The 57,314-nt window shown below is 39.9% G+C and carries 53 protein-coding genes, 14 tRNA genes, 1 riboswitch and 1 other annotated feature; of the genes, 47 read left to right on the top strand and 20 right to left on the bottom strand.

The genetic code is table 11. The features are described from left to right. The first annotated feature begins 5 nt into the window (after positions 1-5). The 20 genes from H0185_RS10445 to speD all read left to right on the top strand — a co-directional run bounded on the left by H0185_RS10445 (position 6) and on the right by speD (position 10,508). Positions 6-82 (top strand) — tRNA-Arg (locus H0185_RS10445). Positions 83-89: 7 nt separating this feature from the next. Then, positions 90-166: transfer RNA gene (locus H0185_RS10440), tRNA-Pro, on the top strand. Between the two features lie 28 nt (positions 167-194). After that, positions 195-270: transfer RNA gene (locus H0185_RS10435), tRNA-Ala, on the top strand. A 15-nt stretch (positions 271-285) separates the two neighbouring features. Continuing rightward, positions 286-362, top strand: a tRNA-Met gene (locus H0185_RS10430). A gap of 23 nt (positions 363-385) precedes the next feature. Then, positions 386-462 (top strand) — tRNA-Ile (locus tag H0185_RS10425). A gap of 42 nt (positions 463-504) precedes the next feature. Continuing rightward, positions 505-597 (top strand) — tRNA-Ser (locus tag H0185_RS10420). A gap of 22 nt (positions 598-619) precedes the next feature. Continuing rightward, positions 620-693 (top strand) — tRNA-Met (locus H0185_RS10415). A 40-nt stretch (positions 694-733) separates the two neighbouring features. Then, positions 734-810 (top strand) — tRNA-Asp (locus H0185_RS10410). Positions 811-827: 17 nt separating this feature from the next. Beyond that, a tRNA-Phe gene (locus tag H0185_RS10405) sits at positions 828-903 on the top strand. Positions 904-909: 6 nt separating this feature from the next. Next, positions 910-983: transfer RNA gene (locus tag H0185_RS10400), tRNA-Gly, on the top strand. Between the two features lie 4 nt (positions 984-987). Beyond that, positions 988-1,064 (top strand) — tRNA-Ile (locus tag H0185_RS10395). A 16-nt stretch (positions 1,065-1,080) separates the two neighbouring features. Beyond that, positions 1,081-1,155: transfer RNA gene (locus H0185_RS10390), tRNA-Asn, on the top strand. 3 nt (positions 1,156-1,158) lie between these two features. Further along, positions 1,159-1,249: transfer RNA gene (locus tag H0185_RS10385), tRNA-Ser, on the top strand. A 3-nt stretch (positions 1,250-1,252) separates the two neighbouring features. Further along, positions 1,253-1,324, top strand: a tRNA-Glu gene (locus tag H0185_RS10380). Positions 1,325-1,649: 325 nt separating this feature from the next. Further along, entirely contained in the window at positions 1,650-3,608 is a 1,959-nt protein-coding gene (gene glgB, locus H0185_RS10375) for a 1,4-alpha-glucan branching protein GlgB (RefSeq protein ID WP_221873437.1), read from the top strand. Further along, entirely contained in the window at positions 3,526-4,671 is a 1,146-nt protein-coding gene (locus H0185_RS10370; protein WP_281427602.1) for a glucose-1-phosphate adenylyltransferase, read from the top strand. Before glgB ends, H0185_RS10370 begins: the two co-directional genes overlap by 83 nt. An 18-nt stretch (positions 4,672-4,689) precedes the next feature. Next, positions 4,690-5,721: a GlgC family sugar phosphate nucleotidyltransferase gene (locus H0185_RS10365; protein WP_221873436.1), complete on the top strand. Its 1,032-nt coding sequence runs from the start codon at positions 4,690-4,692 to the stop codon at positions 5,719-5,721. After that, the gene (gene glgA, locus H0185_RS10360; RefSeq protein WP_221873435.1) at positions 5,718-7,151 is read left to right on the top strand and encodes a glycogen synthase GlgA; all 1,434 of its coding nucleotides are present in this window, start codon (positions 5,718-5,720) and stop codon (positions 7,149-7,151) included. The genes H0185_RS10365 and glgA overlap by 4 nt, the downstream gene beginning before the upstream one ends. Positions 7,152-7,156: 5 nt before the next feature. Then, positions 7,157-9,553, top strand: coding sequence for a glycogen/starch/alpha-glucan phosphorylase (locus H0185_RS10355; protein ID WP_221873442.1), 2,397 nt, complete (start codon positions 7,157-7,159; stop codon positions 9,551-9,553). 145 nt (positions 9,554-9,698) lie between these two features. Next, positions 9,699-10,508 (top strand): adenosylmethionine decarboxylase, encoded by an 810-nt coding sequence (speD, locus tag H0185_RS10350; protein WP_221873434.1) that lies wholly within the window; start codon positions 9,699-9,701, stop codon positions 10,506-10,508. 155 nt (positions 10,509-10,663) lie between these two features. Here the strand turns inward: speD and H0185_RS10345 are convergent, their stop codons facing one another. Then, positions 10,664-11,593, bottom strand: coding sequence for a 1,4-dihydroxy-2-naphthoate polyprenyltransferase (locus H0185_RS10345; RefSeq protein WP_221873433.1), 930 nt, complete (start codon positions 11,591-11,593; stop codon positions 10,664-10,666). 346 nt (positions 11,594-11,939) lie between these two features. Here H0185_RS10345 and H0185_RS10340 point away from each other — a divergent pair, with 346 nt between their 5' ends. The 6 genes from H0185_RS10340 to menC all read left to right on the top strand — a co-directional run bounded on the left by H0185_RS10340 (position 11,940) and on the right by menC (position 19,580). Beyond that, positions 11,940-13,346 carry an isochorismate synthase gene (locus H0185_RS10340; RefSeq protein ID WP_221873432.1) on the top strand — a complete coding sequence of 469 codons (1,407 nt, stop codon included), beginning with the start codon at positions 11,940-11,942 and terminating at the stop codon, positions 13,344-13,346. After that, complete coding sequence (gene menD, locus H0185_RS10335; protein WP_221873431.1) at positions 13,343-15,103, top strand: 2-succinyl-5-enolpyruvyl-6-hydroxy-3-cyclohexene-1-carboxylic-acid synthase; 1,761 nt, start codon at positions 13,343-13,345, stop codon at positions 15,101-15,103. Before H0185_RS10340 ends, menD begins: the two co-directional genes overlap by 4 nt. Continuing rightward, positions 15,093-15,905 carry a 2-succinyl-6-hydroxy-2,4-cyclohexadiene-1-carboxylate synthase gene (gene menH / locus H0185_RS10330; protein WP_221873430.1) on the top strand — a complete coding sequence of 271 codons (813 nt, stop codon included), beginning with the start codon at positions 15,093-15,095 and terminating at the stop codon, positions 15,903-15,905. The genes menD and menH overlap by 11 nt, the downstream gene beginning before the upstream one ends. Before the next feature lie 55 nt (positions 15,906-15,960). Next, a complete protein-coding gene (menB, locus tag H0185_RS10325) occupies positions 15,961-16,779 on the top strand; it encodes a 1,4-dihydroxy-2-naphthoyl-CoA synthase (protein ID WP_221873429.1) in 819 nt (272 codons plus the stop codon). Positions 16,780-16,981: 202 nt separating this feature from the next. Beyond that, positions 16,982-18,469 carry an o-succinylbenzoate--CoA ligase gene (locus tag H0185_RS10320; protein WP_221873428.1) on the top strand — a complete coding sequence of 496 codons (1,488 nt, stop codon included), beginning with the start codon at positions 16,982-16,984 and terminating at the stop codon, positions 18,467-18,469. A gap of 1 nt (position 18,470) precedes the next feature. After that, the gene (menC, locus tag H0185_RS10315; protein WP_221873427.1) at positions 18,471-19,580 is read left to right on the top strand and encodes an o-succinylbenzoate synthase; all 1,110 of its coding nucleotides are present in this window, start codon (positions 18,471-18,473) and stop codon (positions 19,578-19,580) included. Positions 19,581-19,758: 178 nt separating this feature from the next. Here menC and H0185_RS10310 read toward each other — a convergent pair whose 3' ends face one another. Together H0185_RS10310 and H0185_RS10305 are read right to left on the bottom strand one after the other, a co-directional pair. Continuing rightward, a complete protein-coding gene (locus H0185_RS10310) occupies positions 19,759-19,926 on the bottom strand; it encodes a DUF1540 domain-containing protein (RefSeq protein WP_221873426.1) in 168 nt (55 codons plus the stop codon). Positions 19,927-20,087: 161 nt separating this feature from the next. Beyond that, positions 20,088-21,080 carry a metal ABC transporter solute-binding protein, Zn/Mn family gene (locus H0185_RS10305; protein ID WP_221873425.1) on the bottom strand — a complete coding sequence of 331 codons (993 nt, stop codon included), beginning with the start codon at positions 21,078-21,080 and terminating at the stop codon, positions 20,088-20,090. A gap of 190 nt (positions 21,081-21,270) precedes the next feature. On the opposite strand from H0185_RS10305, the gene H0185_RS10300 reads away from it, so the two are divergent. After that, the gene (locus H0185_RS10300) at positions 21,271-21,834 is read left to right on the top strand and encodes a beta-class carbonic anhydrase (RefSeq protein ID WP_221873424.1); all 564 of its coding nucleotides are present in this window, start codon (positions 21,271-21,273) and stop codon (positions 21,832-21,834) included. Here the strand turns inward: H0185_RS10300 and yidD are convergent. Then, positions 21,815-22,069, bottom strand: a complete 255-nt coding sequence (gene yidD / locus H0185_RS10295; RefSeq protein ID WP_221873423.1) for a membrane protein insertion efficiency factor YidD — start codon at positions 22,067-22,069, stop codon at positions 21,815-21,817. The genes H0185_RS10300 and yidD overlap by 20 nt on opposite strands. Before the next feature lie 134 nt (positions 22,070-22,203). On the opposite strand from yidD, the gene H0185_RS10290 reads away from it, so the two are divergent. Beyond that, entirely contained in the window at positions 22,204-22,677 is a 474-nt protein-coding gene (locus tag H0185_RS10290; RefSeq protein ID WP_221873422.1) for an S-ribosylhomocysteine lyase, read from the top strand. Between the two features lie 13 nt (positions 22,678-22,690). On the opposite strand, the gene ytzI is transcribed toward H0185_RS10290, so the two are convergent. Further along, positions 22,691-22,870 carry a YtzI protein gene (ytzI, locus tag H0185_RS10285; RefSeq protein WP_221873421.1) on the bottom strand — a complete coding sequence of 60 codons (180 nt, stop codon included), beginning with the start codon at positions 22,868-22,870 and terminating at the stop codon, positions 22,691-22,693. Between the two features lie 123 nt (positions 22,871-22,993). Between ytzI and H0185_RS10280 the strand changes: the two genes are divergently transcribed. Then, entirely contained in the window at positions 22,994-23,431 is a 438-nt protein-coding gene (locus H0185_RS10280; protein WP_221873420.1) for a Dps family protein, read from the top strand. A 191-nt stretch (positions 23,432-23,622) separates the two neighbouring features. Here the strand turns inward: H0185_RS10280 and H0185_RS10275 are convergent, their stop codons facing one another. Next, on the bottom strand, positions 23,623-23,880 hold the full coding sequence (locus H0185_RS10275; RefSeq protein ID WP_221873419.1) for a DUF6154 family protein: 258 nt from the start codon (positions 23,878-23,880) through the stop codon (positions 23,623-23,625). A gap of 202 nt (positions 23,881-24,082) precedes the next feature. Here H0185_RS10275 and H0185_RS10270 point away from each other — a divergent pair, with 202 nt between their 5' ends. Beyond that, positions 24,083-24,403, top strand: a complete 321-nt coding sequence (locus H0185_RS10270; RefSeq protein WP_221873418.1) for a hydrolase — start codon at positions 24,083-24,085, stop codon at positions 24,401-24,403. Positions 24,404-24,689: 286 nt separating this feature from the next. After that, positions 24,690-25,148, top strand: coding sequence for an RNA deprotection pyrophosphohydrolase (ytkD, locus tag H0185_RS10265; protein ID WP_221873417.1), 459 nt, complete (start codon positions 24,690-24,692; stop codon positions 25,146-25,148). Between the two features lie 159 nt (positions 25,149-25,307). Here the strand turns inward: ytkD and H0185_RS10260 are convergent, their stop codons facing one another. Genes H0185_RS10260 through H0185_RS10250 form a run of 3 tightly spaced genes read right to left on the bottom strand, consistent with a single transcriptional unit; the run spans position 25,308 to position 27,865 of the window. Next, positions 25,308-26,108: an ABC transporter permease gene (locus tag H0185_RS10260; protein ID WP_246629131.1), complete on the bottom strand. Its 801-nt coding sequence runs from the start codon at positions 26,106-26,108 to the stop codon at positions 25,308-25,310. Continuing rightward, a complete protein-coding gene (locus H0185_RS10255) occupies positions 26,095-26,865 on the bottom strand; it encodes an ABC transporter ATP-binding protein (protein WP_221873415.1) in 771 nt (256 codons plus the stop codon). The genes H0185_RS10260 and H0185_RS10255 overlap by 14 nt, the downstream gene beginning before the upstream one ends. 16 nt (positions 26,866-26,881) lie before the next feature. After that, the gene (locus tag H0185_RS10250; RefSeq protein WP_246629132.1) at positions 26,882-27,865 is read right to left on the bottom strand and encodes an ABC transporter substrate-binding protein; all 984 of its coding nucleotides are present in this window, start codon (positions 27,863-27,865) and stop codon (positions 26,882-26,884) included. A gap of 129 nt (positions 27,866-27,994) precedes the next feature. On the opposite strand from H0185_RS10250, the gene H0185_RS10245 reads away from it, so the two are divergent. Both H0185_RS10245 and H0185_RS10240 read left to right on the top strand, forming a co-directional pair. Beyond that, positions 27,995-28,780 (top strand): alpha/beta hydrolase family protein, encoded by a 786-nt coding sequence (locus tag H0185_RS10245; protein ID WP_221873413.1) that lies wholly within the window; start codon positions 27,995-27,997, stop codon positions 28,778-28,780. Positions 28,781-28,820: 40 nt separating this feature from the next. Further along, positions 28,821-29,063: a DUF2584 domain-containing protein gene (locus H0185_RS10240; protein ID WP_221873412.1), complete on the top strand. Its 243-nt coding sequence runs from the start codon at positions 28,821-28,823 to the stop codon at positions 29,061-29,063. Positions 29,064-29,125: 62 nt separating this feature from the next. On the opposite strand, the gene pckA is transcribed toward H0185_RS10240, so the two are convergent. Then, positions 29,126-30,715, bottom strand: a complete 1,590-nt coding sequence (pckA, locus tag H0185_RS10235) for a phosphoenolpyruvate carboxykinase (ATP) (RefSeq protein WP_221873411.1) — start codon at positions 30,713-30,715, stop codon at positions 29,126-29,128. Between the two features lie 222 nt (positions 30,716-30,937). Next, positions 30,938-31,066: riboswitch (SAM riboswitch) on the top strand. 180 nt (positions 31,067-31,246) lie between these two features. On the opposite strand from pckA, the gene metK reads away from it, so the two are divergent. Then, positions 31,247-32,446 carry a methionine adenosyltransferase gene (gene metK / locus H0185_RS10230; RefSeq protein ID WP_221873410.1) on the top strand — a complete coding sequence of 400 codons (1,200 nt, stop codon included), beginning with the start codon at positions 31,247-31,249 and terminating at the stop codon, positions 32,444-32,446. Between the two features lie 218 nt (positions 32,447-32,664). Then, positions 32,665-34,563 (top strand): asparagine synthase (glutamine-hydrolyzing), encoded by a 1,899-nt coding sequence (gene asnB, locus H0185_RS10225; protein WP_221873409.1) that lies wholly within the window; start codon positions 32,665-32,667, stop codon positions 34,561-34,563. A gap of 453 nt (positions 34,564-35,016) precedes the next feature. Here the strand turns inward: asnB and H0185_RS10220 are convergent, their stop codons facing one another. Then, the gene (locus H0185_RS10220; protein ID WP_221873408.1) at positions 35,017-35,544 is read right to left on the bottom strand and encodes a gamma carbonic anhydrase; all 528 of its coding nucleotides are present in this window, start codon (positions 35,542-35,544) and stop codon (positions 35,017-35,019) included. Positions 35,545-35,681: 137 nt separating this feature from the next. Here H0185_RS10220 and H0185_RS10215 point away from each other — a divergent pair, with 137 nt between their 5' ends. After that, positions 35,682-36,485 (top strand): alpha/beta hydrolase, encoded by an 804-nt coding sequence (locus tag H0185_RS10215; protein ID WP_221873407.1) that lies wholly within the window; start codon positions 35,682-35,684, stop codon positions 36,483-36,485. A 12-nt stretch (positions 36,486-36,497) separates the two neighbouring features. After that, on the top strand, positions 36,498-37,586 hold the full coding sequence (locus tag H0185_RS10210) for a tetraprenyl-beta-curcumene synthase family protein (protein ID WP_221873406.1): 1,089 nt from the start codon (positions 36,498-36,500) through the stop codon (positions 37,584-37,586). A gap of 51 nt (positions 37,587-37,637) precedes the next feature. On the opposite strand, the gene mnmM is transcribed toward H0185_RS10210, so the two are convergent. Then, positions 37,638-38,210, bottom strand: a complete 573-nt coding sequence (gene mnmM / locus H0185_RS10205) for a tRNA 5-(aminomethyl)-2-thiouridylate-methyltransferase MnmM (RefSeq protein ID WP_221873405.1) — start codon at positions 38,208-38,210, stop codon at positions 37,638-37,640. After that, a complete protein-coding gene (gene mnmL, locus H0185_RS10200) occupies positions 38,207-39,175 on the bottom strand; it encodes a tRNA modification radical SAM protein MnmL/YtqA (protein WP_221873404.1) in 969 nt (322 codons plus the stop codon). Before mnmL ends, mnmM begins: the two co-directional genes overlap by 4 nt. 424 nt (positions 39,176-39,599) lie before the next feature. Here mnmL and H0185_RS10195 point away from each other — a divergent pair, with 424 nt between their 5' ends. The 3 genes from H0185_RS10195 (at position 39,600) to H0185_RS10185 (ending at position 41,495) form a co-directional block, all read left to right on the top strand. Then, on the top strand, positions 39,600-39,863 hold the full coding sequence (locus H0185_RS10195; protein ID WP_221873403.1) for a YtzC family protein: 264 nt from the start codon (positions 39,600-39,602) through the stop codon (positions 39,861-39,863). A 12-nt stretch (positions 39,864-39,875) separates the two neighbouring features. Beyond that, on the top strand, positions 39,876-40,055 hold the full coding sequence (locus H0185_RS10190) for a glycogen biosynthesis protein GlgD (RefSeq protein WP_221873402.1): 180 nt from the start codon (positions 39,876-39,878) through the stop codon (positions 40,053-40,055). A 240-nt stretch (positions 40,056-40,295) separates the two neighbouring features. Then, on the top strand, positions 40,296-41,495 hold the full coding sequence (locus H0185_RS10185) for an MDR family MFS transporter (RefSeq protein ID WP_221873401.1): 1,200 nt from the start codon (positions 40,296-40,298) through the stop codon (positions 41,493-41,495). A 118-nt stretch (positions 41,496-41,613) separates the two neighbouring features. Here H0185_RS10185 and H0185_RS10180 read toward each other — a convergent pair whose 3' ends face one another. From H0185_RS10180 to H0185_RS10170, 3 genes are read right to left on the bottom strand one after another with little or no spacing between them, the layout of a single operon-like run. Then, complete coding sequence (locus H0185_RS10180; RefSeq protein WP_221873441.1) at positions 41,614-42,336, bottom strand: LutC/YkgG family protein; 723 nt, start codon at positions 42,334-42,336, stop codon at positions 41,614-41,616. Further along, positions 42,330-43,760, bottom strand: a complete 1,431-nt coding sequence (locus H0185_RS10175; protein ID WP_221873400.1) for a LutB/LldF family L-lactate oxidation iron-sulfur protein — start codon at positions 43,758-43,760, stop codon at positions 42,330-42,332. The genes H0185_RS10180 and H0185_RS10175 overlap by 7 nt, the downstream gene beginning before the upstream one ends. Positions 43,761-43,789: 29 nt before the next feature. Next, positions 43,790-44,521, bottom strand: a complete 732-nt coding sequence (locus tag H0185_RS10170; protein WP_221873440.1) for a (Fe-S)-binding protein — start codon at positions 44,519-44,521, stop codon at positions 43,790-43,792. A gap of 371 nt (positions 44,522-44,892) precedes the next feature. Further along, positions 44,893-45,118 (top strand) — a binding site (T-box leader). 93 nt (positions 45,119-45,211) lie between these two features. Here H0185_RS10170 and leuS point away from each other — a divergent pair. Both leuS and H0185_RS10160 read left to right on the top strand, forming a co-directional pair. Beyond that, a complete protein-coding gene (gene leuS / locus H0185_RS10165; protein WP_221873399.1) occupies positions 45,212-47,629 on the top strand; it encodes a leucine--tRNA ligase in 2,418 nt (805 codons plus the stop codon). Positions 47,630-47,794: 165 nt separating this feature from the next. Continuing rightward, positions 47,795-48,100: a rhodanese-like domain-containing protein gene (locus tag H0185_RS10160; RefSeq protein ID WP_221873398.1), complete on the top strand. Its 306-nt coding sequence runs from the start codon at positions 47,795-47,797 to the stop codon at positions 48,098-48,100. A 259-nt stretch (positions 48,101-48,359) separates the two neighbouring features. On the opposite strand, the gene H0185_RS10155 is transcribed toward H0185_RS10160, so the two are convergent. Then, a complete protein-coding gene (locus tag H0185_RS10155) occupies positions 48,360-49,136 on the bottom strand; it encodes an acetoacetate decarboxylase (RefSeq protein ID WP_221873397.1) in 777 nt (258 codons plus the stop codon). Between the two features lie 450 nt (positions 49,137-49,586). On the opposite strand from H0185_RS10155, the gene H0185_RS10150 reads away from it, so the two are divergent. Further along, positions 49,587-50,276 carry a CoA transferase subunit A gene (locus tag H0185_RS10150; protein WP_246629129.1) on the top strand — a complete coding sequence of 230 codons (690 nt, stop codon included), beginning with the start codon at positions 49,587-49,589 and terminating at the stop codon, positions 50,274-50,276. Continuing rightward, positions 50,276-50,974, top strand: a complete 699-nt coding sequence (locus tag H0185_RS10145) for a 3-oxoacid CoA-transferase subunit B (RefSeq protein WP_221873396.1) — start codon at positions 50,276-50,278, stop codon at positions 50,972-50,974. Before H0185_RS10150 ends, H0185_RS10145 begins: the two co-directional genes overlap by 1 nt. Positions 50,975-51,616: 642 nt before the next feature. Here H0185_RS10145 and H0185_RS10140 read toward each other — a convergent pair. Next, a complete protein-coding gene (locus tag H0185_RS10140) occupies positions 51,617-52,525 on the bottom strand; it encodes a nuclease-related domain-containing protein (protein WP_221873395.1) in 909 nt (302 codons plus the stop codon). 122 nt (positions 52,526-52,647) lie between these two features. Here H0185_RS10140 and H0185_RS10135 point away from each other — a divergent pair, with 122 nt between their 5' ends. Beyond that, positions 52,648-52,836, top strand: a complete 189-nt coding sequence (locus H0185_RS10135) for a sporulation protein Cse60 (RefSeq protein ID WP_221873394.1) — start codon at positions 52,648-52,650, stop codon at positions 52,834-52,836. Between the two features lie 104 nt (positions 52,837-52,940). On the opposite strand, the gene H0185_RS10130 is transcribed toward H0185_RS10135, so the two are convergent. Continuing rightward, positions 52,941-54,215 (bottom strand): BaiN/RdsA family NAD(P)/FAD-dependent oxidoreductase, encoded by a 1,275-nt coding sequence (locus H0185_RS10130; protein WP_221873393.1) that lies wholly within the window; start codon positions 54,213-54,215, stop codon positions 52,941-52,943. A gap of 250 nt (positions 54,216-54,465) precedes the next feature. Here H0185_RS10130 and H0185_RS10125 point away from each other — a divergent pair, with 250 nt between their 5' ends. Next, a complete protein-coding gene (locus H0185_RS10125) occupies positions 54,466-56,091 on the top strand; it encodes a putative polysaccharide biosynthesis protein (RefSeq protein WP_221873392.1) in 1,626 nt (541 codons plus the stop codon). Between the two features lie 39 nt (positions 56,092-56,130). On the opposite strand, the gene H0185_RS10120 is transcribed toward H0185_RS10125, so the two are convergent. Continuing rightward, entirely contained in the window at positions 56,131-56,418 is a 288-nt protein-coding gene (locus H0185_RS10120; protein ID WP_343223124.1) for a hypothetical protein, read from the bottom strand. 104 nt (positions 56,419-56,522) lie between these two features. Here H0185_RS10120 and H0185_RS10115 point away from each other — a divergent pair, with 104 nt between their 5' ends. Then, a complete protein-coding gene (locus H0185_RS10115) occupies positions 56,523-57,239 on the top strand; it encodes a pseudouridine synthase (RefSeq protein ID WP_221873391.1) in 717 nt (238 codons plus the stop codon). Positions 57,240-57,314 lie beyond the last annotated feature (75 nt).

Below are 57,314 nucleotides of genomic sequence, written 5' to 3'. Positions count from 1 at the left end.
ATTATGCGCCCGTAGCTCAATTGGATAGAGCGTTTGACTACGGATCAAAAGGTTAGGGGTTCGACTCCTCTCGGGCGCGCCATTTTTTACGGGAAGTAGCTCAGCTTGGTAGAGCACTTGGTTTGGGACCAAGGGGTCGCAGGTTCGAATCCTGTCTTCCCGACCAGTTGTATTGTTTTTAATATATTTACCATGGGGCCTTAGCTCAGCTGGGAGAGCGCCTGCTTTGCACGCAGGAGGTCAGCGGTTCGATCCCGCTAGGCTCCACCAATGAATAAATAATATGGCGGTGTAGCTCAGCTGGCTAGAGCATTCGGTTCATACCCGAAAGGTCGTGGGTTCGACTCCCTCCGCCGCTACCATATTTTCAATTTAGAGACTTCCTGGACCTTTAGCTCAGCTGGTTAGAGCAGACGGCTCATAACCGTCCGGTCGTAGGTTCGAGTCCTACAAGGTCCACCATAGTTTTTTGCATACGCAAAATAACTTTTAATTTCTTTTCTTGGAGGAATACCCAAGTCCGGCTGAAGGGATCGGTCTTGAAAACCGACAGGCGAGTCAAATCGCGCAGGGGTTCGAATCCCCTTTCCTCCTCCATTTACTCTTATAATATTATTATCGCGGGGTGGAGCAGTCCGGTAGCTCGTCGGGCTCATAACCCGAAGGTCGCAGGTTCAAATCCTGCCCCCGCAATCAATGTAAGTTGTTTTCAAGCTTTGCTTGAAAATACTTTGGTCCGGTAGTTCAGTTGGTTAGAATGCCTGCCTGTCACGCAGGAGGTCGCGGGTTCGAGTCCCGTCCGGACCGCCATTTTTAGATTTAACTAAGGCTCAGTAGCTCAGTCGGTAGAGCAATGGACTGAAAATCCATGTGTCGGCGGTTCGATTCCGTCCTGAGCCACCACTTTAAGCGGGTGTAGTTTACTGGTAAAACCTCAGCCTTCCAAGCTGATGTAGTGGGTTCGATTCCCATCACCCGCTCCATTATGGGCCTATAGCTCAGCTGGTTAGAGCGCACGCCTGATAAGCGTGAGGTCGGTGGTTCGAGTCCACTTAGGCCCACCATTTTTAATTAAATCGTTCCGCAGTAGCTCAGTGGTAGAGCATTCGGCTGTTAACCGAACGGTCGTAGGTTCGAATCCTACCTGCGGAGCCATATGGGGAAGTACTCAAGTGGCTGAAGAGGCGCCCCTGCTAAGGGTGTAGGTCGGGCAACCGGCGCGAGGGTTCAAATCCCTCCTTCTCCGCCATAAGGCCCCTTGGTCAAGCGGTTAAGACACCGCCCTTTCACGGCGGTAACACGGGTTCGAATCCCGTAGGGGTCATACAAAAAAGCTGTAGACATTATGTCTACAGCTTTTTTGTATGACTTTTTTTGTTCATCTGCAATGCTCTTCGTTTTATTATTCCTTATCATTTTATCTTCTACAACATCCTCTATTTAGATCCAAACTAATTATAGTTCCTTTACATATTATTTTTCATAAAAAAGTTTTTTGTTTTGTCACAATTATAAATCCCGATATTAAAACAATGGAAGCGCTATTATCAAAATTTGTCGAAATTAGGCGAACAAATTAATCAATGTTAGCAAGGTATTTTATCAGGAATCTAGAATAGTAATGAAAAAGTAGAAAGGCAGGTGTGTGGATGTTAGCACATCCAACGGATTATCAGCTTCATTTATTTCATGAAGGCTCGCTGTATCAGAGCTATGAATTATTTGGAGCACATATCATAAATAATGATTCAAAGAAATATACTCGTTTTTGTGTTTGGGCACCAGCTGCACGTAGTGTAAGGTTGGTTGGCGATTTTAATAATTGGAATGGTGATGGTTTTGAATTTCAGAAAGTGAATGGAGAAGGGGTTTGGGTTTTCCTATTCGACGGCGATTTAACAGGAGCTATTTATAAATATGAACTGACTAATCCATCAGGCGCTATAAAGCTAAAGGCTGATCCTTATGCATATTATTCTGAGCTTAGGCCAAATACTGCGTCCGTTGTTTACCCATTAACCGGCTACAAGTGGAATGACAGCCAATGGATGAAAAAAAGAGAGAAAAAGCAAATAAGAACAGAAGCAATGGCAATTTATGAGGTCCATCTAGGATCCTGGAAGTTAGCTGAGGATGGATCCTTGCTTACCTACAACCAATTAGCAAATGAACTAATTCCGTATGTCCTATCCCACGGGTACACCCATATTGAATTGTTGCCTCTAACTGAGCATCCGCTCGACATTTCCTGGGGATACCAGGGAACTGGTTATTACTCCGTAACAAGTCGTTTCGGAACACCTCATGAGTTTATGTCCTTTGTTGATCAATGTCATCAAAATGGTATTGGGGTCATTTTAGATTGGGTCCCAGGCCACTTTTGTAAAGATGCGCATGGTCTCTATTGTTTTGATGGGAGCTATGCATATGATTATCGAAACTATCTTGACCGTGAGAACGAGGTTTGGGGTACAGCTAATTTTGATTTAGGGAAGACAGAGGTGCAAAGTTTTCTTATTTCAAATGCTCTTTTTTGGTTAGAAAAATATCATATTGACGGCTTTCGTGTAGATGCGGTGGCAAATATTATCTACTGGCCAAATTCAAACCAGGAGGTAAATCCTTATGGGGTTGAATTCTTAAAAAAGTTAAATTCCGCTGTTGCATCTCACTTTCCTAGTGCTTCCATGATTGCAGAGGACTCAACTGAATGGCCAAAAGTAACCACGCCAGTTGAGGATGGAGGATTAGGATTTACGTTTAAATGGAATATGGGCTGGATGAATGACATGTTGACATACATGGAAACAGGTCCGGATCAGAGAAAACATCAACATAATAAAGTTACATTCTCATTGTTATATGCATTTTCTGAGTCATTTATTTTACCTTTCTCACATGATGAGGTCGTTCATGGGAAAAAGTCCCTTCTCAATAAGATGCCCGGCGATTATTGGCAAAAGTTTGCACAGTTAAGGCTATTACTGGGGTATATGACGGCTCATCCAGGTAAAAAACTTACTTTTATGGGAACAGAACTTGGTCAATTTGCTGAATGGAAAGATCAAGAACAACTAGATTGGCATTTACTCGGATACGAGATGCATGAGAAAGTAAATCTCTTTGTTAAAGAATTGTTGAAAGTATATAAGCTGAACAAAGCTTTCTACGAACTGGATCATTCTCAAGAAGGTTTTGAATGGATTGATGCAAATAATCAACAGCAGTCAGTCTTTTCGTTCATTCGTAAAGGGAAGAATCCAGAAGATTTTCTTGTCATTGTTTGTAATTTCACCCCCGAAACATACTCGAATTATAGAATTGGAGTGCCCAACAACAGAACGTACCGCGAAATCTTGAATAGTGACGATTCTGCTTTTGGTGGATCTGGGGTTATAAATAAAAAAACAGTCAAAGCTGAAGAAATTGAATTTCATGGACGGCCTTTTTCGATTGAAGTTAGCATCCCTCCATTTGGGGTATCGATCTTTCGTCCAGTTAAAAAGAGGAAGGGGAAAGTAACTGATGCAAAAGAAAAAAATCGTAGCGATGCTCCTCGCAGGCGGACAGGGGAGTCGACTCAACTCATTAACAAAAGACCTCGCTAAACCTGCTGTCCCATTTGGAGGAAAGTATCGTATCATAGATTTTCCTTTAAGTAATTGCACAAACTCCGGAATTTATACTGTGGGAGTGTTAACACAGTACCAACCTTTAATCCTAAACTCTTATATTGGGATTGGAAGTGCATGGGACTTGGATAGGAAAGATGGTGGAGTAACCGTCCTTCCTCCATACACGGCATCTACAGAGATGAAATGGTACACAGGGACAGCAAGTGCCATTTACCAGAATTTAAACTATCTACACCAATATAACCCTGATTATGTCTTAATTTTATCAGGAGATCATATTTACAAAATGAACTATGAGTTGATGCTCGAACATCACATTAAAAAGGGTGCCGATGTAACAATCTCAGTCATTCCAGTTCCATGGGAAGAAGCTAACCGTTTTGGGATCCTTAATACAGATGAAGAGTTAAGGGTAACAGAGTTTGATGAAAAGCCAAAAAACCCTAAGAGTAATCTAGCTTCTATGGGGATTTATATCTTCAAATGGAAGATGCTTGAAGAATATTTGGAACAAGATAACTTAAACTCAAGTTCTAGCCATGACTTTGGGAAAGACATTTTGCCACAGATGTTAAAGGATAGGAAAAACCTTTTTGCGTATCCTTTTAAAGGTTATTGGAAAGATGTTGGAACCGTACAGAGTCTGTGGGAGGCAAATATGGATTTACTAGAAGATTCTAATGAGCTTAACTTATTTGACCAAAATTGGCGGATCTATTCAGTTAACCCGAATCAACCTCCTCAGTTCATTAGCCAGGAAGCAAAGTTAACAGACTCCCTTGTCAATGAAGGATGTGTAATTAAAGGGAATGTTTCTAGAACGGTTGTGTTCCAAGGGGTAACGATTGAAACAGATGCAGTCGTAAAAGAATCCGTGATTATGCCGGATGCTGTTATCGGAAAAGGGTGCCTTATCGAAAAGGCTATTGTTTCTTCGGGGATTAACATTCCAGATGGATCCGTTATTCGCCCAAAAATTGATGGTGAAATTCTTCTCGTTTCTGAAGAAACATTAGAAGAAATGGTCACCAATTAGTTCAGGAGGTATCTAAAGTTGAAAAAACGTTTATTAGGTGTTATAGATGCGACCACATATTCTGAGAACCTTAAAGATTTAACGCCACACCGCTCTGTCGCGGCTATCCCTTTTGGAGGACGGTATCGTCTCATCGACTTTATTTTATCCAATATGGTGAACTCGGGAATACAGAGTGTCGCCATCTTTCCAAAATACGAATACCGTTCTTTGATGGACCATCTAGGCTCTGGGAAGAACTGGGATCTTAACCGTAAGCGGGATGGATTATTCTTTTTCCCTTCACCAAGACTTGATAAACCTGTTTTTGGAATTGATTCGTTTGAACATTTTGCGGCAAATATTGATTTCCTGAACAGAAGTACTCAAGATTATTGCTTAATTGCTAGTGCCAATACCATTTTTAATATGGATTTTTATCCAGTTCTAGAATGGCATATGGAGCAGGGCTGTGACATTACTGAAGTTCGAAACGCCGGAGAATCCCTGAACATTTTCCTTGTGAAAACCTCATTACTACTTGAATTGATTCATACTAGAAATGAAACCGGCTATTTGAATATGAGGGATGTTGTGAAGGATATCAATAGCCCCTATAGGCTTTGTTATTACCCTTATGAAGGCTATGCCCTTACCGTTGACTCAATAGATCATTATTATTTAGCGAGTATGGAACTATTAAACCCTATGGTTTGGAAGCAACTATTTTTAAAAGATCGACCTATTTTAACAAAGGTAAAAGATGAACCACCTACTCATTATTCGAAGAATGCTGTGGTCCACAATTCGATGATTGCCAATGGGGCTATTATTGAGGGCACCGTTGAAAATAGTATTATCGCCAGAGGTGTAAAAATTGCAAAAGGTGCAATTGTCAAAAATAGTATCATTATGCAAAAAACACAAATTGGGGAAAATTGTATTTTAGATCATGTCATTCTTGATAAGGATGTAAAGGTGGAATCTGGTGTCTCCATTGCGGGAACAAAAGAGGTACCGAGGATTTTACAGAAGGGTTCAATCGCAAAGGGAGAGTGTGTGAATACGTGAAGGTTTTGTTTGCAGTAGCTGAATGTGTCCCATTTATTAAATCAGGAGGACTTGCAGATGTAGCTGGGGCACTTCCTAAAGAGTTACAAGGAATAGGTACTGATGTTCGAGTCATCTTACCAAAATATCAGTTAATTCCTGATGAATATAAGAAGCAAATGAAAAAAATAGCGGAATTTTCTGTAGCTGTTGGTTGGCGTAATCAATATTGTGGAATTGAAGAACTCGAACTTGATGGCGTTACCTATTATTTTATAGACAATGAATACTACTTTAAACGGAGTCAAATGTATGGGGACTTTGATGAAGGGGAGCAGTTTGCCTATTTTAATCGTGCGATCCTTGATAGCATAAGAGAAATTGATTTTTACCCAGATGTCATTCATTGCCATGATTGGCATACAGGGATGGTTCCTTTTTTACTAAATGAACAATATCGAGACAGAAAGGGATATGAGTCCATTCGTACTGTGTTTACCATTCACAATCTGCAATTCCAAGGAATTTTCCCGAAAGGAATTTTAGGTGACTTGTTTGGTTTAGATGACCGCTATTATCATCCAGATCAATTGGAGTTCCATGGGAATGTATCTTTTATGAAAGCAGCCCTGATTTCAGCAGATAAAATTACTACAGTTAGTCCGACCTATATGGAAGAGATTCAAACAGCTTACTTTGGAGAAAGATTGGATGGAGTATTGCGAGAGCGGAGATCAGATCTTCTAGGGATATTAAATGGGATTGATAATGATTTGTATGATCCTGAAACAGATATCGCATTAATCAAAACGTACGGGCCGATGGACCATAAAGCCCGTCTCTTAAATAAAAAGCAACTTCAAAGACAGTTTGAGCTTCCAGAAGAAGAAGAAACGCCCTTAATGGTTATGGTAACGAGACTGACTAAACAAAAAGGGTTAGAGCTTGTCCGTGGTGTCTTTCATGAGATCATGGCCACAGGGGTTCAATTGATTGTGCTTGGTACAGGTGATCGAGAATTTGAATATTTCTTCAGTCATATGGCTGCACAATATCCAAATCAATGTAAGGTGTTTATCGGTTTTGATGAAGACTTGGCTCATCGTGTGTATGCTGGTGCAGATTTATTCTTAATGCCATCAAAATTTGAGCCGTGTGGCCTTAGCCAACTAATCGCCCTACGCTATGGTTCGATTCCAATTGTACGTGAAACAGGTGGATTGAATGATACGGTCAAGTCGTACAATGGCGAAGCAGGTAAAGGAAACGGATTTACATTTACAAACTTTAATGCACATGACATGCTTTTTACAATTGATAGAGCCTTAAGTTACTACGAAGATACGGCTTCATGGAACAAGTTAGTTGAGAATGTCATGCAGATGGACTTTAGTTGGGCTCGGTCTGCGAAAATTTACCAGCAATTATATGCTGACCTAGTCAAGGAGTGATTAGCCTGTTTTCCAATAAAGCAGAGTTTAAAGCCGTATTTTTACAGAAACTAGAAATGACGTTTGGAACAAGCTTTGGAGAAAGTACGAAACGTGAACAGTTTCAAACCCTTGGACATATGATACGAGAATATGTTAGTTCAGATTGGATTCAAACCAATGAACAGTACCGATCTACTGGAAAAAAACAAGTCTATTATTTATCCATCGAGTTCTTGCTTGGGCGTTTGCTTCGTCATAATCTAATGAACCTTGGAATCGAAACTGTGGTTATGGAAGGGTTACAGGAACTAGGCATCGACTTAGAGGATTTGGAGGAAATTGAAGCTGACGCAGGGCTTGGCAATGGCGGGCTAGGTCGATTAGCAGCGTGTTTCCTAGATTCACTAGCTTCATTAAATTTACCAGGACATGGCTGTGGAATTCGCTATAAGCACGGACTATTTGAGCAAAAAATAGTAGACGGATATCAGGTTGAACTTCCGGAGCAATGGCTTAGACATGGCCATGTATGGGAAGTGCGAAAATCGGATGATTCGATTGAAATCCCGTTTTGGGGGAAAGTAGAGAGCTACCAAGAGAATGGGAAGCTAATGTTTCGCCATTTACAAGCTGAAACGGTAACAGCTGTTCCGTATGACCTACCAGTGATAGGATACCAGACTGAGACGGTGAACACCCTTCGCCTTTGGAGTGCTGAGCCATCGCGATTCACAGCAAATACGGATATATTAAGGTATAAAAAGGAAACAGAATCAATTTCTGAACTGCTCTACCCAGACGATACTCATGATGAAGGAAAAATTCTTCGTTTAAAGCAACAATACCTACTGGTTGCAGCTAGCTTGCAATCCATTGTCTCTTCCTATAAAAAACAAAAGCGGAGTCTTCTAGAATTTCATCAATTTGTAGGCATTCATATTAATGATACTCATCCAGCCCTAGCAGTCCCAGAGCTAATGAGAATTCTAATGGATGAGGAAGGCTTAGGGTGGAATGAGGCATGGTATATCACTGTTAACACTCTATCCTACACGAATCATACGACATTATCGGAAGCACTAGAGAAATGGCCAATGAGAATATTCCAGCCGCTTCTCCCAAGAATCTATATGATTATAGAGGAAATCAATGAACGCTTTTGCCAAGAGCTTTGGGAAAAATACCCTGGAGACTGGGGGCATATTGAAAGCATGGCAATCCTTGCTCATGGAGAAGTGAGGATGGCTCCACTCGCCATTGTCGGAAGTCATAGTGTCAATGGAGTAGCTAGTCTACACACAGAGATTTTAAAAGAGAGGGAAATGAATGCTTATTATCAAGTGTTTCCCGAAAGATTTAACAATAAAACAAATGGAATTACCCATCGTCGCTGGCTAATAAAATCTAATCCAAAACTAACAAATCTTATTACCGATTCGATTGGTCCAAAATGGATTGAGGATACGGAGAACTTAGAAAATCTTCTAGCTTTCAGGAAGGATCAAGCTTTTTTAACGGAACTAGGGGATATAAAAAAGGCGAATAAAGAAAAGCTTGCGAAAATCATTCATGAAAAGTCAGGGATATTGGTTGATACAAATTCAATTTTTGATGTACAGGTTAAACGATTGCATGCCTATAAGCGTCAGCTATTAAATGTGCTACATATCATGTACTTGTATAATCGTTTGAAGACAGATCCAGGGTATTCCCTTTACCCTAGAACATTCATTTTTGGAGCAAAGGCATCGCCAGGCTACTACTTTGCGAAAAAAGTGATCAAGTTAATTAACACAGTGGCGGACAAGGTGAACCATGATCCTGATGTAAATGACAGGCTGAAAGTGGTTTTCCTTGAAAATTACCGTGTATCCTTAGCGGAGGATATTTTTCCTGCAGCGGAGGTTAGCCAACAAATCTCAACCGCTAGTAAAGAGGCATCCGGAACAGGAAATATGAAGTTTATGATGAATGGTGCTTTGACTGTGGGTACGCTAGATGGGGCAAATGTAGAGATTACGGAATTAGTTGGAGAAGAAAATATTTTCCTATTCGGTCTTCGTGCTCAAGAGGTTTTAAACTTTCAGAAAAATGGTGGCTATAACTCACGAGAGTATTATCATTATGATACGAGGATTCGTGAAGTTACAGAGCAATTAGTAAATGGTTTCTTCCCTGATACAGAAGGTGAGTTTACTGCCATTTATGATTCTTTATTAAACCATAATGATCAATATTTTGTTTTACGTGACTTTGCTTCCTATGTTCAAATTCAAGAACAAGTAAGTGAAGCATACAGAGATAGAAGCAAGTGGTTAGAAAAGAGCCTTGTGAATATCGCCAAATCTGGATACTTCTCTAGTGATCGGACCATTCAAGAATATGCGAATAACATTTGGAAAATTAAACCGATAAAATAAATAACGAAAAACGTTGAACCGACAGCATTGTCGGTTCTTTTTTGTTGAATTCCTGTTTTTTACTGCCCTTTATGGGTAACATAACAATATTTAGAGAATGCCTTTATTACTTTTTGTAAAAGGACTTAAGTAAGGGGGAACAAAAATGAAATTAACCCATGAGCAGAGAGTGGAATTACACGGGTTTAATAACTTAACAAAGTCTTTAAGTTTTAATATGTATGATATTTGCTATACTAAAACGAAAAAAGAGCGGGAAGCTTATATTGAATATATTGATGAACAATACAATGCCGACCGTTTGACGAATATCTTGACAAATGTTGCTGATATCATTGGTGCCCATGTGTTAAACGTTGCAAAGCAGGATTACGTTCCTCAGGGAGCAAGTGTGACGGTGCTTGTATCGGAAGGACCTGTTGTGGAGGTTCCAAAAGACACCTATGCCGAGTCACCAGGGCCACTACCTGACAATGTGGTTCTCCAGTTGGACAAAAGCCATATTACGGTCCATACCTATCCTGAATATCATCCCGACGAAGGAATTAGTACCTTCCGAGCTGATATTGATGTATCGACTTGCGGAGAAATATCTCCATTAAAAGCACTAAATTATTTAATCCGTTCTTTTGATACAGATATTATGACGATCGATTTTCGAGTTCGTGGTTTTACTCGAGATAAAAATGGTTATAAGTTATTTATTGACCATGATATCAGCTCGATTCAAAATTATATTCCTGATGATATTAAAGAAATGTTCCATATGTTTGATGTCAATGTGTATCAGGAAAACATCTTCCATACCAAATGTAAATTAAAAGACTTTGACTTAAATAACTATTTATTTGGTTATACCAAAGAGAAGCTTTCCCCTGAAGAAAGAGAGGAAATAACCGAAAGCCTTAAACTAGAGATGGATGAAATTTTTTATGGTAAAAATATATTGAATTAAAAAGAAAAGCGCAAGCGTCTTGCCCAGGGGCTTATGACCCGAGCCCCTAGGAGTTGGAGCTAGACAATAGAAAAGTGAAAGCGCCCTGATCAGGGGCGTATGACCTTTTGCCCATAGGAAAAGCGCTTGGATTTCTCCAAGCGCTTTTCACTTAGCTAGATATAACTGATAAATAATCCAACTGATAACAGCAGGGCAAAGAATGTATTTGTTTGTGCTGTTGCTTTCATTGCAGGCATCATTTCTAATGGGTTTTTTCCTGTTTTAAAGACCTTAACCGCTGTTAGGGCTTTAGGAATACTTAAAACAACAACTGCTAGCCACGGAGTTGAAACGCCAGTTAGGATAAGCGCGAAAATCCAGGCATAGGAGACGATAAACATCCCAGCTAAAACGCGTACGGCATTCTTTTTCCCAACTAGAATCGCTAATGTCTTCCTTCCAAATTCTTTGTCTCCATCAAAATCACGGATATTATTTGATAGGAGGATACCACCAACTAGGATAAAGCTTGGAATCGACACAAGGATGCTTGTCGTTGTAACCGAACCAGTTTGTATATAGAAAGAAATTAGGATAATTAGAAGTCCCATGAAAAAGCCAGCGAATATCTCGCCAAAAGGAGTGTAAGCAATTGGAAGCGGGCCACCGGTGTAGAGGTAACCAATTAGCATTCCTACCAGTCCAATCGCTGCAAGCCACCAAGTAGTATTCATGCAAATATAAATACCAATTAAAATCGCAATACCGTACAGTCCAAGTGCTAGCCCGAGGACTGTTGCAGGTTTAATCCCATTGCGAACGATTGCGCCCCCAATCCCAATTGATTCTTCGGTATCGAGACCCCTCTTAAAGTCATAATATTCATTAAACATATTGGTTGCAGCCTGAATGATCAAGCAGGCTAGTAGTGTAGCTAAAAACAAGAAAATATCAATAGATGTTATTTCAATAGCAAGCGCTGTACCAAGAAGGACAGGTGCAAATGCAGCAGTCAATGTATGAGGGCGTGCTAATTGCCACCATTTTTGAAAGCCATGATCTCTTGCTATTGGAGAAGAACCAGGTTGAAGTGGTGTTTGCATAATACCAATTCTCTCCCTTTATTTTATATTTATCGACCAAACCTTATTATAATATCAAAAAGTCTTGATTCTGTCAAAAACGATAGCCTATCTCTCTAAACTATTTCCTACAATTAAAGTGTATGACGGGGCGGGTAGACTGTCAAATACTACTTCAAGGATAGAATGGATGTTTTTCCCTAATATCTAAAAGCTTAAAGATAACGACAGTTGAGTATCATATAATAAGGATATAACTAGGCGTAACCACGGCGGTTTTATTGACATTGAGAATGAGGAAGTGTATCTTAAAATAAGTTTGAACACGTGTCATAACAGATGAGAGGCTGTTATTGGGGGGATTATTTTGGTTACCATACATGATACAGAATTGAGGCAGGGAATCGTTACTGCGATTGAAAAGTCTAAACATTTATCTCAATCCATCATGGTAAGCGAAGTCCAAAAGATTGAAGGAATTGATCCTTTATATTTTTTTGCGGCTGGCCGCAACCGCTTCTTAGGAGAGAGATTTTTTTGGAAAAACCCAAGCGGAGATCAGGTTATTGTTGGAATTGGAGTTGCAAAACAACTACAAAGTGATCAAGCAATGGGACGTTTCGACAGAATTGAAGATGAATGGAAACAACTAGTTGGACATGCGGTTACATGTGGTGAAAAGACAATACCGGGGACAGGACCGACAATTTTTGGTGGATTTGCCTTTGACCCGTTAAAGAAAAAGACAGACTTGTGGTCAAAGTTTTCAGATTCACTTTTCCATATACCGAAATATATGCTTTCCTTTATTGACGGTGAATGCTATTTTACAACGAATGTTTTTTGTACACAACATGATGATCGCGAGTTGTTCGATAAAGTGTATCAAGACAGGCAAGCTCTTTTAGGAGCTGTTAGTGAAAAACAGGAATTCGCTTACCCTTCTATAGTAAAGATGGAAGAAATAAAAGCAGACGAATGGAAAAAATCAGTTTCTTCATTAGTTGAGTCATTTTCTGATAGCCAGTTAAGAAAGGTAGTTGTAGCCAGAGAGTTAAGGCTTCATTTTGAAAGTGCCGTTCAGATTGAAAAAGTGTTAACACATTTAATAGAGGAACAAAAGGAGAGTTTTATCTTTGCTTTTGAAGTAAATGGCGATTGCTTTATTGGCGCTTCACCAGAGCGATTGGTCAAAAAGGAAGATACGAGAGTCTTTTCAACCTGTCTAGCAGGTTCGATTGCTCGAGGGAGTACGTTGGAAGAGGACCAATTATTAGGGCAAACCTTACTTGAAGACCAAAAGAATTTAGTTGAACACCAGTATGTCGTGGATATGATTAAGGAAGCCATGGAAGAAACCTGTGAGGATGTGACACTTCCTGCTGAACCTCAATTGATGAAAACTAAATATATCCAACATTTATATACACCTGTAATAGGACAAAGCCGTGAAGGGACATCGTTACTTGAAATCGTAAACAGACTTCACCCTACGCCTGCTCTCGGGGGAGTTCCTAAAGAACTGGCTGTTACGAAAATTAGGGAAGTAGAAGAGCTCGACCGTGGTTTTTATGCGGCACCTATTGGTTGGCAGGATTCCCGGGAAAATGGGGAATTTGCTGTGGCCATACGTTCTGCCTTAATCCAAGGCGAAGAAGCTTCACTTTTTGCCGGTTGTGGTGTCGTGGCTGATTCAGAAGCAGAGAGCGAATATATAGAAACCAGCATCAAGTTTCGTCCGATGCTGACTGCGCTTGGAGGAAAACAAAAATGAATCATCAGGAAGGATTAACCGCTTATATTGCAGCATTTGTTGCAGAACTAGTCCATGCCGGTGTAAAAGATATTGTCATAAGTCCAGGATCTCGGTCAACTCCGATTGCATTAGTCATGGCAGAGCACCCAGAGCTTAACCTTCATATTCATGTGGATGAACGCTCAGCTGCTTTTTTTGGATTAGGCATTGCAAAAGCAACGAAAAAACCAGTTGCGATTCTATGTACGTCAGGAACAGCGGCAGCTAATTACTATCCAGCGATTATCGAGGCAACCATTTCGAGGGTTCCTCTGATGGTGTTAACGGCTGACCGCCCTCATGAACTAAGGGATGTGGGTGCTCCTCAGGCCATCGATCAAATTCATTTATATGGACATAATGTGAAGTGGTTTGTAGAAATGTCACCTCCCGAAGGAAAAGAAGAAATGATTCGCTATGCCCGGACTGTATGTGCAAGAGCGGCAGCAACAGCTACTCGTTATCCTGCTGGTCCAGTGCATTTGAACTTTCCTTTACGGGAGCCTTTGATTCCTAATCTCTATGAGGAAATGTTTGAGCTGCCAGAACGAACAAATGGGTATGTCGATATTCATGATGGTAAACTTTCATTATCAACTGAAACGATTAAAAACCTCGCTACTATGTTGAATGCGGAGAAACACGGTGTAATTATTTGTGGACCGATAGAGGATGCAGCGTTTACGGAGACAGTAGTTTCTTTTGCTAAATTACTTCAGTTCCCTATTCTAGCAGATCCTTTATCACAATTGCGAAGTGGCCTTCATGAGCAAGAACTAATAATTGATGCCTATGATACTTTCCTTCGCTTCGAAGATTCAAAAGAAGCACTAAAACCTAACGTAGTGATTAGATTCGGGGCAATGCCAGTTTCTAAAGCGCTAACCATCTTTTTGAAGGAAAATCGGGATGTTCCACAAATTGTTGTTGATGGCGGAAGTGGATGGCGCGACCCACTCACAGCAGCAACTGAAATGGTCTATTGTGATGAAAGTTTTTTATGTAGAGATGTAAGTAAATACATTGAACCTCGAGAAGAACAGTCAAGTTATCTTGAGAAATGGATAAGCATTAACAAGCATACGAAAATGAATTTATCATCCATTAGGGATATACCTAAGCTTAGTGAAGGGAAGCTTTTTCATTTATTGGCAGATCTCTTGCCGGAAAACGCAACCTTGTTTGTCGGGAATAGTATGCCAATTCGTGATTTGGATTCGTTCTTTTTTGCAAATAAAAAGGGTATTAAGGTAATGGGGAACAGGGGGGCAAACGGAATTGATGGCATTGTTTCCACCGCATTAGGTGCAGCAACGGTTTCTCAACCCCTTTACTTGGTGTTAGGGGACCTAACATTTTTCCACGATTTAAATGGTCTGCTGGCAGCAAAGCTATTTAAATTAAATGTAACTGTCCTATTAATCAATAATAATGGAGGAGGAATCTTCTCTTTCCTACCCCAGGCTGAACACCCAAAACATTTTGAAATGCTTTTCGGGACTCCGCTTGAATTAGATTTTCGCCATGTAATTGAAATGTATGGAGGATCATATGAGAAAGTTGTGGATTGGGACCATTTTCACCATGTATTCGCTAAGGACTTGGAAGCAAAAGGCCTGAGGGTATTGGAGATATCGACAGATAGGGACACAAACTTAAGCGAACATCGAGATTTGTGGAATTCTGTTTCCCAGGAAATAAGTAAAGTCATAAAGAGTGGGAAATATGAAGGTTAAGCTGAATGATGTCCATTATTTTGTTGAAAAAAGGGGAACTGGATTTCCGCTGCTTCTTCTTCATGGGTTTACTGGTTCATCTGCTACATGGTATCCGCTTGCTCCTAACCTTGAACAAACCTCAACCATGATTATGGTTGACTTACTAGGTCATGGGGAAACAGAAGCGCCTCCAATATCAGAGAGGTACGACATTTTACATTCAGCCGCTGACTTGAAAATATTGCTAGATAAATTAGGTATTGAAAAAGTTGATCTTTTAGGTTACTCAATGGGAGGAAGACTGGCAATCACCTTTGCGGTCACTTATCCAGAGAGGGTTCGTAAATTAGTTCTTGAAAGTACCACACCTGGATTGAAGACTGAAGATGAGCGTGTGGCACGCCGTGAGCAAGATGCCAAACTCGCAGCAAAAATCCAGGTGGAAGGAATTGAATCCTTTGTAAAACACTGGGAAAGTATACCTTTGTTTCGAACCCAAAAGAATTTATCAATTGAAAAAAGGGAAGAAATAAGAAAGCAGCGATTAAAGAATAATGCAACAGGCTTAGCAAATAGTTTGCTTGGGATGGGCACAGGCGCTCAGCCTTCTTGGTGGAGTTCGCTAGTAAAATTCCCATTTGAGACACTGATTCTAGTTGGAGAGCAAGATTTGAAGTTTTATAAAATTGGTGAAGAAATGCTTTCTAAACTGCCTAGAGGAAACCTTTTGACTATTAAAAATACTGGGCATGCGATTCATGTGGAAGAACCCGAAAAATTTGGTACAATAGTAAGTGGGTTTCTGTCCGAGGGAAACTAAGGCAGGCCTAACAGATTTGTACCATTTTTTTAGTACATAAAAGGAGGATTTTAAATTGGCAGTTGAGTGGGTATCAGAACGTACTTACGAAGATATATTATATGAGACATATAATGGTATCGCAAAAATAACAATTAATCGTCCAGAAGTACGGAACGCTTTTCGTCCCAAAACCGTAATGGAGTTGCTTGACGCATTCGCATGTGCTCGTGATGATTCCAAAGTTGGTGTGATTGTATTAACTGGTGCAGGCGATAAGGCATTTTGTTCTGGTGGAGACCAAAGCGTTCGAGGACATGGTGGTTATGTAGGTGAGGACCAAATTCCTCGTCTAAATGTATTGGATCTACAACGCTTAATACGCGTTATTCCGAAGCCTGTTATTGCAATGGTGCGTGGATATGCAATCGGAGGAGGACATGTTCTTCATGTAGTATGTGATTTGACGATTGCAGCAGATAACGCTATCTTTGGCCAAACAGGACCTAAAGTTGGTAGTTTTGATGCAGGATATGGCTCAGGCTATTTAGCTAGAATTATCGGTCATAAAAAAGCTCGTGAAATTTGGTATCTTTGCCGTCAATATAATGCCCAAGAAGCGCTTGATATGGGACTTGTGAATACGGTTGTACCACTAGATCAAGTTGAAGAGGAAACCATTAAATGGTGTGAAGAAATTCTAGAGAAAAGCCCAACTGCACTTCGTTTCTTGAAGGCAGCTATGAATGCTGATACAGATGGACTTGCTGGTATTCAGCAATTTGCTGGGGATGCTACATTGCTTTACTATACCACTGACGAAGCAAAAGAAGGGCGCGATGCCTTTAAAGAAAAGCGCAAGCCAGACTTTGGTCAGTTCCCGCGTTTCCCTTAATACCGTTATCAATTAAAGTAGCTTGGTGGATTTCCATCAGGCTCCTTTTTATCTTAAGCTCAATAAGCTCAAACTAAAACACCTTTTATTGAAGGAAGAATGTATGTTCAATTTTTAGAATGCAAGGACCAGATGTGTCAAAGAAAATTACGGGTCATTATCCGAGTCACTTGTGTTTTCTATTAAAATGGGAGTGTCATGAATGAAACAGATTGTCCCTAATTGGCTAAAAAAACGTGCAGAATTAACTCCAAATCGAATCGCAATTATGTTTGAGGATGAAACGTATACGTTCAAACAAGTTTTCGAATCCGCCAAAAAAATAGCGGGTCAACTAACGAATTTTGGACTTGAAAAGGGCAGTTCTGCTGCCGTTCTAATTTCTAATCACGCTGATTCAGTTATGATTCTATATGCTTTGCAAATGTTAGGAGTTAGGACCGTCATCCTAAATAACAGACTGACTTCAAAAGAATTACTATGGCAGCTTGAGGATTCGAAGGCGGAAATTCTGCTATATGAAAATGCCTTTGTGGAAAAAATATCAACTATTAAAAATACATATCAGCATGTCGTAGTGGAGAAAGAAGCCTTGTTCAAGGAGAAAATCGCAAATGCTGTTCTTCAAGAAGAGTATGATTTAGACGATGTCACGACAATTATGTACACTTCCGGAACGACGGGCAACCCTAAGGGGGTGTTACAAACCTTTGGAAACCATTGGTGGAGTGCAACTGCATCAGCTTTAAACCTGGGCTTGTCGGATAGCGAGCGCTGGCTTTGCGCCGTGCCGATTTTCCATATTAGTGGCTACTCTATTTTAATGCGTAGTTTAATATACGGGATGACAATCATCTTGCATCATAGTTTTAAAGAAAAAGATGCGATTGAAGAAATCCTCTCTAACTCTGTTACCATGATGTCTGTTGTCAGTACAATGCTAATGAAGATAAACGATTTACTAGAAGTTGGCCAACTGCCTGAAAGCTTTAGAGGGATGCTCCTAGGTGGGGGACCTGCACCACTTTCATTATTAGAAGACTGTAAACGAAAGGGGATTCCAGTCTACCAATCTTACGGGATGACTGAAACGGCTTCGCAATTTGCTACCCTCGCACCTGAATACAGTATTGAGAAGCTGGGCTCTGCAGGAAAAGCCTTGTTCCCTAACCAAATAAAAATCATTGATGAAGCTGAAACTGAGTTAGCTAATGGGTCTGAAGGAGAAATTCTTGTGAAGGGTCCAAATGTAACACCAGGTTATCTGAACCGTGAACAAGAAACAAGCAAGAAAATGAAAAATGGTTGGTTCCATACTGGGGATATAGGGTATTTGGATGGAGATGGCTTTCTTTATGTACTTGACCGGCGTTCTGACTTAATCATATCCGGTGGGGAGAACATTTATCCTGCGGAGATTGAAAGTGTTTTAGTGTCACATGAGGATGTTGTTGAAGCAGGAATTGTCGGAATGGACCATCCTAGTTGGGGGCAGGTCCCAGCTGCTTTTGTTGTGAAAAAAAAGGAGTCCACAATTTCAGAAAATGATTTGAAAGAGTATTGTATGGAGAGGTTGGCAAAATATAAGGTGCCTAAGCTCATCACCTTTGTGGAGGAGTTGCCTCGTAATGCATCCAGGAAACTTTTAAGAAAAGATCTTCGGGAGTGGTTGAAGAGGGAGTTAACTTAAAATGAAGATAGACTATATTCATCTGAGCATCGTCAAAATGCCATTAAAAAGTCCTTTTGCCACCCATCTTGAAACAGTCACTGATCGTGAAGCCATTATTGTTGAGGTGACCGATAGAGACGGATTACAAGGATATGGTGAAGGAGTGGCATTCTCTTCACCCTGGTATACAGAAGAGACAGTCAAAACCTCTTTTCATATGCTAAAGGACTTCCTCATTCCACTATTAAAGAATAGTCCCATAAATCATCCAGCTGAAGCAACAGAATTGTTCAGTAAGATTCGAAGAAATCATATGGCAAAGGCGGCTCTGGAAACTGCATTATGGGATTTATATGCAAAAGAGCAGAACCTTTCACTTTCTAGTCTTATTGGGGGGAAGGTGAACAGCATTCCTTCTGGAGTCGTTGTGGCTACCTCTTCTTTACCTGAGGCAATCAAACAAACGGAGAATTACTTAGAACAAGGCTACCAGCGAGTGAAAATTAAAATATCACCTAAAAATGATATTGAATTTGTATCTGAACTTCGGAAAAGATTCCCCTCACTGGAATTAATGGCAGACGCAAATTCATCCTACACCATGAAAGACTTACATCGGTTAAAAGCGCTTGATGAATATGGATTATTGATGATCGAACAACCACTTGGGCATGACGATATTATCGATCATTCTTTTATACAAAAAGAGTTAACGACCCCAATTTGCTTAGACGAAAGTATTGTGTCTTTTGAAGACGCAAGAAAAGCTATCCAGTTTGGTAGTTGTCGGGTTGTCAATATTAAAATTGGAAGAGTCGGCGGTCTCGAGACTGCTTTAAAAATACATGATTTTTGTCTTGATAAAGGGATACCAGTTTGGTGTGGGGGAATGATTGAATTCGGGATCTCTCGGGCGCATAACATTGCCTTAGCCACGTTACCAGGATTTACAATTCCAGGTGATATATCGGGTTCAAATAGGTACTGGGAAGAAGACATTATTGAACCCGAAGTAAGTGTTAGAAATGGATATATAGAGGTTCCAAAGGAGCATGGGATAGGATTTAAAGTTAATAAGAAGAAACTTAATAAAAAGGCAATCTTCAAAGAAGGATTTTGTTTGGACTAAGGAGAGTAATCTGTTCTGGAAGTATATAGGTCACTATTTTATTATGAATTCTTTCTTTGGTACAATACCTTCGAAGTTGATTAGCAAGAAAATGGATAAAAATAATCGAAAACCAGGCGCTTAAAAGAAGCTACCTGGTTTTTTTGAATTGCTTAAAGTAACCACTGTAAATGGAACTTTAACTCAATGTTTCTTCAATTGGTTCAAAGGTATGGCAATCGGTTTCTCTCATGGTATCAGCGGTCTCACCGGTGTGACTGACAACATAGATTCGCTCTGCGCTGCATAGATTTCCTTGGGCCCAGTACTGACAATTGTTTACTTCACAAAGAACATCTTTTGCCATTCGTATCACTCCTCAAATTTGGTTGATACGGTTTTATGTTTCGCTTAATAGTTGAGGTTAATACTTAGCAATATTTAGGATTGCGCTATTCCGCAAAGTCCACCAGTTAGTTGGTAGGAACATTTTGGAGTAACAAAACAAAAAACCTCCTAAGATGGAGGTTATTCGTTTAAGGCTTTTTCCAATGTTTCAAGGTTTTTTTCCATTAGACTAAAATAGGTTTCATTATTTGCGAGATCGTTTTCTGTTAGTACAGACAGGTTATGAAGAGTTAAAGGTTGAGCTCCCAATTCTTTTTGGACAATCTCCGCTAATTTAGAATCGTAGTTCTGTTCGGAGATGACATATTTTAGGCCGGCCTCTTTTCCATGTTCAATTAATGTCTGCAATTCTTTTTGTGAAGGTTCGCTCGTTGTGGACATCCCAGAAATACTTATTTGTTTAATGCCATAACGAGTTTCCCAATATCCATAAGCAGAATGAGCAACAATGATTTCTTTATGTTTAGCTGTTGTAACCAGTTCAGTAAATTGTGCGTCTAAAGTGTCTAAATTCTTAGTGAGCTCTTCAAAGTTTTGCTCAAAGGTTTCACTGTGAGCAGGAAGCTGTTCTGTTAACTGATCTTTAATGGATTCAGCAAGTTCTTTGCTATAAATAGGATCAATCCAGACATGTGGGTCTACGCCACCGTGGTCATGTGCTTCATCTTCTGAATGATGAGAATGAGAATCCTCATCATGATGTGCTTCATCCTCTAGATGCTCCTCTTCATGATTAGTGTCATCATGATTTAGGTGAATGTGTTCCCCTGCACCAAGAAGGACAACATTCTCGTTTTGAAACGTGCCTTTCACTTTCTCAACGAATCCTTCTAGTCCTAGGCCAACATAGAAAAATACATCGGCATCAGCGATTTTCATCATATCCTTCTGGGAAGGTTCAAATGTATGCTCATCTGCACCAGGAGGATAAATCGATGTCACTTCAACATATTCTCCTCCAATTTCTTCAGCAAAGAATTGTAATGGGTAAACTGTTGTATAAATTTGTAGGACATCAGTATTTTTACTTTCTTCTCTTGAATCTTCTGCGCAACCAGTCAGCAAGAGAGCGATTAATAGTCCTATTGCTCCATAAAGGGAGTTTTTCTTCATATGGGTTCCTCCGATCAACCTAAGTAGATTGAATTCTGAAAATATCTTATTAATGACTAATACGTAATGATTACGATTTACTCCTTCTGTATCTTACAAAATTATTCACTGAATTGCAAGGGATTTTTCATTGTGAGAAAATTGCTGTATATTAATAAAAAGATTATTTTTAGAAAGTGGGATGAGGAGTTTGAATTTACTTCAAAATATTTTAGATTTTAATAAAGGTTTTGTGGATGAAAAGAAGTACGAACAGTTTGAAACTACAAAGTTTCCTAATAAAAAAATGGTTATCCTAACATGTATGGACACTAGATTACTGGAACTTTTGCCGAATGCACTTAATGTAAAAAATGGCGATGTGAAAATTGTTAAAAATGCAGGGGCACTTGTTACGCATCCTTTTGGGAGTATTATGAGGAGCTTGTTAGTAGCTGTGTATCAACTACAAGCAAAAGAAGTGTTGGTCATTGGTCATCATGATTGTGGAATGAGTGGAATGAAGCCTGAAGGGATTATGGGTGAAATGAAAAACCGTGGAATCCATGATGAAATATTTGATACCCTCACTTATTCTGGAATCGATGTAAAAGGATGGCTTCATGGATTTGAAAATGTCAATTCAAGCGTTGCTCATAGTGTTGATGTCATTAAAAACCACCCATTAATGGCAAAGGATATCCCTGTACATGGGTTAGTGATTGACCCTTCGACTGGAAAACTTGATTTAGTCGTTAATGGGTATGAGGATTAGACTTTTTTCTTTTTGGCCATTCCTCAGGGACATAATCAAATCCGCCTGGATGGAACGGATGGCATTTCATAATGCGAATAAGGGTTAACCACCCTCCCTTTAATGCACCATGTTTGCTAACGGCCTCTTGACCATAATGCGAACAAGTTGGGTAAAAGCGGCAAGTTGGTGGCTTTAGAGGGGAAATAACGACTTGATAAAGTCGAATGAATGCAAGAAACGTTTTTTTAACCATTTTTCTATCACTCCTATATTTATGTAGATACCATACCATAACTTCGTTTAAATTAGGAAATTCGGTGCATCTTAATGAAATTATGGGTTATTTCGTGTATGATAGGATGAGATATAAAAAGGAGTGAATATTAAATGCCTTCAGTTGAAAGTTTTGAACTTGATCATAACGCCGTCAAAGCTCCTTATGTGAGACATTGTGGTGTCCATAAAGTAGGAAGCGATGGTGTTGTAAATAAATACGATATCCGGTTTTGCCAACCAAACAAACAGGCAATGAAGCCAGACACAATCCATACGTTAGAGCATTTGTTAGCTTTTAATTTACGCGAGCATGCAGAAAAATATAATCATTTTGACATTATTGATATCTCACCGATGGGGTGCCAAACGGGGTATTATTTAGTCGTTAGTGGGACACCAACTGTTGAAGAAATCATTGATTTATTAGAAGATACGATGAAAGCGGCCGTTGAAATCACAGAAATTCCAGCAGCGAATGAAAAACAGTGTGGACAAGCAAAGCTTCATGATTTAGATGGAGCAAAGCGGTTAATGTATTTTTGGTTAACCCAAAGTAAAGAAGAATTAAAGCAAGTGTTTGCATAAAAATAACGAGGCCTTATTCGGCCTCGTTATTTTTTTTCTGTTCTTCATCTGCATTTGATTTTGTCTTTAAATAGGGATTCTCTTCAATGGGGTCGACTGTATGCTTATAAGTATAGGCCTTAGATGTAGTGGTTACAGCTAAAATTAAAACAATAAAGACAATGATAATTGAAATAATAAGAACGGTTAGCATAAAAAGACCTCCTTTGCTTCAAAATGATTGTAGCATGTTTTTTTACATTCTTCATAAGAAAAGGCATTTAAAATGTTTTAGCCTGTCCAAATGAGGGAAGATAGATTATAGGAGGATGATACAATGTCTACCGAATTAATTCAATCTGTGAACAAGCAAGTTGCAACTTGGACTGTGTTGTATACCAAGTTGCATAATTACCATTGGAATGTGAAAGGTCCACATTTCTTTACTTTACATGCAAAATTCGAGGAGCTTTACGATGAAGCCGCAGTGGTTATTGATGAATTTGCGGAGCGTATATTGGCACTTGAAGGAAAGCCTGTCGGTACCTTGAAGGAGTGCTTGGAATTATCATTTGTAGAAGAAGCAACCGATACAGAGAGTGAAGAAGATATGGTTCGAAACTTAAGTGGAGATTTTGCGAAACTTTTAGATGAGCTACAAGCAACCATAAATTTAGCAGAGCAAGCAAATGACGAAGGCACTGCTGATATGCTTCTCGGGGTAAAGAAAAGTGTAAGAAAGCACTTATGGATGTTCAAAGCCTATTTAGGGTAAAAAAATCCGCAAGCGATCATTTGCTTGCGGTTTTTTTTTGTTCTTTTATTAGCTTTGTAAAAGGGCATTTAAACCTTTTCTTCGTTGATAGGAGCGGCAACAACGGTCATATTTACTCATAATAAGAACAACGGAAAGTAAAAAACCCCTGTTATATAAACAGGGGCTAAGTGATTATGTAGAAAATATAATTAGTGAATATTGCGAGATTGAAACAAAGAAGTTCGTTGTTGACCGTATTCCTCTTGAGCAAATTTCCCTTTTAGACTTTCGATTAGATAAACTCCAATCAGGTCATAAAGTTCTTGCGTGTCCAATTCCTTAATAATATGGATTAAGTCTTCTCGGCTCATTTCCTCAAGGAATGCAAACGCAAGCATATCGATATCCTCTTCATCCCCAGTCAACTTATCTCGATACAACTCAAATAGCTCATCAACTAATTTCAATTTTCTCACCCCATTCCTTGCTTTTCTGGCCTATTGCAAATTTGAATTCGTTTTATATATAGTAGATACCCTCCACCAGAATTATTATTCCTATTCGACTTCCCACTTTAATTTTACCATGAAAGTGTTTCAGACTATAGTTTTATCTTCGTTTAGTAAGTGGGAAAGCTGGGGAAACTCATATTCAAAGGAGTGAGTTTCAATGCAGGAAAGTAAGAAAACTTATTACATTGATATTGCTAGTGGAGAAATTACTCAAAGTCCTACTGCCTCAACATGGGATTTTAAAATTGAGGCAAATGATGAAGAAATCACTCAACTAAGGGAAGAGTTCGATTACAATTACAATATGGATGTTCAAAATTTCCTACGAGCCCATATCCCTTTTGATGAGTACCATAATGATAAGGAGAACCATGCTCAGGATGGGAGCCTAATTCGAACTTATGAAATGATCTATCAGTTAGGTGACAATGAAGCGAAAAAACATATTGAAAGCATGGGAATTCTTCCGAAACAATAGTTGGGTATTTTTCTCTTCAGAAAAGAAATAAAAATAGCTGGTTGAAAATTTATTTCCTCTATTGGAGCGCTCTAGGCCATAACGCCGCTGGCTAGGGCGCTTCCGCTTTTCTATTGTCTAGCTCTAGCTGCAGCGGCTAACTCCTTGGGTCATAAGCCCCCCGGAATTGAAGTCTATTCCGGTTTGTCTTATGCCAGTCGAAGTTGAACAATCCGCTTCTGCTTTTCTATTTCTCCATTCATTGTATAATTATTAATAAAAGAATATGCATTCGGTGGAGGATAAAATGAAACATTTTAATGATCTAAATGGTGCGGAAGTAACACTCAGTTTTCAAAAAAATGCCTTCGGACATGAGCCTGATCATGTGTTGGTAATATGTAAATATAATGAAAAATGGGTATTAACGGATCATAAAAAAAGGGGATGGGAGTTCCCTGGTGGCAAAAGAGAAAAAGGTGAGACGTTAGAACAAGCTGCTAATCGGGAGGTCATGGAGGAAACCGGTGGGAAGATTGAGACCCTTCATTTTATTGGTGAATATGAAGTAAGGGATGGGCAGGGGAGCTTTCGAAAGCGAATCTATTACGCTGAACTTAAAGAATTGCTCACACAGCAAAGCTACTTTGAAACAAACGGACCAATTTTTGTTGAGGGAGACCTTCTAAGTGAAGTGTCTAAAAACCATTATAGCTTTATTATGAAAGATGAAGTTATCAGGCTTAGTCTTGAGTATATAAAATAGAAGCAGCTGGGCATTAAGCCGGCCGCTTCTGTAGATACGGATATTTGCAGTTTGGTTTTAAGAATTGTCTAGCCAGAGCAACTACCCCATAGAATCTAATCCACCTCAGATTCGAAGGAAAAGAACTGTTTGTCTAATGCTAGTAGGAATGATGCAACTTCAATCTTGGATTAGCTTCTTCTCAAGAAGGTCTACAAGTTGATACATGATGGTTGCAAAAACAGCAATCACCAATAAGGATAGAAACACAAGTGTAAAGTCAAATACTTGGAAACCGTATATAATCATATATCCCAGTCCCCGTGCAGATGTTAGAAACTCACCAACAATTACTCCGACCCAGGATAATCCGACATTCACCTTCAGTGTAGAAATGATAGTAGGAAACGAAGCCGGTAGAATGGCTTCCTTAAAGCTTTGCGTCCGTGTTGCTCCAAATATTTGGAGTACTTTTGTATAGTTAGGGTCAACTTCCTTAAACGAAGTAAACACAACAATTGTCGTGATAATGACGGATACGAGCGTCCCCATGGCCACGATAGATGTCATATTGGCACCAATTGCCACGATTAAAATTGGACCGAGTGCAACCTTAGGCATGGCATTTAATATGACTAAAAAGGGATCAAGGATTTTTGACAGAATCGGGGACCACCAAAGGAGTGCTGCTAACATCGTTCCCAAGAGTGTACCAGCCAAAAATCCCAATATGGTCTCTGTCACCGTGATTCCAATATTTGCGGCGAGTGACCCGTCAACTGATTTTTGTATAAATAGCTCCCATATCTTAGTTGGGGAACTGAAAATGAGTGGATCGATCCAATGTTGTTGGCTTGCCAATTCCCAGAGCCCAAAAAACAATATGAAGATGAGCACTTGGACAAAGCGGACAATTCTTTTTTCTTTTTTTAGTTTATTTAAATATTGTTCGTGGAGACTTTTTATCTCATTCTTCGTCAAGGGATTCCAGCTCCTTCCAAATAGTCTGGAAAAGCTCGGTATATACAGTGTGGTTTCTAGCACTAAAAGGTGGTAAATTTTTAAGTTCATCAGGGACTAAAAAGGTTTTATGAACCTTTCCAGGACTTGGAGAGAAAAGGATAATTCGGTCACTCATTGCAATCGCTTCACCAATATCGTGGGTAACAAGAATGGCTGTTTTATTGAAATTCTTTAATGTATTGGAAACGAGGTCTTCTAGTTTTAGCTTTGTCTGAAAGTCGAGTGCAGAAAATGGTTCATCGAGCATTAATAGTTTTGGCTCTGTGGCCAATGTACGGACAAGGGCAACGCGCTGACGCATGCCACCTGAAAGTTGTTTTGGGTAAGCAGCCCCAACATGTTCAAGCCCCATTTGTTTAAGCAGATTGGATGTGTTTTCCTTCTTTTCAGGGGTCAACGTACCGTTTATCTTTAGCCCAAGCAGAATATTTTGTTCAATTGTTTTCCATGGGAATAAATAGTCCTGCTGAAGCATATAGCCAATATCATTTTGAGACGTTTTAATTGGTTTATTTTCTAGTAGGACTGAACCTCCGGTAGGGTTAATTAATCCAGCGATAATCGATAAGAGTGTGGTTTTCCCGCAGCCACTCGGGCCAAGAAAGGATATAAACTCACCTTCCTTAACATCTAGGGTAATATCACTGAGAGCAGTCGTTGCTGATGTTTTGGTAAAGTAGGTATGATGCAGGTTTTTAATTGTTAAGAAGTCCATTGGCTGCGTCCTCCTTTTAATTCATCACTTTTTCTGCAATCGTTGTATTAACAAGCTCTTCGTGTAGAACTTCTGTTGGTAGCTCGCCAGCTTCCTCCATAATGTTTTGAAGATTATTCCATTCTTCCTCATCTAGAATCGGGTCAGTAGCAAAGGAACCCTGACTTTTATAGCGGTCTACTGCCATTTCGAGGATTTCGAGATCAGTATCTTCAAAATATGGTTGAATGGCTTCAGCGATTTTTTTAGCATCAGTGTCTGCTACCCATTGTTGTGCTTTATATAAGGCTCTGGTAAATTTCTCAACGGTTTCGTCATTTTCTTCCATGAAACTTTGCTTCGCCATAAACGTTGTATAAGGAACATGACCAGATTCAGTTCCAAAAGAGGCAACGATATGCCCTCTTCCTTCTTTTTCAAAGATACTGGCTTGAGGTTCAAATAATTGGACAAATTCGCCTGTTCCACCCGCAAACGCACTTGAAATATTTGCAAAATCGATATTTTGGATTAAATTCAGGTCGTTCTGTGGGTCAATTCCGTGCTTCTTTAAAACAAACTCCCCAACCATCTGAGGCATACCACCTTTCCGCTGCCCAAGGAAAGTAGAGTCTTTTAATTGGTCCCAAGAAAAGTCCTCAATTTCATTACGTGAAACTAGAAATGTTCCATCGGTTTGGGTAAGTTGACCAAAGTTAATAACTGGATCACTTGCTCCGCGAGCATAAACATAGATAGATGTTTCAGACCCAACAAGGCCAATATCTGCACCATCTGATAAAAGAGAGGTCATGACTTTGTCACCGCCCCATACAGTTGTTAATTCTATATCTAACCCTTCATCTTCAAAAAATCCCTGATCCAGTGCTGCATAGAGTGGTGCATAAAAAATGGAACGTGTAACTTCTGCAATTCGAATCTTTTCCTTCTTTTCCTGTCCACAAGCAGCTAAGGGGATAATAAGAACAAAGCTGAGTAGTAGAGCTAAACCAGGTTTCATCCACTTTTTCACTTTTGTAACCTCCTCTGTTTTGGGCTTAAACTTTTTAAGATATCGTATGATGAGCGAAAAAATGTGTGAATGCCTATAATAAAGGGTGGAACGTTATACAAGAAGGAGAATTCGTAGATGATAGACGGCAAAATGATTTCAAAAGTTAAATTTCCTTCGCCGAATCCAAAAGTTAGTCTATTTGTCATTACGTATATTGCTGGAGGGTTAAAGGTGAAGGGGATGTTAGCAGTCCCACACGAACAAAATGTCAGTGATGGATTTTTATATTTACGTGGTGGAATTAAAAATGTTGGGAAGGTACGACCAGCAAGGATTGCTCAATTTGCTTCTGAAGGGTTTATTGTTTTTGCCCCTTTTTACCGTGGGAATCAAGGTGGGGAAGGGAATGAGGACTTTGCGGGTCAGGATAGACAGGATGCGTTTGCAGGCTATGAGCTACTAAAGTCTCTACCTGAGGTGGAACGAATTCATATTTTCGGATTTTCACGTGGTGGTGTGATGGCATTATGGGCAGCAATTGAGTTCCCAGAAGCTGCCTCTGTTGTTACATGGGGTGGAGTTAGTGACATGTCATTAACTTATATTGAAAGAAAAGATCTAAGAAGAATGATGAAACGAGTTATTGGTGGAACACCTGGGAAATTTCCTATGCGTTACCGCTTTAGAACCCCTTTATATCAACTTGAGCATCTTGAGTCTCCAGTATTAATTATTCATGGGGCAAAAGATAAGAATGTATCACTCGAACATTCAGTGCGCTTAGAAAGACGCCTTAAGGAACTTGATAAGCCGGTCACAAGTTGGTATTTTTCTAACTATACTCATTATTTTCCTCCTGCGGTGAACAGACAAGTTGTAAAAGATTTAGCGGAATGGATGAAAAAACAAGCTGAAAAATGATACTATTAAGGGAGAGAATCCTGGAAGGAGCTGCGTTCGAATGGGGATGCCATTAGAGCTTAACACTATGATTGTGACAAAGGGCCGGGAAGAAAGATTAGAAGAAAACCTATTTCAATTAACAAAAGCAGGTTACAGACTTTATCCGATTGATATTCCTCTAGAAGTAAAAAAGACGATAGAGGGAGAAACAAGTGGAACGGCCATTATAAAAAAGATGGAATGGAAAGAGAAAAACACGATTTTAGTTTACCAGCTAGTATCACTTAATTCTACAAATTGAAGCATAAAAAGAGGCAGCAGCTTTATTTAAGCCCTGCCTCTTTTTATCTATAAAAGGGAATATTATTTAGCGGTTGGTCCACCTTTAGTATCGATATCTGGAGATAAATTACTGAACTTTAGGAAATTTTCTCTGAACTTCCCAGCAAGTTCACGAGCCTTTTCTAGATACGAATCCTCAGATGCCCAGGTTTTAATCGGCTGAAGTACTTCGTCAGGAACACCAGGAACATGTAATGGGATATCAAGGCCGAAAATCTCATCCTTCACGGTCTCTACATTATTTAACTCACCTTCTAGTGCAGCTTGAACCATTGCTCTTGTGTAGGCGAGATTCATTCTTTTGCCAGTACCATATTCTCCACCGGTCCAGCCGGTGTTTACAAGGAATACCCTTGCCCCGTACTCATCAATTTTCTCTCCTAGCATTTCTGCATAGGTAGTTGCTGGCAATGGGAGGAATGGTGACCCAAAACAGGTTGAGAAGGTGGCTTCTGGAGAAGTGACACCTCTTTCTGTACCAGCTAATTTGGAAGTATAGCCGCTTAAGAAGTGATACATGGCCTGTTCTTTGGTTAACTTGGCGATTGGTGGCAAGACCCCGAATGCATCGGCGGTTAAGAAAACAATTGTATTTGGATGCCCAGCTATACTTGGTTCGACAATATTATCGATTGCTTGAATAGGGTATGCTGCACGTGTATTCTCGGTTAGTGTTCCATCATCATAATCTGGAAGACGGCTCTCTTTATTAAGTACAACATTTTCGAGGACTGAGCCGAAACGGATTGCATCAAAGATTTGAGGTTCTTTTTCTTTCGATAGATTAATACATTTGGCATAGCAGCCACCCTCAATATTAAATACGCCATTAGAAGACCAACCATGTTCATCATCCCCAATTAAACGGCGATTAGGATCGGCAGAAAGCGTTGTCTTTCCAGTGCCAGACAATCCGAAGAACAGTGCAACATCTCCTTCGCGTCCAACATTCGCAGAGCAATGCATTGGAAGAATACCATTTTCGGGAAGCAAATAATTCATGACTGAAAAAATCGATTTTTTCATTTCCCCTGCATACTCAGTGCCTCCTATTAAAACAACCCGCTGTTCAAACGAGATAATGATGAACGTTTCCGATTTCGTCCCATCCACCTCGGGATTCGCTTTAAAACCAGGGGCAGAAATAACGGTGAATTCAGATTGATGATCTAAAAGTTCAGCTTCTGTTGGACGGATGAACAACTGATGAACAAACAAGTTATGCCATGCATATTCATTTATCACCTGGATTGGAAGCTGGTGTTTTTTATCTGCACCTGCAAATCCCTTGAAGACATATACTTCATCCCGGTCCTTTAAATAGGCAAGAACCTTTGTGTAAAGATTGGCGAACGCCTCTTCTTCGATAGGTTCATTTACACTGCCCCAATCAATTTTGTCCCTGACTAATGAATCATTGACGATAAACTTATCCTTTGGAGACCTTCCCGTATAAGTGCCCGTCGTTGCACAAATGGCCCCGGTGGCTGTTAACTGTCCTTCGTTTCGGGCAAGTACCTTTTCAACCAATTGAGGAACAGATAGTTGGATTTGAATATTATTCCCTTGCAATAATTGTGACACTTCACTTTTAATTCCTAAATCGTTCATCTGATGAATACCTTCCTTTTTATAGGTTTTAAATGGTCTGAAAGCATACGCATCTGTAAAATTAGTATAACACATTTATTCTAATAGTCTATTCTAATTATTTAAAAAATTCCTTCCGTCATTCCTAAATGGGCTTGTCATCTAAAAAGATTTTTGACATAAAAACAATAATATTTGACATCCATTTTTTGATTACGTATGATTGGGATTTGAACGGATACTCTCTTATCCCGAGCTGGTGGAGGGACAGGCCCAATGAAACCCAGCAACCTGTTATTTGTGAAACTGTGATCAGATTTTTTCTAACAAGGTGCTAACCTGACGCAAGGATTTATCCTTGATCGATAAGAGTGAAAGGCGCTAATTTAGCAAACGAACCTTTCCCTAAAAAGCAGGAGAGGTTTTATTTTTGCGTATTTTTCTCATAAAAGCTCAGTGTTTATTTCATACTACATAGGGAATGAGTTCCGTATCAATTCGGGAGCTGGTAAACTAGAGCTCACGTATTTTATACAAATAGGAGGAAACCAGATGTCAACAAGACGCCGTTTGTTTACTTCTGAATCAGTAACAGAAGGACATCCTGATAAAATTTGTGATCAGATCTCTGATGCGATTCTGGATGCAATTTTAGCGAAGGATGCAAATGCCCGTGTAGCAGCTGAAACATCTGTTACGACTGGTCTCGTACTAGTTGCAGGAGAAATCACGACTTCTACATATGTAGATATCCCAAAAATCGTTCGTGACACAGTAAAAGGTATTGGATATACTCGTGCAAAATATGGCTTTGACTCTGAAACATGTGCTGTCCTAACAGCAATTGATGAACAGTCAGCTGATATTGCTATGGGGGTTGACCAGGCACTGGAAGCAAGAGAAGGTCAAATGTCTGATGAAGAGATTGAAGCGATTGGGGCAGGGGACCAAGGATTGATGTTCGGTTTTGCTTGCAATGAAACGAAAGAACTAATGCCTTTACCAATCTCTTTAGCACACAAATTATCTCGCCGCTTGACAAAAGTGAGAAAAGACGAGATTCTTCCTTATCTTCGTCCGGATGGGAAAACACAAGTTACCGTGGAATATGATGAAAATGATAAGCCTGTCAGAATCGACACGATTGTTATCTCAACACAACATCATCCAGAGGTAACGCTTGAGCAAATACAACGTAATCTTAAAGAACATGTCATCAATCCAGTTGTTCCTGAGGAATTGATTGATGAAAATACAAAATATTTTATTAACCCAACAGGTCGTTTCGTTATTGGTGGACCACAAGGTGATGCGGGCTTAACTGGTCGGAAAATCATTGTTGACACCTATGGTGGCTATGCACGTCACGGAGGGGGAGCCTTCTCTGGAAAGGATCCTACAAAGGTAGACCGCTCTGCTGCTTATGCGGCTCGCTATGTAGCGAAGAATCTAGTTGCTGCGGGCCTTGCAGATAAAGTGGAAGTACAACTTGCCTATGCCATTGGTGTGGCCAAGCCTGTTTCTATTTCAGTTGATACTTTTGGCACTGGTAAAGTAAGTGAGGACGCTTTAACTGAACTTGTCTCTAAAAACTTTGACCTTCGTCCAGCCGGCATTATTAGAATGCTTGACCTCCGTAAACCCATCTATAAAAAGACAGCAGCTTACGGACACTTTGGTCGTACAGACGTTGACTTGCCATGGGAGCGCACTGACAAAGCACAGGCACTCCGCGAGCAAGCTCAATTATAATTCGAAATGGAGGGAGTTACATTTTATAAATGTAACTCCTTTTTACATATTTTGTATGGTGCCTGGCACCAGCCAAGGTTTCCCATTCATCTTTTTTTGTGTCAGGAATGCAAAAAAAATTGAATTAGTGGTAATATAGAGGGATGCATGAAGGACTTTTTATCTTTATAATAACTGAGTGATTTAATTTTAATTTAATGGAGAAGGTGACGTACATAATGTGTGGCTTTATCGGTTGTGTACATGAAAATGCACAAAACTACAGCAATGAGCAAAAGCAGCTGTTTAAAAATATGAATGCTCTAATTACCCACAGAGGGCCTGACGATGAAGGGTACTTTTTTGATGACCATATTCAATTTGGTTTCCGTCGTTTAAGTATCATTGATATTGAATGCGGGTCACAGCCGTTGACCTATGAAAATGAGCGTTACTGGATTATCTTTAACGGCGAAATCTATAATTATGTTGAGCTTCGTGAAGAACTTGTGAAAGAAGGCTTAGAGTTTGCTACCAATTCTGACACAGAGGTAATTATCGCTTTATATAGCCATCTAAAAGAAAAAGCGGTCGAGAAACTTCGTGGGATGTTTGCGTTTATTATTTGGGATAAACAAGAGCAGCTCCTATACGGGGCAAGGGATCCATTTGGAATTAAACCTTTCTTTTATTTTGATGATGGAGAGAAAACATACTTTGCTTCAGAGAAGAAGAGTATTCTCCTTGCGCTAGAAAACGATGTTCTTGATTATGAGGCCCTTCAGCACTACTTGACTTATCAATTTGTTCCTGAGCCAAATACAATGTCAAAAGGGATTCAAAAGCTTGAGCCAGGACATTATTTTACTAAAAAAATCGGTAAACCAATGGAAATGAATCGGTACTGGAAAGCCAATTTCCAACCTGTTCATAAGTCTGAAGATGCCTTTACAAAGGAAATCAGAGATGTTTTATTCGATTCAGTGAAAATTCATATGCGTAGTGATGTTCCTGTTGGATCATTTCTTTCAGGTGGGATAGATTCTTCCATCATTGCTTCGATTGCCAAGGAATTTCATCCAGGCATCAAAACCTTTTCAGTAGGGTTTGAGCAAAATGGATTCAGTGAAATTGATGTTGCGAAAGAAACAGCAGACAAGCTAGGTCTTGAAAATATTAGTTATATCATTACACCGGAAGAATATATGGCAGAGTTGCCAAAAATTATCTGGCATTTGGATGATCCACTTGCTGACCCAGCATGTGTACCACTTTACTTTGTGGCCCGTGAAGCTCGTAAGCATGTAACCGTCGTGCTTTCAGGGGAAGGAGCCGACGAGTTATTTGGTGGGTACAATATTTACCGTGAACCACAGGATCTCGAAATCTTTAATAAAATACCTTCTATCCTAAAATCATTCTTAAAAGTACTAGCAAGGATTATGCCTGAAGGAATGAAGGGGAAGAGCTTCATTGAGCGTGGTGTTACGCCAATGGAAGAACGTTATATCGGAAATGCGAAGATTTTCCGTGAAGATGAAAAGCGTCAGTTGATGACTGCTTATCAGCCTGGACTTCATTATACGGATGTGACCAAACCTCTATATGGAGAGAGCCGTGGATATGACCCTGTTGACCGTATGCAGTATATTGATATTCATACTTGGATGCGTGGAGATATCCTGCTAAAAGCTGATAAAATGACAATGGCTCATTCCTTGGAATTACGTGTACCGTTCCTAGATAAAGCAGTTTTTGATGTAGCTTCTAAAATTCCTACTAGCTTGAAAACAGCAAATGGTACAACCAAATACATTTTACGGAAAGCAGCAGAAGGTGTGGTTCCAGAGCATGTTCTAACTCGAAAGAAACTAGGCTTCCCTGTGCCAATCCGTCACTGGCTTAAAAATGAAATGAATGATTGGGCGAAAACCTTAATTAAAGAAAGCAATACAGATCATTTAATTAATAAAAACTACGTCCTTCAGTTACTAGAAGACCATTGCCAAGATAAAGCGGATAACAGTAGAAAGATTTGGACGGTTCTAGTGTTCATGCTCTGGCATGATATTTATGTTGAAAAGAAATACACTTTCGAAGAAGAAATCTTGCGAACTAAGTCTTTTCAAACGAATTAAAGAAAAAACACCCATGCTTATCAATCATTTAAGCATGGGTGTTTAGTATGGCTTTTTAACAATCTTCTCATGGACATTTCTAGGCTTTTTTACAGGATTATGTCCTTGAGCGGGCTTCTCATGAACATTTCTAAGCCTTCTTTACAGGATTATGTCCTTGAGGGGGTCTATCATGGACATTTTTAGGACTTTTTACAATATTTTGTCCTTGAGGGGGTCTATCATGGACATTTTTAGGCAGTTTTAAAATATTTTGTCCTTGAGTGGGCTTCTCATGAACATTATTGGGCCTTTTTACAATATTTTGTCCTTGAGTGGGCTTCTCATGAACATTATTGGGCCTTTTTACAATATTTTGTCCTTGAACGGGCTTTTCATGGACATTATTAAAGTTAGGCTAAAAAGTGAAAAATTGTCAAAATAGTACCCGTTAATTTTAGAAACCTGCCTTCTTTAATTGCTGTCCCCATCCTTCTGTAATGACTTGTAATATTGTGCTTTTTCCGCGTATTCTCGGGTAATCCGTTGCATATCTTTAATATCTTCATCATTTAGTTCCCGAACTACCTTGGCTGGTCGACCAAATGCGAGAGAATTGGGCGGGATTTTTTTACCTTGAGGCACAAGACTACCAGCGCCGATAAACGAGCCTTCCCCAATTTCGGCTTGATCAAGAATGACTGAACCCATTCCAATAAGAGCATTTTTACGAATAATGCAGCTATGTAAGATAACCTGATGGCCAACAGTCACTTCATCTTCGAGAATAAGAGGGTTCCCTGGACTTTGATGCAGGACCGAATTATCCTGAATGTTCACTTTGTTTCCAATGATCGTTGGGGCAACATCTCCCCGTATCGAACTATTGAACCAGACGCTTGACTCTTCGCCAATCTCTACATCTCCTGTAATAGTGACATAGTCTGCAATAAAAGCAGAGGAAGCAATTTTAGGGGATTTTCCGTTGTAAGGGTAAATCATTTTACACGCACCTCAAATACTGATTTTTTTAAAAGAAAAGGGAAGTTGTCTAAAATTCAAAGTTGTTTGAAGCTTTCCTTTTCTGTTCATTATATAATATAGTTCTCTATATAGTGTACAAAATGGAGGGAAGGATCATGTGGAAGTGGGAAGCAGATGGAGAAGCGAAAGCAGTAATCGTGATGGTACATGGTGAGCTAGAGCATCATGGTCGCTACGGGTGGCTGATTGAGCAATGGCGGTTAGCGGGCTTTCATGTTATCATGGGGGATCTTCCTGGACAAGGGCTGACGTCCCGAGTCAATCGGGGGCATATAGAATCCTTTGATGACTATCTTCATGAAATAAAAGATTGGATACTGGCAGCCTACGAATTTGATCTCCCTGTTTTTCTATTGGGACACAGTATGGGAGGACTAATTGCCATCAGGATGATACAGGAAGAGCATTTAAACTTGGCTGGGGTGATTTTATCTTCTCCGTGTCTCGGGCTGGTTCATAAGCCATCAAAGCTACAAAATGCTAGAGTGCGTTTGATGAGTGTTATGATGCCGACCTATAACCTAAATCCTGGTTTTACGCTGAAAGAAGCAACAAGAAATATTGACGTCCAAGAAGCTGATTTACATGATAATCTTTATGTAAAAAAAGTGTCAGTCGGTTGGTATAGTGAATTGCTTGAAGCAATCCAACAAGCTTTTGAAAAGATTGAAACAACGAAGGATATCCCGATGTTACTGATGCAAGGTGGAGAAGATAAGATTGTTGAAAAAAAGGCCGTGAAGGAATGGTTTAATCATGCTCCACTTTCAGAGAAACGATATAAGGAATGGCCAGGTTTTTATCATGAAATTTTCAACGAACCAGAGCGAAAAGAAGTGTTTGAATATGCATTGGATTTTGCCATTGGTCAACTGAAGTCGATAGGGTATCTATATTAGAAGGAGGACCATATGTCAATTCCGCAAATGCCTGTTAGTTTAATGTACCGTGTTTATCGAAAGGTTCTGCCACAAGTTCACAAAGAGCTAGCTATTTGGAAGCGAAAAGCAGAAGCTATCCCAAATAGTGAGCTTAGAAACCAAGCATTAGCGAGTATTGAGGGAAAAACCTTTCACTGTGAAGGGGGCGCGATTATGAGTTTGATTGCGCTTGGAAATTATCATAAGGCAATCCGTTTTATCGTCGCGTACCAAACCATTAGTGATTATCTTGATAATCTTTGTGATCGGAGCACCTCGCTCGATCCGCTTGATTTCTCGGCCTTGCATGAGTCCATGGAGGATGCGTTGAGCATCGATGGAGGACTTCGGGATTATTACCGAGAGCGAGTGGAAAAAGAGGATGGTGGATATTTAACAGCTCTTGTTCAAACATGTAGGGATGAACTAAAGGAATTGAGCAATTATGGAGCCATCTCCGACCATTTACATGAGTTGTGTCGATACTATTGTGATTTGCAAGTACATAAACATGTTGTCCAACATGAAAGAGTTCCTCGATTAAAAAATTGGTTTAACAGCCATCGTGAACAATTTCCGGAAATGCAATGGTTCGAGTTCTCAGCTTGTACAGGGTCTACACTTGGAATCTTTTGCCTTGTCTCCTATGCTTTAAGAGAGGATTTTAGACCAGAATTTGCCGAAAGCATCCGCGATGGTTATTTTCCTTATATACAAGGTCTTCATATTTTGCTTGACTATTTTATTGACCAGGAAGAGGACAGAAAAGAAGGAGACCTGAACTTTTGCTTTTATTATGAAAGCGAAGAAGCCTTATTTAAGCGAATGAAGCATTTCCTTATTCATGCAGACCATCATACGGCTAAGCTTCCTCATAAAAAATTTCACCAATTGATTAACCGTGGCTTACTTGGTATTTATTTATCTGATGAGAAAGTTCAGCAACAAAAGAAAGTAAAAAAACTAGCCAAAGCCATGATAAAAAGTGGTGGGCCAATTAGCTACTTCTTTTACCTGAATGGGAAGGCTTATCGAACGTTACAAAAGTGGATATCAATCCGAAACCTTGCGAAGAGTTAGGTAAAATGAAAGGAGCAGTGCCTTAAGTTACTCATAAAGCACTGCTCCTTTTTATCTTTTCTCGATTGCAATGATGAACGGCGGGTTGTTTTGTTGATTGAGAAACTGATAATTCAAGACATGTGCGTCTTTTTGGTCAAGTGTTTTAACATACTCCATTAAATGATCACGCTCAATCTGTCCTTCAGGGTGACCATGGTAAATGACAATCACAATGATTCCTTCGGGTGAGAGAAGTTGAAAAATCTGTTTGACAGCAGAAATAGTGGTTTCAGGAGTGGTAACCACACTTTTGTCTCCACCCGGTAAGTACCCTAAATTAAAAACTGCTCCAGTGACTTTTCCGTGGAGGTTCTCAGGAATACAATCCGCTACATGCTGATGTCCTTTATGAAATAAACTAACACGGTCTTGGATGTTTCGGGCCTTTAGTTTTTCACGGCATGACTCTAGTGCTTGTTTTTGAATATCAAATCCGAACACCTTTCCGTTCGTGCCAACAAGTTCAGCTAGAAATACTGTATCATGCCCATTCCCAATGGTGGCATCAATCGCGATGTCTCCAGGTGTTATGGCTTTCTCCAGTAATAACCTTGCGAAGGGGAGAATTCTTTCAAGCTTCATTCCGTAGTCCCTACCATTTCCTTTGTAAAATATTTCCCTTGCCAGCTCCCACGTCTTTTAAGCTCCGCATCAATTGCGTTCAACACTTCCCATTTATTTACACTCCACATCGGACCAACCATTAAATCAATCGGTCCATCTCCGGTAATCCTATGGATAATCATTTCAGGTGGTAATATTTCCAGTTGGTCACATACGAGGTTTACATAATCCTCAAAGGAAAGAAACTCGAGCATCCCTTTTTCATACTGCTTCACCATTGGCGTGCCTTTTAATAAATGCAATAAATGAATTTTAATTCCTTGTACATCTAACTTGGTAACTTCACGTACAGTTTCGATCATCATCTCTGGAGTCTCGAGAGGGAGACCGTTAATGACGTGAGTACAAATACGAATATTATGTTTTCGGAGCTTTTCTACTCCTTCAATATATGTTTGATAATCATGTGCCCGGTTGATTAAGTCGGCCGTTTGCTGATGGACTGTTTGTAGTCCTAACTCCACCCAGAGATACGTTCGCTCGTTTAACTCAGCAAGGTACTCCACAACATCATCTGGTAGGCAGTCGGGCCTTGTGGCAATAGAAAGACCGACAACTCCTTCTTGTTTAAGGACGCTCTCGTACTTCTCCCTCAAAACCTCGACGGGTGCATGTGTATTGGTGAAAGCTTGGAAGTAGGCCATATATTTGCCATCTTTCCATTTTGTATGCATTTTATTCTTTATCTTTAGGAACTGAACTTCAAGATCCTCAGCACGGTTCCCTGCAAAATCACCAGAACCAGACGCACTACAGAAAGTACAGCCGCCATGTGCCACCGTGCCATCACGATTTGGGCAGTCAAAGCCTCCATCAAGGGCAACTTTAAACACTTTATGTCCAAAATGCTGACGTAAATGGTAGTTCCAAGTATGGTAACGCTTATTATCACTAGCGTACAGAAATGGATTTAAGTTATTCAAGGTGTAGACCTCCGTTTTTTATTCTTAGGACTGCTTCTTTTTCTTTACACAGTTGATTAGAACTTAGCACAAAACTCCTGCGGGAAACGGCTTAGGAGATCAATCGCACTTGAGCCCAAGAAAGATACCACGAGGATAGCAAGTTCCTTAGCTTAGGTTATACAGTCCTTCTTTTATTTGTAAAAGTATCGATTTCTTTGCATATTTGGAATTGTACCATGAAGAAAAGGCTTATCCAATTACATTCTTGGAATGGAAGCAAAATACAAAAGAGAAGCGTGATAGGAAAGGCAAATCTGAACAAAATAAGAGAGAAGCAAGTTTTGCTTCATATATTAAGGCTGTTCATACGTTTTGCCTATATAAATGCAAAACCAGAAAGAAACCATACTGGTTTTGTCTAATGGACAAGGGGGGCTTTTCATTGGCGACGCGACAATCAGTCGAAGAACATATCCAACAATGTGAGGATGCAATTAGAAACGCCCAGGAGCAATTCAATAAAGCAAGCATGCAGGAACATTACGAGGATGAATCATTTACTAGCAGCATGCAGCAATTAGAACAAGCTTATAATGATATCTCAAAGCTCGCTCTGAGCTGTAATGGACAACAGCGTGAGCAATTACATCGGATGAGACTCCAGCTTCAACAAGTCCAAAATAATATGATTTTGTTGGATCATTAAGGAGGAGATATCATGAAAAAACGTTCTAAACAAAACAACCCAGAGCAAAAAACGCGTAACGGAGTGAACAATCAGGATATGGAATTCGGGTCTGAGCATGATCCTGTAAAAAAAGCAAAACGCAAATATGAAAAATCAGGTGGTCAGCCTGTCAAGTCGAAGTTCCATCCTGAACCAGAACAGTCTAGGTAACGAGGGATGGACAGATTACCTTAGCCTCATTTCTTTTGAAATGAGGCTTTTTTACTAAACAAGAAAGTCAACAATAACTAATCATTTTTTATTTGAAGATATTGGTGAATTAGCTTGGAATAGGAGGAGTTAGGGGAAGAAATTTTACTATTTCGATAGTGACTTTTCCTATTGCAAGTTACCACTAAAACACCTAAAATTACTTAGTTATTGAAATTAATATAGATGGGAGAAATGGTTATGCCTAGAGCCTTATGGCTGTTGGTAATTGGGATGGCGGTGAATGCGACAGGCTCTTCCTTTTTATGGCCTTTAAATACAATATATATTCATGAACACCTTGGGAAATCTTTAACGGTTGCAGGTTTCGTCCTCATGCTTAATTCTGCAGCAACAGTTGTAGGAAACTTAATCGGAGGATATTTATTTGATAAAATAGGTGGTTACAAATCCATCTTACTTGGAATAGGTATTACGATAATGGCCTTATTTGGTCTCACAATTTGGAATGGGTGGCCACATTATATCATTCTTTTAGTTATTGTTGGCTTTGGCTCAGGGATTGTGTTTCCTTCCATCTTTGCGATGGCAGGATCTGTATGGAAAGAAGGTGGAAGGAAAGCCTTCAACGCCATTTATGTAGCCCAAAATGTTGGGGTGGCGATTGGTTCTGCATTAGGAGGCATCGTAGCTTCGTATTCTTTTCTACACATTTTCTTAGCCAATGCTCTGCTTTATTCCGTATTTCTACTAATAGCCCTTTTCGGTTACCGCGGAATACACTATGTATCTGGTTCACATACAACAGTGCTGCAAGAAAGTGGAGCAGTCCGTAATCGTGCCAAGCTCAATGCTTTATTCATTCTTTGTGTCGGTTATTTACTTTGTTGGGTAGGATATTCCCAATGGTCAGCGACGATCTCTGCTTATACCGTTGAACTGGGAATTCCTCTAAGTCAATACAGTCTATTATGGACGGTAAATGGTGCACTAATCGTTTTAGGACAGCCTATTATGAATAAAGTCGTAAAAGTATTTGAAAAAAACCTAAAGCTTCAAATCCAAATTGGAATGGTCATTTTTATCGGTTCATTTGTTGTGTTAACAGGAGCTCATCAATTTTCAGGCTTTTTAACAGCAATGATCATTTTAACAGTCGGCGAAATGTTGATTTGGCCAGCAGTTCCAACAATTGCAGATTCCTTAGCCCCTAAAGGCAGAGAAGGTTTCTATCAAGGGATTGTTAACAGTACTGCAACAGGTGGAAGAATGATTGGTCCGGTTCTGGGTGGGGTTTTAGTTGATACACATGGGATGCCTGTCTTGTTTATGGTCTTAATGGTCTTAATAGTTGTGGCCATCTTGACAACGGCAGTGTATGATCGGATTTTAAAAAAGCAAACAAGATTGCAAGATTTAGCAACAGATATTGCGAATTAACGAAAGTAAAAAGAGCTGATTCAAGACCAGTGAGGTCAGGAATCAGCTCTTTTTTACTGGTTAGCCTAGGGGATATTTTAGCCCTAGGCATTTGTCGCGTAGCCTAAGAGCCGTCTCCTTAAAGGTCATCAATCAGGATATAAGTTGCTTTAAAAGGTCCATGGACTCCTACGACGAGTTGCAATTCAATGTCGGCTGAGTTACTTGGTCCAGAGATGAAATTTACACAAGCAGGGACCCTTTGTCCATCTTGATGCATTTCCCGCATTTTCTTAGCGGCTTGGGTCATGCGTGGAACGATGCTACTTTTAGGGACTAAAGCGATATACGTCTTAGGAAGAAAACTTACCGTCCTACCTCTATCTTTACTGCTAAATAAGACAACCGTTGCCGATTCTGCCAAGGTCACTTCACTAATTGTGATGCCAACATTAGCCTGCTCTGCCCGTCGGATATTGTCATCGCCTGAAGTGTAATCCCATTCATGATACTCTAATCCTTGCTTCGGCCATTCATTGTTAAAAAGGTCATTGAGCCCCCAGTGGGTAAACCGCTCATCCTTCCAAGTTACGACAGGTCCACCGCCATAGTTTTTAACCGCTTCATTCAAGGCGACAGTAAGACCTGCTTTCGTTGTGGTAATAAAGGTAGTATTTATTTTTTCACAATGAGACTCAAGAACTTCAACAAGGTCATCCACTGTTGCATCAGCGAGTACTTTGTCTTGTGGGTTATACTTCCACTCCGGTTTCTGAAGTGGCTCTTTAAGTCGATCTCGTCCGAGTTGTCTCGCAATATTATTTAAAAAGGATTCCCGGTTTTGGATGGTTCCTGTCATGATTTGCTCTCCCCTTTTTCCCGGTTTTTATACCAATCTCTGAATCTCTCTTTATTAGGTGCAGGGAAATCACGAACATCTGTCCATGCCTTTAATGGTCCCGGACCTTTAGAGATTTTATCGTCAGTTGTGAATGGATTCATAGCAGAAGGGGCGAGTTTTGAACCCCATTTATAAAGTGTTGGCGAAGCCGCACCTAGCCCAAATGCCTTCATTAGTAGTTTTTCAGACACAGGAGCTCTACCTTCCTTTTCCACAATGACTTGACGATGTTTATGCAATAATTCATGAAGTGGAATTTTCACCGGACACACTTCAGTACATGCACCACAAAGGGTTGAGGCATATGGTAGTTCTTTATAATCATCATACCCACCTAGAAGTGGAGACAGAACCGCACCGATTGGACCCGAATAGATTGAACCGTAAGAATGTCCACCTACATGACGGTAAACAGGACAAGCGTTCACACAAGCTGCACAGCGAATGCATTGAAGTACTGATTGAAACTCGGTGCCTAGAATCTTTGATCGTCCATTATCAACAATAACAAGATGAAATTCTTCTGGTCCGTCTACATCCTGTGCTTCTCTTGGTCCAGTTAGCACGGTAACATAACTTGGTAACTTCTGGCCTACAGCACTTCTGGTTAGCATACTGACCAGAACTTCCAATTCTTCAAAGGACGGAACAATTCGCTCCATCCCCATCACGGTTATTTGTGTTTTCGGTAAGGATGTAACAAGGTCTGCATTTCCTTCGTTTGTAACGAGCGCAAAAGAGCCTGTTTCTGCCACCGCAAAATTACAACCCGTAATGCCGACATCAGCTGTTAAATAATCTTGGCGGAGCATTTCTCGTGCATGCCAAGCAAGCTCTGTTGGATCAGATGACTTCTTATATCCAAGCTTTTCAGTAAAAACATCGCGAACTTGTTCTTTGTTTTTATGTAAAGCAGGGGCAACGATATGGGAGGGAGGATCATGGTCATCAATTTGAAGGATGTATTCACCAAGGTCTGTTTCAATCACTTCACACCCAATGTCTTCAAGACTTGAGTTTAAGTTGATTTCTTCCGTTACCATGGATTTTGACTTTACTACTTTTTTAGCTCTTTTCTTCTTAATTACTCCACGAATATAGTCATTCGCTTCTTCAGGAGTGGAGGCAAAATATACATTTCCACCTCGGTTGGCGATATTTTCGCTTAATTGTTCTAAATAATAATCTAGGTTTTCGAGAACATGCTGGCGAATTTCTTCTCCGTGGGACCGCCATTCTTCCCAATTCCCAAGTTCTTCGACTGCATGTAATCGCCGTGCACCAATATTATCCTGAGCACCAGCAACGGCACCGCGCATGAAAGAATTATTGATGCCTTTTCCTACCCGTTCACTGAAATTTTCATTTCCAATTTTCATTGGCATCGAAAATCCCCTCCATTCTTATAAAAATTTTATTGAAATGAAAATGTACGGCTATTTAAAACCTCAGCAATATGCATGACTTTAATAGGTTTTCCTTGGCGATTAATCCGCCCGCCAATATTCATTAAACAGCCAGCATCCGCTCCGATTAAATACTCAGCATCCGTTTCTTCAACATGATGAACCTTTTCATCGACCATCTGTTCGGATATTTGAGACATTTTGACAGAAAAGGTGCCGCCGAATCCACAGCATTGTTCTTTTCCAGGCAACTCGGTAAACTCTAATCCCTTCACATTGCTTAATAGAGTCATAGGCGCTTTTTTTACACCTAGTAATCTGGTCATATGGCAGGAAGTATGGTAGGTTGCTTTTCCTTCAAGCTGTGCGCCAACATCTTCTACCTTTAACACATCGACAATGAATTGAGTTAATTCATAGGTTTTATCTGCGAGTTTTTTTGCCTTTGGCTCCCAGACTGGATCTCCTTTAAAAACGTGCTGGTACTCATGAAACATAAAAGCGCATGAACCAGATGGACAAACAATATACTCTGCGTGCTCAAACGTTTGGATCATTTTTTTCATAGCTTCTTTAGATTCTTTTACATAACCACTGTTATAAGCAGGTTGTCCACAACATACCTGTGACTCTGGAAAATCAATTTCACATCCTAAACGTTCAAGCAGTTCGACCGTTGCTTTTCCAACGTTACTTTGAAACATATCTACTAAACAAGTCGCAAAAAGGGTAACTTTCATCACTCAATCTCTCCCTCTATCTAAAAGGATAGTAACCATCAAAATATCCTAGCCTTTATTTACTATAATTCAGAATATTTAAAGTAATACTACTATAAAAGAAGGAGACATTGAAGGGGATTTCAACTAAATTTCTAAAATGCTTCATAAAAAGCTAAAATTCTTATAACTTTCCTTCATTAATATTTTTATTTCTCCTTATATTGGGTATAATGGTAAGAATGAGGCATCACCTATCGATTTATTGGTGCATAACATAACCAGAAAATGAACCAAAGAAAAGGTATCCAACAGTACATGTCGCGAGCAAATGCAGCTCTTGCATCCAAAGCACAAATTGTTTACAATAAATATACTTTCACTTTCATAACAAATCGACGTTTATGAAGGAGTAGTAGTGATGTAAAGCCTGAATTTAAAAGAGAGCTGACGGTAGGTGCAAGTCAGTCTGGCCCATCATGAACTCGCCTTTTAGTCGCTAGCATGAACTAACAGTAGTGCCAGCCGTTTTCCGCGTTAAGGATGAATGAAGCGAGTGACTCTGTCACTAATGTGGGTGGTACCGCGGGAGAACATACATATCCTCTCGTCCCTTTTATAGGGACGGGAGTTTTTTGTTTTTTGGGCATTTCTCTAAAAAGCTCAAAATATAACATCATATTTTAGTTAGTGAACCAGGAGGTAAGTAAAATGAGCTTTAGCCATCAAGAAATTGAAAAGAAGTGGCAGCAATATTGGGAAGAGAATAAATCATTTAAAACGACTGAAGATGAAGGGAAACGAAAGTTTTATGCGCTTGATATGTTCCCTTACCCATCTGGTGCGGGTCTACATGTTGGGCACCCAGAAGGATATACAGCAACCGATATTCTTTCAAGAATGAAAAGAATGCAAGGCTACAATGTACTTCACCCAATGGGGTGGGATGCGTTTGGACTTCCTGCGGAGCAGTACGCACTTGATACAGGAAACGACCCAGCAGAGTTCACGAAACACAATATTGACAATTTTCGTCGCCAAATTAAGGCACTTGGTTTCTCTTACGATTGGGACCGAGAAGTCAATACGACCGATCCTTCCTATTACAAATGGACACAATGGATCTTTTTAAAATTGTACGAAAAAGGCTTAGCCTATATAGATGAGGTTGCAGTTAACTGGTGTCCAGCTCTTGGCACTGTATTAGCAAACGAAGAGGTTATTGATGGCAAGAGTGAGCGTGGTGGTCATCCAGTCGAACGTCGTCCGATGAGACAGTGGATGTTGAGGATCACTGCTTATGCAGATCGTTTGCTTGATGATTTGGAAGAACTTGATTGGCCTGAAAGTATTAAGGATATGCAGCGTCACTGGATTGGGCGTTCAGAAGGTGCTGAAGTAACTTTTGATATTGAAGGCCATAGTGGAACCTTTACGGTCTTTACAACACGCCCAGATACCTTGTTTGGTGCGACCTATGCTGTATTAGCTCCTGAACATCCACTTGTTTCAGAGATTACATCTGGAGATCAGCGTTCTGCAGTAGATGCATACTTAAACGAAATTAAGAGCAAGAGTGATTTGGAGCGAACTGATCTTGCGAAAGATAAAACAGGAGTGTTTACTGGTGCATACGCAATCAACCCTGCTAACGGTGAAAAGATGCCAATCTGGATTGCCGATTATGTGTTGATGAGCTATGGAACAGGTGCAATTATGGCGGTTCCTGCCCATGATGAGCGCGACTACGAATTTGCGCAAAAGTTCAGTCTTGAAATTAAAGAAGTAGTTGCTGGTGGGAATGTTTCCGAGGAAGCTTATACCGGCGATGGTGAACACGTGAACTCTGAATTTTTAAATGGCCTTAATAAAGAAGAAGCCATTAGCAAAATGATTGCTTGGCTTGAAGAAAAGCAGATTGGTACGAAGAAGGTAACTTACCGTCTACGTGATTGGTTGTTTAGCCGTCAGCGTTATTGGGGTGAGCCGATTCCAATCATTCACTGGGAAGATGGAACAATGTCAGCCGTTTCAGAAGATCAGCTGCCACTTGTTTTACCAAAAACAACGGAAATTAAGCCATCAGGAACTGGCGAGTCTCCACTTGCCAACATTGCGGACTGGGTGAATGTCGTAGATCCGGAAACAGGTAAAAAAGGCCGTCGCGAAACCAATACAATGCCACAATGGGCGGGAAGCTGCTGGTATTTCTTGCGCTATATCGATCCTAAGAATGAAGAGGCATTGGCAGATGCGGAAAAGCTAAAAGAATGGCTTCCAGTTGATATCTATATTGGTGGAGCAGAACACGCGGTATTGCATTTGCTGTATGCACGTTTCTGGCATAAATTCCTTTACGATATCGGTGTTGTTCCAACAAAAGAACCGTTCCAGAAACTATTTAACCAAGGTATGATTCTTGGCGAGAACAATGAAAAGATGAGTAAATCAAAAGGAAATGTTGTTAATCCTGATTCGGTGGTTGATAGCCATGGTGCTGACACATTGAGATTGTATGAAATGTTCATGGGACCTTTGGATGCGAGTATTGCCTGGTCAACAAATGGGCTAGATGGGTCTCGCCGTTTCCTTGATCGAATTTGGCGTTTATTTGTAGAGGAGAACGGCAATCTTAGCGAAAAGATTCAGGACGTTACTGAAGCAGGTAACCTAGAGAAGGTTTACCATCAGACTGTTAAAAAAGTAACAGAGGATTTCGAAGGTCTTCGCTTTAATACTGCGATTTCTCAATTAATGGTGTTTATTAATGAAGCTTACAAAGCAACTGTGCTTCCTAAGAGTTATGTGGAAGGCTTTGTAAAACTATTAGCGCCAATTTGCCCACATATTGCCGAAGAACTTTGGGAGAAACTTGGCCATCAAGAAACTGTTAGCTATGAAGCATGGCCAGCGTATGATGAGGCAAAATTAGTGGACGATGAAATCGAGATTGTCATTCAAATTAACGGAAAAATCAAGGCGAAATTGAAGGTTCCTGCAGATGCAAACAGAGAAACGCTTGAACAAATTGCCATGGGTGACGACTCTGTAAAAGAACAAATCGATGGGAAAACCATTAGAAAAGTCATCGCCGTTCCTGGGAAGCTTGTAAATATCGTAGCAAACTAAAAAATAGGGGGAGCAGATTCTGCTCCACCTAGCTATACATAATCAATAAAGCATCAAGGATGAATTACCGTTCAAAATTGAAGGAGAAGAGGGCATGAAATTTTTGAGAGCCCAATCGTTTCTGGATTATTTTAGGTGCAGATTAGTCAGTAGGGGGTTAATAAATTGGATCATATTGAAAAAATTACTACAGATGAACTTCAAACAAAGCTTGAAGCAGGAGAGAAGCTAGAACTAATCGATGTGAGAGAAGATGAAGAGGTGGCAGCTGGGATGATTCCTGGAGCCAAACATATCCGGATGGGTACGATTCCAGATAACCTAGATTACTTCAATAAGGACAAAGAATATATTTTTATCTGCCGCTCAGGGAACCGCAGTGGCCATGTGTGTCAGTACTTGCACGAACAAGGCTACAAAGTACGGAATATGGTTGGCGGAATGATGAACTGGCAGGGAGAAACAGAATAAGAAACAAACCTAAGCTGATATTTTGATATCGGCTTTTTTTATAGTTTCTTATGAAAGTAAAAGACCATTGTTTGAAACTCATTTCTAATCCTAAGAAAAGAATTTTAAAATAGAAGAAAAAGAGATTGCAAATGTAAATTAAAACCTTGTTCTTAGATGTTCTCACACTGCAGGCATCTTCTGGCTGTTCGTTACGAAACCCGTCTATTATATTAAAAAAACATACGAAGTCCTAGGGAACCTCGTATGTTTGCTTAGATTATTTTTGACTAACCAATTCCTTCTCTTTAACAGGTTGTTCAGTTGCAAGGTAATCGTAGACGATTTCTGTACGCGGAAGAGTCAAATCGGTTAGGATATGGGACGCATAGACGACTTCATGTACAGGTAGATCTGCTAATGGTGCCAGTACATGAGCAAATAATTGTAAACGAGCAGGTGACTTCCAAGATCCTTTTATGGTTACGTCTTTAATTTCCCCACGTACAAGCTCACAGATTCGTGCTTTACCATTTTGACCGCGAAGATGCTTTAGCATAAAATATGGTTTGCAAATTTCCTGACGAGCTTCCTCAACATCTAGTGGAGCATGCTTATAGCCCATTGTTGCGGTCGCCACTCGTAGGGAGCCATAGTCTAATGTTCCTACAAGTGTGTCGGAATCGATGAATAAATTCCCTTTTCCATACTTTTTAGGATAGGCGCCAATTTCACGTCCTGAAGCAATGGCCCCGAAGTTGTCGAGGTACATACAGTGAATATAGTCCCCTTTTTCTCCGTTGTAGGTCACTGGGATTACTTGCCCAACCTCAACATAAGAACCAAGCCCGCTTACGTCTGGCATATTGATGACCTCAAATTTCACAATCGGTTCATCTACTTCTAACGGTTCTGGAACAATTTTCCTTAGTGCTTCAATATCAGTGCGGTAATAGATATTTAGAAACTCTCGATTATTAAATTTGTACGGTCCTTTTGGAAAAGCAGGTGCGTCTAATGGAGTTGCCATTTGTTTGGATACATCTTCTAATTTCATTGTTCTTTCATCCTTTCTTTCGTTTCAAATAAAGTAAAAGTTATTCTTGAATAATAATTTATGTATACCAAAAGATGTCTGATAATCCTGTTCACAGTCTTTATTCTACATGTATGGAACATTTTGTCAACCGAATCTTCAGACTATTTAGAGATTAATTGAATGCTAGGAATCTGCTATTTTACTGGAAATAATTTTTATTAAACCTTGTAAAATAAAGGTTTTAGGGTGCGGTTATATCTACAGAATCTTCTGCTTTGTCCTTGAAATTCAAGTCTTTATCCCTGAATTTTCTGTATTAGTCATTTTGTTCATGAGTTAAAAACAAAATAGTTTGGCGAAAAAACTGGAAATTTGAATTGACAGAAAATTATTCGAGGGTATATTATTTTATTATGCAACTACATACCAACCAGTTAGTATAAAGATAATTATTCTCAGGGGGAATGGATGATGAATGGCACGATTGACCAGATCCAAACAGGGGTAGAATTCCTAAATGCTGACGAGGCGATACAAAGAATACCTGAAGGAGCATCGATCATGGTGGGGGGATTCGGTTTCCCAGGAATGCCACGACACTTGTCTAAGGCGTTAGTGAAAAGAACGGAACTAGATCAACTCACTTTAATTATGAATAGCCTTGGGAGTGTATCAACTCTTAATGCCCTTTTTGAGCAAAATCGGATAAAAAAAGTAATTGGTAGTTTCTTTTCAACAAATAAAGAGTTAGTGGTAGCCTATCAAGAAGGCAAAGTAGAAATTGAGTTATTGCCACAAGGTACCTTTACAGAAGCAATCCGTTTAGGCGGAGCTGGAATCCCAGCATTTTTTACACCTACAGCAGCAGGCACGCTTTTAGCTGAAGGAAAAGAATCTAGAATCATTAATGGTCGCGAGCATGTACTTGAGCAGTCATTGACCGCTGATGTTGCCATCATTCGAGCGCACAAAGCTGATAAAGCAGGAAATCTTGTTTATAAAAAAACGGCTCAAAACTTTAATCCAGCTATGGCCACTGCGGCTAAGTTGACCATAGTAGAAGTGGATGAAATCGTAGAAATTGGCGAACTTGATCCGGATTCAATCGTAACACCATTTATCTTTGTTGACATTGTTGTTAAAAGGGAGGAAGTATAATGGGTGTAGATATTAAACAATATATTGCGAAACGCTGTGCGCAGGAACTAACTTCAGGGGTGGTAAATCTAGGGATTGGGATTCCAACACTAGTAGCTGATTATTTACCAAAGGGAAAAGTGACACTTCACTCAGAGAATGGAATCTTAGGTGTTGGACCAGAGCCAGATCCAAATGAGGTTGTGGTTGATCCTGAAACCATTGATCTAGTAAACGCTTCTGGTGTACAACCAATTACCGCACTCTCACATGCTTCGTATTTTGATAGTTCGCTATCTTTTACAATTATGCGTGGCGGTCATCTTGATGCAACAGTGATCGGAGCATTACAAGTTTCTGAGACGGGTGACCTTGCTAGCTGGGCAGTTCCAGGAAAAGCTGTTCTTGGAGTCGGCGGCGCAATGGACCTCGTCATCGGCGCTAAAAGAGTCATTGCTGCCATGTCCCACTTGTCTCCTAAAGGAGAACCTAAGATTTTACCAGAATGTAACTATCCATTAACCGCTAAAAATCGAGTAGATACCATCGTAACTGAATATGCTGTGTTCAAATTCCGCGAAGGTAGAATGTACTTAGTGGAAATGGTCGATGAGGTAACTTTAGAACAGCTAAAAGAAATGACACCAGCTCATTATGAAGTAGCTGAAGACTTTAAAGTCGTGAAACGGGAAGAAGTAGGAGAACCAGCGTTGGTTTGATATTAGAATATTGAGGATGGCCGGTACCCCTGGTTGTGTTTTTTGGGGTATCGGTTTTTTGTTTGAAAGTTTATAGAGAGCACCAAAAGAGGAGGAATCATTTAAAAAGTGCTGTATGAAGAGTTCATAGAGCACCAAAAGAGAAGGAACCATGGAAAAAGCGCTGTATGAGGCAGTCATAGAGCACAAAACGAGAAGGAACCAAGAAAAAAGTGCTATATGAAGAGTTCATAGAGCACCAAAAGAGAAGGAACCAAGAAAAAAGTGCTGTATGAAGAGTTCATAGAGCACCAAAAGAGGAGGAACCATATAAAAAGTGCTGTATAAAGAGTTCATAGAGCACCAAAAGAGAAGGAACCATGGAAAAAGTGCTGTATGGAGAGTTTATAGAGCACAAAACGAGAAGGAACCATGGAGAAAGTGCTGTATGAGGAAGTCATAGAGCACTAAAAGAGAAGAACTAATGGAAAAAGTGCTGTATGAAGCAGTCATAGAGCACTAAAAGAGAAGAACTAATGGAAAAAGTGCTGTATGAAGAGTTCATAGAGCACCAAAAGAGAAGGAACCATGGAAAAAGTGCTGTATGAAAGAATTATAGAGCACCAAAAAACTTATATCATTTATAATTCCCAAACATAAACATCATTCTATAAAATGGGTGAATCTCCCATGACCTATAGGTGTAAAATGATTGAACAATATTCTTCTAAAGGATCGTTGTGACCCAACTCCCCCACACCACTCATAAATTGCAAGAGTCGTAACCTTCCTCTCCGGAAAAAGTAGCATATACTCCTTAACATTTCGCAATAAAGCTGATTCCAGATGTTCTATATGTCCACAGCTGGTACAAACGACTTTCCTTTTCTCGACAGTAGTTAATAAAGAAAAGCAAGTCCCACAAGAGAATCCCTTCTTGATTTGATGATATTTATAGATTGGTATCTTTGAATAACTAGATTCACCTTTATCCTCATCTAATAGTTTTTTAGCCAATAGTTTGTGTTTTTCACTCAATTTTGAAGGTCTTTTATTTAAATTGTTATAGAACCGTTTTAATTGTGTTGGAAAGATGATTGGGAGTTCCGGTGGGACATTGTATAAGTAGAATTCAGGATTGTTAAAAATGAGGGTGCTTTCAATAGGGATATTAAAACCGAGAGTTTGAAGCAGTTGTCGAAGCAAGGTCTCGCATCTTCTTAATTGATGCAAATGATTTTTTGTTTCATTGTCAGAAAGAGTATAGAATCCATCATTTTTATAAATGTAATCTCCTTTGTGGTACTTAACATCAAGCAGATATATTCTGTCTTGAGCAATAATTAGAGTATCGATTTGAAACTGACTATTCTTCATTTCAAAAAGTAAGTTATGTAGAACAAATAATTCTTCTTCTAATTTTTTTACCCAAAGATCATTTAGCTGTTCACCGTGGTGACCTTTCTCCTGCGATAGGTAATACTGTTTTTCTTCTTCTGCTAGTTCCATTCGAGAATTAAGAATCTCTAAAATGACCAACAAACGTGATTTTATCCGGGGCTTTATGATCAAATTCCCACTTCCTTTCTGATTTCTATTTTAAGTAAAATAAATCTACCAAACAAGATAATTACGGATGATTGAAGATTCAGATATATGGCGATACTGCTAAAAAAGGCAAGGGAGAGGAGATTATGATTCAAGTAAAGGTTTTTGACCATGAGCATGAAAAGGATCTTGAAAAAGATATGAATCGCTTTCTAAAACAAATTGATGACGATCAATTGGTTGATATCAAATATAACGTCGCAGCGATGGCAGAAGAGGAAGAGGATGAAGAACAGATATATTGTTTTAGTGCAATGGTCATATATAAGGCCTGACAAAAAATGTCAGGCCGTTCTGCAATGTTTGAAAACAACAAGCGCTCAACTTAGTTAACCGTGATTCATCTGTTTCTTCTCTAGGCCCCGGTTTTCTTTCAACCTCACCTCAACGCATACTCCGCTGCATTTCCCCCTGCAAGCCGCCCGGTCACGAGAGCCGAAGTGATGTTATATCCACCAGTATATCCATGAATATCGAGGATTTCCCCACAGAAAAACAGTCCATCCATCAACCTTGATGCCATGGTTTGTGGTTCAATCTCCTTCACTGATACACCACCGCCAGTTACAAAAGCCTTTTCGAGTGGTTGCGTGCCGTTCACAGTGAACTGGAAGTTTTTGCAGCTATTGACAAAGCTTCTAATTTTCTCTTGTGAAAGCTGACCGCATTGGGATGAAGGATCAATCGCACTTCTCTCTAATAAAAACAAGAGATACCTTTCCGGTAAAAATCCTTTAAGCACATTTTTTACAGCTTTCTTAGGTTCAGCCTTTAATTGCCCATTTATCTCTTGGAAAAGCTGTTCTTGTTTGACATCAGGACAAGCATCGAGATTCATGGTTACCTCCCTAAGCTTCCATTTTTTCATGGCCTTCACGACAAACTGACTGCAACGTAACACAGCTGGTCCACTGACGCCAAAATGGGTGAAAATCATATCCATCTTATGAGTAACCAAAGGCTTTCCTTTCGGATTAAGCACACTCAACTCCACCCCGCGGAGAGATAATCCTTGCAAGACCTTTTCTTTTATAAAAGGCTCATTAGACAGGAGTGGGACCTCTGTTGGAAATAACTCAGTGATGGTATGCCCTGCTTTTTCAGCCCAAGCATATCCATCACCTGTTGACCCTGTGTGTGGGACAGACTTTCCCCCAACAGCAATGACGACGCTACCTGCCGAAACGGTTTCGCCACTTACAAGTTCTAGAGAAACAACCCGACCATCTTCGTAATAAACATCCCGAACAGGAGAATTTACTTTAATCTCGACATCGAGTTCACTTAGCTTCGTTAACAAAGCATCAACAACGGATTGAGCTTTATTGCTAGTTGGGAACATTCGACCATGGTCTTCTTCCTTTAGCTCAATACCCAAGTCCTCAAAAAACGAAATAATGTCTTCATTATTAAAAATTGAAAAGGCACTATATAAAAAACGACCATTGCCAGGGATATGTTTGATAATCTCTTCAACAGGGAGCCTGTTTGTCACATTGCAGCGACCGCCACCGGATATTGCAAGTTTACGACCGAGTTTATTTCCTTTATCAACGAGTAAAACGCTAGCCCCTTTTTCGCCAGCGGCAATGGCTGCCATTAAACCGGAGGGTCCCCCGCCAATGACCACACAATCATACTTAGTTTGTTTCATTTATTTTTCATCCTATCTAAAAAAGATTCTCTCATTATAAAACATTTCCAATATGAAGGGAAACAAACCAGTAGTAAAAGTGGCAGGCGGGGGAAAAGAAGGGTAAACTAAATAATTGTAATCTTGAATGATAAATGTCGTAGTTATTTAGAGTGAGTATGATAAAATAAAAAATTGAGATCTTTAATTAGTGTTTTTATTTAAGGAAGCGTTAACCAGAGTTACGCTTTTTCAAGTAGGAAGGGATTATATGTCAGCATCGAATCTATTAAGAGGGACGTTTATTCTAACCCTTGGGACAATCATCTCAAAGGTTTTAGGCTTATTTTATGTCATTCCGTTTTATGCCATTGTTGGGGATGAAGGAACAGCGCTCTATTCCTTTTCTTATGTTCCATATACCATTTTTATAAGTGTGGCGACTGCGGGTGTCCCACTAGCTGTCTCAAAGTTTATCTCAAAATATAACACACTTGAAGAATATGCCGTCGGAAGGAAACTCTTTAAATCCGGAGTAGCTGTGATGCTGGCAACAGGCTTTGTGAGTTTCTTGATTATGTATTTTACCGCGCCGGGTCTGGCGGAACTCACTTTAAGTACTAGTAAAAATACGGAAGATATCAATCCAAAAGATGTGACAACCGTTATCCGCGCTGTATCCTTTGCTTTAATTGTTGTTCCGTTTATGAGTCTGATTAGAGGCTTTTTCCAGGGTCATCAATCGATGGGACCTTCAGCGGTCTCACAGGTTGTTGAACAAATTGTTCGTATCGTATTTGTTATTGCGGGGGCCTTTATTGTTCTAAACGTAATGGATGGAAGTATCGTCACTGCGGTAAGTGTGGCAACCTTTGCAGCGTTAATCGGTGCCATTGGGAGCTTAGTGGTTTTAGCATGGTATTGGTTTAAACGAAAACCACATCTTGATGAATTGCTTAAACAAGATAAAGGAACAGTGGATATTTCGTTAAAAGAAATCTACAAAGAAATCCTTGTATATGCTGCTCCGTTTGTTTTCGTTGGAATTGCGAATCCATTATTCCAATTTATTGATCAAATGACTTTTGCGAGAGCGATGAAATCAATCGGTCAAGGTGATATCGCAACTGCTGCTTTTTCGGTATTGAATTTTCAAACACATAAATTAGTCATTATTCCAGTTTCCTTAGCTACGGCCTTTTCACTAACGCTAGTACCAAGTATCACAAAGGCGTTTGTTGAAAATAACCGTGCAAGTTTAACACACCAACTTGACCAGACTTTCCAGGTGTTGTTGTACTTAACCGTTCCAGCTACGATTGGGTTATCGTTATTGGCTGAGCCTGCTTTTACGATTTTTTATGAAAATAAAGAGTTAGGTACAGAGGTGTTAAGGCTTTATGCGCCGGTTGCGATTTTATTTGCGTTGTTCTCTGTTACGGCAGCGATTATGCAAGGCATTAATGAACAGCGGTTTACGGTGTTAAGCTTGTTAACAGGGCTTCTTGTAAAACTAAGTTTGAATATCCCACTCATTCAAGCTTTCGAAACGAACGGAGCTGTTTTGGCTACCGCACTTGGGTATTTAGCTGCAATTCTAATTAATTTGTTTGTCATTAAGAAATTTGCAGGATATTCGTTTAAAGTTGTCGGAAGAAGAGTGTTATTGATCTTCATTTTTTCTGGAGTGATGGGTGGTGCTACGTTTGCTGTTTACGAGGCCATTACGCTTTGGGTGGCCCCAGTATCGAAATTCAGCTCGATTATGATCGTAGTGCTATGTGCCGCTGTAGGGGTTGGAATTTATTTCTACCTTGGCTTCCGAACAAAATTAATTTATTTCTTGTTTGGTGATAAGGTTGACCGATTAAAGAAGAAGCTTCGATTGCCGATTTAAAAAATGGTCCCCCGCTAGAGGGACCATTTTTCTTAGTTTTTAATAATACGTTCCATAATCAAATTCAGGACGACTCGAGCCAATTCCTAGACGCCGCTCGATGCGGTCGACACGCCGCTCAAGTTGATCTAATCTTCGGTCGGTCCTTTGAAGTTGACGCTCAAGTTGGTCAAGTCTGCGGTCTACGTTTCCGCCACCGCCCGGGAAGCCACCACCAGGGAATCCGCCGCCAGGAAAGCCGCCGCCGGGAAAGCCACCACCAGGAAAACCTCCTCCGGGAAATCCTGGGAACCCTTGTACTTGCCCTTGTTGACGAAAGTCCATCATAATTCTCATCTCCTTTGTGTTTTGCAGGTAAAGCATGATAATAGTCTATGTGGAAAGAGTAAAAGGGAGTGGGCAAATGCCTATTAGAAAGTGGAGTGATACATATGCGAATTGATAAGATGCTGTCAAATCTCGGTTTTGGCAGTCGGAAAGAAGTAAAAAAATTACTAAAAGATGGAGCTGTTCAGGTTAATCAGAAGGTAATAAAAGACTCAGGTCACCATGTTGACAGTGAGAAAGACGCGGTAACGGTTCATGGGGAAGAAGTGCTATACCGTGAATTTATTTATTTAATGATGAACAAACCTCCTGGGGTGATTTCGGCTACCGAAGACAGTCGCGATCAAACCGTCATCGATTTATTGGAGTTAGAGGACAGCGTGTTAGAGCCTTTTCCAGTTGGCAGACTCGATAAAGATACAGAAGGATTGCTGTTAATTACCAATGATGGCCAACTCGCTCACAAACTTCTGTCTCCTAAAAAACATGTACCCAAAACTTACTTTGCGGTTATCGATGGCGAAGTGACAGAGGAAGATGTACATGCCTTTAAAAAAGGAGTTGTGCTTGATGATGGCTATGAAACGAAACCAGGGGATTTAAACATTCTTAAATCTGGCATTCGTTCCGATATTGAACTAACGATTACAGAAGGTAAGTTTCATCAAGTTAAGCGAATGTTTCAAGCTGTCGGGAAGAGAGTTGTCTACCTGCAGCGCCTTTCGATGGGGCCACTTGCATTAGACGAATCACTTGAGCTAGGGGAATATCGTGAACTAACAGAGGAAGAATTAGAAGCATTAATGAAGTATGAAGTGTGATGATGGTTTAAAAAATAGAACGAGCTATAACAAGCTCGTTCTATTTTTTGTGCGCCTGGCATGGGTGCAATCTAT

Origin of the sequence: Mesobacillus maritimus (assembly GCF_019749255.1) — a bacterium.
Taxonomy (GTDB): Bacteria; Bacillota; Bacilli; order Bacillales; family Cytobacillaceae; genus Mesobacillus_B; species Mesobacillus_B maritimus_A.
Note: the sequence above shows the minus strand (reverse complement) of the source record. Positions and strands in the feature narration are given on the sequence as shown.

What these genes read in the sequence shown, in the direction of transcription:
- glgB (WP_221873437.1), top strand. Translation starts at nt 1,650, where the DNA reads ATGTTAGCACATCCAACGGATTATCAGCTTCATTTATTTCATGAAGGC.
- H0185_RS10370 (WP_281427602.1), top strand. Translation starts at nt 3,526, where the DNA reads ATGCAAAAGAAAAAAATCGTAGCGATGCTCCTCGCAGGCGGACAGGGG.
- speD (WP_221873434.1), top strand. Translation starts at nt 9,699, where the DNA reads ATGAAATTAACCCATGAGCAGAGAGTGGAATTACACGGGTTTAATAAC.
- H0185_RS10345 (WP_221873433.1), bottom strand. Translation starts at nt 11,593, where the DNA reads ATGCAAACACCACTTCAACCTGGTTCTTCTCCAATAGCAAGAGATCAT.
- menD (WP_221873431.1), top strand. Translation starts at nt 13,343, where the DNA reads ATGAATCATCAGGAAGGATTAACCGCTTATATTGCAGCATTTGTTGCA.
- menH (WP_221873430.1), top strand. Translation starts at nt 15,093, where the DNA reads ATGAAGGTTAAGCTGAATGATGTCCATTATTTTGTTGAAAAAAGGGGA.
- H0185_RS10320 (WP_221873428.1), top strand. Translation starts at nt 16,982, where the DNA reads ATGAAACAGATTGTCCCTAATTGGCTAAAAAAACGTGCAGAATTAACT.
- menC (WP_221873427.1), top strand. Translation starts at nt 18,471, where the DNA reads ATGAAGATAGACTATATTCATCTGAGCATCGTCAAAATGCCATTAAAA.
- H0185_RS10310 (WP_221873426.1), bottom strand. Translation starts at nt 19,926, where the DNA reads ATGGCAAAAGATGTTCTTTGTGAAGTAAACAATTGTCAGTACTGGGCC.
- H0185_RS10305 (WP_221873425.1), bottom strand. Translation starts at nt 21,080, where the DNA reads ATGAAGAAAAACTCCCTTTATGGAGCAATAGGACTATTAATCGCTCTC.
- yidD (WP_221873423.1), bottom strand. Translation starts at nt 22,069, where the DNA reads ATGGTTAAAAAAACGTTTCTTGCATTCATTCGACTTTATCAAGTCGTT.
- H0185_RS10290 (WP_221873422.1), top strand. Translation starts at nt 22,204, where the DNA reads ATGCCTTCAGTTGAAAGTTTTGAACTTGATCATAACGCCGTCAAAGCT.
- ytzI (WP_221873421.1), bottom strand. Translation starts at nt 22,870, where the DNA reads ATGCTAACCGTTCTTATTATTTCAATTATCATTGTCTTTATTGTTTTA.
- H0185_RS10280 (WP_221873420.1), top strand. Translation starts at nt 22,994, where the DNA reads ATGTCTACCGAATTAATTCAATCTGTGAACAAGCAAGTTGCAACTTGG.
- H0185_RS10270 (WP_221873418.1), top strand. Translation starts at nt 24,083, where the DNA reads ATGCAGGAAAGTAAGAAAACTTATTACATTGATATTGCTAGTGGAGAA.
- ytkD (WP_221873417.1), top strand. Translation starts at nt 24,690, where the DNA reads ATGAAACATTTTAATGATCTAAATGGTGCGGAAGTAACACTCAGTTTT.
- H0185_RS10255 (WP_221873415.1), bottom strand. Translation starts at nt 26,865, where the DNA reads ATGGACTTCTTAACAATTAAAAACCTGCATCATACCTACTTTACCAAA.
- H0185_RS10250 (WP_246629132.1), bottom strand. Translation starts at nt 27,865, where the DNA reads ATGAAACCTGGTTTAGCTCTACTACTCAGCTTTGTTCTTATTATCCCC.
- H0185_RS10245 (WP_221873413.1), top strand. Translation starts at nt 27,995, where the DNA reads ATGATAGACGGCAAAATGATTTCAAAAGTTAAATTTCCTTCGCCGAAT.
- H0185_RS10240 (WP_221873412.1), top strand. Translation starts at nt 28,821, where the DNA reads ATGGGGATGCCATTAGAGCTTAACACTATGATTGTGACAAAGGGCCGG.
- pckA (WP_221873411.1), bottom strand. Translation starts at nt 30,715, where the DNA reads ATGAACGATTTAGGAATTAAAAGTGAAGTGTCACAATTATTGCAAGGG.
- metK (WP_221873410.1), top strand. Translation starts at nt 31,247, where the DNA reads ATGTCAACAAGACGCCGTTTGTTTACTTCTGAATCAGTAACAGAAGGA.
- asnB (WP_221873409.1), top strand. Translation starts at nt 32,665, where the DNA reads ATGTGTGGCTTTATCGGTTGTGTACATGAAAATGCACAAAACTACAGC.
- H0185_RS10220 (WP_221873408.1), bottom strand. Translation starts at nt 35,544, where the DNA reads ATGATTTACCCTTACAACGGAAAATCCCCTAAAATTGCTTCCTCTGCT.
- H0185_RS10215 (WP_221873407.1), top strand. Translation starts at nt 35,682, where the DNA reads ATGTGGAAGTGGGAAGCAGATGGAGAAGCGAAAGCAGTAATCGTGATG.
- H0185_RS10210 (WP_221873406.1), top strand. Translation starts at nt 36,498, where the DNA reads ATGTCAATTCCGCAAATGCCTGTTAGTTTAATGTACCGTGTTTATCGA.
- mnmM (WP_221873405.1), bottom strand. Translation starts at nt 38,210, where the DNA reads ATGAAGCTTGAAAGAATTCTCCCCTTCGCAAGGTTATTACTGGAGAAA.
- H0185_RS10190 (WP_221873402.1), top strand. Translation starts at nt 39,876, where the DNA reads ATGAAAAAACGTTCTAAACAAAACAACCCAGAGCAAAAAACGCGTAAC.
- H0185_RS10185 (WP_221873401.1), top strand. Translation starts at nt 40,296, where the DNA reads ATGCCTAGAGCCTTATGGCTGTTGGTAATTGGGATGGCGGTGAATGCG.
- H0185_RS10175 (WP_221873400.1), bottom strand. Translation starts at nt 43,760, where the DNA reads ATGCCAATGAAAATTGGAAATGAAAATTTCAGTGAACGGGTAGGAAAA.
- H0185_RS10170 (WP_221873440.1), bottom strand. Translation starts at nt 44,521, where the DNA reads ATGAAAGTTACCCTTTTTGCGACTTGTTTAGTAGATATGTTTCAAAGT.
- leuS (WP_221873399.1), top strand. Translation starts at nt 45,212, where the DNA reads ATGAGCTTTAGCCATCAAGAAATTGAAAAGAAGTGGCAGCAATATTGG.
- H0185_RS10155 (WP_221873397.1), bottom strand. Translation starts at nt 49,136, where the DNA reads ATGAAATTAGAAGATGTATCCAAACAAATGGCAACTCCATTAGACGCA.
- H0185_RS10150 (WP_246629129.1), top strand. Translation starts at nt 49,587, where the DNA reads ATGATGAATGGCACGATTGACCAGATCCAAACAGGGGTAGAATTCCTA.
- H0185_RS10145 (WP_221873396.1), top strand. Translation starts at nt 50,276, where the DNA reads ATGGGTGTAGATATTAAACAATATATTGCGAAACGCTGTGCGCAGGAA.
- H0185_RS10135 (WP_221873394.1), top strand. Translation starts at nt 52,648, where the DNA reads ATGATTCAAGTAAAGGTTTTTGACCATGAGCATGAAAAGGATCTTGAA.
- H0185_RS10130 (WP_221873393.1), bottom strand. Translation starts at nt 54,215, where the DNA reads ATGAAACAAACTAAGTATGATTGTGTGGTCATTGGCGGGGGACCCTCC.
- H0185_RS10125 (WP_221873392.1), top strand. Translation starts at nt 54,466, where the DNA reads ATGTCAGCATCGAATCTATTAAGAGGGACGTTTATTCTAACCCTTGGG.
- H0185_RS10120 (WP_343223124.1), bottom strand. Translation starts at nt 56,418, where the DNA reads ATGATGGACTTTCGTCAACAAGGGCAAGTACAAGGGTTCCCAGGATTT.
- H0185_RS10115 (WP_221873391.1), top strand. Translation starts at nt 56,523, where the DNA reads ATGCGAATTGATAAGATGCTGTCAAATCTCGGTTTTGGCAGTCGGAAA.